The organism is Bradyrhizobium sp. Ken64, from assembly GCF_055807555.1.
This window is the reverse complement of record NZ_JBVVPA010000006.1, coordinates 272274-328658: the sequence shown is the minus strand read 5'-3', so window position 1 is coordinate 328658 and position 56385 is coordinate 272274. Positions and strand designations below refer to the sequence as shown.

Here is a 56385-nt window from a genome sequence, read left to right as displayed (position 1 = left end):
TCGCTGCTGTTCAGCCGTCCGCCGGGTTTTCGCTTTCCCGTCCTCGGCACCTCGATGGGACGCGCCTATCTCGCCTTCTGCGAGCCCGCCGAGCAGGAGCGCATTGCCGCGCGGCTTGCCCTCGGTCCGGAGCCCTGGAACGATCTGGCCCGCAATCCCGACAAGCTCACCAAGGCGCTGCGCACGATCCGCAAAGCCGGGTTCGCGGTGATGGACGACAGCTACAGCCGCAGTATCTTCGGCGGCGCAGTCTGGGCGCTTGGCGTTCCCGTCGCGCTTCAGAACCGGCTGTTCGGCAGCATGAACGTCATGATGCTCCGCGAAGCGGTCAGTCCGGAGGAAGGCATCCGCCGCTTCGTACCTCCGATGAAGAAGGTCGCTTCCGCACTTGCCGAGGCGCTCGGCGCCAAGCTTGCTGCGCCGGGTTCTCCTGCAGGTCGGCGATGATCATTTCACACAGTGAAACGATATTTTGATTTCTTGACCCTCCTCCTCGCCCGTGTGACACCTCGTTGCGGCGGCTGCCGGCTGCCCAATGACACAGGGACAAGGGGAGGCCGAAGTGCGGACATCCGCGAGAATTTGGGCTGCCGCGATTGCATGCCTGACGTTGGCCGCTTCTGAAACGGCTTGGGCCGAAGCCTGGCCGACCCGGGCAATCAGGATCGTCGTCTCGACGCCGGCAGGCGGCATCACCGATGCCTTCGCCCGCGCCTATGGCGAATATATCTCGCAGAAGCTTGGCCAGCCGGTCATCGTCGAAAACAAAACCGGAGCCAGCGGCGCGCTGGCGGCACAGTCGGTGAAGGATTCCCCGGCCGACGGTTACACGCTGATGTATACGATCTCGTCCACCCTGCTCGGTAACCGGCTGCTGCTGAAATCGCTGGCCTATGATCCTGACAAGGATTTCACGATCGTCGCGGTGACGCCTTCGGGGCATCTGCCGTTGGTGGTCCATTCCGCCACCAATGCAAAGACGATCGAAGAGTTCGTCGCGTACGCACGTGGCAACAAGGTCACGGCCGGCTCGTACGGCATCGGCTCGTTCGCGCATATTGCGATCGCCGAGCTCAACCGCCAATTCGGTCTCGACATTTCCATCGTGCATTACCGCGGCGAAGCGCCGATGTGGCAGGATCTGGCCGCCGGGGTGATTCAGGCGGCGGTCGGCAGCTATCAGGCCGCGCTTCCGGTGCTCGATACCGGCATCGGCCGCCCGATTGCCGTGCCGACGCCGGTGCGCATGAAGAAGCTGCCCGAGACCAGGACGTTTACCGAGCAAGGGGTCACCGGCAATGTCTTCCAGCTGATCAGCTTTACCGCGCTGGTGGCGCCCGCTGCGATGCCGGCAGACCGGATCGACATGCTCGCCAAGCTGATGGTCGAAGGCGGCAAGACGGAGCGCGTGCAGAAGCTGCTCGATGCCTTCGGCGTCGACCAGCCGGCCATGGATCGCGCATCCTCGATTGCGCTCTACGAAAAGGAAGGGCCGGTCTGGCTCGAGTCGATCAAGACTCTCGGTTTGGAGCCGCAATAGCCGCCGCCGCGCCCACCCGGGTGCGGACGCGCCTCGTTGAGCTCAGACCCCGAGCACGTCAGCGAGCCGTAACTCGTCGGCGGCGGGATCCTTCAGGAACAGCTCGGCCTCGATCTCGTTCAGATGCGACAACATCTGCGCGCGCGCGGCCTCCCTGTCGCATTTGCGGATCGCGGCGACGATCCCGGCGTGATGATCGGTGCCGCAGGCCGGCGTGTCGTGCCGGCGGTAGAGCAGGATGATGAGCGAGGAGCGGGCAATCAGCTCCTTGAGAAAACCGAGATAGATGCTGTGGCCACTCATCTCCGCGACGAGTCGATGGAAGTCGCCGGAGAGGCGGACCGAAGCACGCGCGTCGCCACGCAGCTCCGCCTCGCGTTCCTCGGCTAGATGCCGCTGGAGACGCCCGATCCAGGCCGGCGACACCGCGTCAACGGCGTGATCGACGATCGTCGGCTCGATCAGGCGGCGCGCCTCGAACACTTCGCGGGCGTCCGCAGGCGTCGGCCGCGCGACGAAGGCGCCGCGGTTCTTCTCGATATTGACGATGCCCTCATGGGCGAGCTGTTGCAGCGCGGTGCGAACCAGCGTTCGGCTTGCTCCGTAGATCTCGCCGATCTCGTCCTCACCGAGTTTCGTGCCGGGCAGCAGGCGATGCTCGAGGATCGCCGCGGTCACGCCTTCCCGGATGCGGCTGACGCGATCGCTCGCATCTGGCGCGTCGGATTTCGATCGGGACTTGGCGGCCATGGGGGTAAGGACTCGATCGTCGAAGATGGCGTCGAATCCTAATCGACCAGCTGTATCCAATCACAGGCGAAACTTTATACAATCCGCGCCTGTTTTGTGTGCACGCAACTGCGAAGGCCACGAGCCGCCCAGACCCGTGGGATTCGATCTAACGATCTGACTCCGCTGCACTGTTTTGGAATTCGGCCGGCCGAGAACGATTCAAGCGCGATTGGCATGGACCTTGCGGAGAGAGGCGCAGCATCGCCCTCGCCCCGGACACGCCATGGCCACTCCCGCCGCCCTCGAACTGGTCGCCGTCAGCAAGCGCTACGACACGACGCTGGCGGTCGACACCGTCAATTTGAAGATCCCGGCCGGCACCTATTGTTGCCTGCTCGGCCCCTCCGGCTGCGGCAAAACCTCGACCTTGCGCATGATCGCCGGCCACGAGGCGGTCAGCGAAGGCGACATCATCCTGGGCCCGCAGAACGTCACCGATTTCGAACCCGCCAAGCGCGGCACGGCGATGATGTTCCAGTCTTACGCGCTGTTTCCGCACCTCAGCGTGCTCGACAACGTGGCGTTTGCCCTGAAAATGCGCGGCATCGACCGGGCGACGCGGCACAAGCGCGCCGGCGAATTACTCGAGCTGGTGGCGATGACGCCCTACGCGGCCCGCCTCCCCGCACAGCTCTCCGGCGGCCAGCAGCAGCGCGTCGCGCTCGCCCGCGCGCTGATCACCGAGCCGCAGATCCTGTTGCTCGACGAGCCGCTCTCGGCACTCGATCCGTTCCTCCGGGTGAAGATGCGGGGCGAACTGAAGCGGCTGCAGCGCGAACTCGGCATCAGCTTCGTTCAGGTCACGCACGGCCAGGAAGAGGCGATGGCGCTCGCCGACCACATCGTGGTGATGAACCAGGGAAGGATCGAACAGCAGGGAAGTGCCCGCGACATCTTCCATCATCCCCGCACCGAATTCGTGGCGCGCTTCATCGGCGGTCACAACGTCCTCAGCGACGCAGGCAAACTCATCGCCGTGCGCGCCGATCAGCTCGGCATCGTGCCGATCGCCGACGGCGCGGTCGGCGCGCCGGCGCTGCTGACCCAGACCGAGTACCAGGGCTCCTACATCGCCGTCTCGCTCACGCTCGAAGACGGGACCGCCCTGTTCTCCCACCTTCCCGAGGCTGCCTTCGACGTCCACCAGTTCCGGCCGGGCGATCGCGTGCTGGCTACCTGGGATCCCGCCAAGGCGCAACGTCTGCAATAGCGCCGATCAATCACCGGAATGCGCAACAGAGGAGTGAGTGATATGACCGAAACGACCAGGAAGAAGGGCCTTAGCCGCCGCACGCTACTGAAGAGCACCGCGGGTCTCGCCGGCCTTGCCGCCGGCTCCGGCGCCATCACCGGTTTTCCCTATGTGATGTCGGCCGAGCCGAAAGTGCTGCGCTATCTCGGCACCGCGGTGAACGAGGGCGACGACATCTCCAAGCAGTGCCTGAAGGACACCGGCATCAAGATCGAATACATCACCGCGACCACTGACGACGTCACCAAGCGCGTGATGACCCAGCCGAACTCCTTCGACGTGCTCGACACCGAATACTTCTCGCTGAAGAAGCTGGTGCCGTCGGGCAACATTCTTGCGCTCGATGCCAGGAAGATCAAGGAATTCGACAACATCACGCCCGTCTTCACCAAGGGCCAGACGCCCGGTGGCAAGAAGATCGGCAACCAGGGCACCGCGCCCTGGAAGGTGCTCTATCTCGAAGGCAAGGATTCCAAGAAATTCGCGACGTCCGCCACCGAATTCGTTACCCTGATCCCGACCGTCTACAACGCCGACACGCTCGGCATCCGTCCCGACATCATCAAGCGTCCGATCAGTTCGTGGGCCGAGTTGCTCAACCCTGAGTTCAAGGGCAAGGCCTCGATCCTCAACATCCCCTCGATCGGCATCATGGATGCCGCGATGGTCGTGGAAGCCACCGGCAAGTACAAATATGCCGACAAGGGCAACATGACCAAGGAAGAGATCGATCTCACCATGAAGGTGATGACCGAGGCCAAGAAGGCCGGTCAGTTCCGCGCCTTCTGGAAAGACTTCAACGAGAGCGTCAACCTGATGGCCTCGGGCGAGACCGTCATCCAGTCGATGTGGTCGCCGGCGGTGACGAAGGTCCGCTCGATGGGCATTGCCTGCACCTTCCAGCCGCTCAAGGAAGGCTATCGCTCCTGGGCTTCGGGCTTCTGCGTCTCCAAGGGCGTCTCGGGTGCGAAGCTCGAATGGGCCTATGAGTTCGTCAACTGGTTCCTGTCCGGCTACGCCGGCGCCTACCTCAACCGCCAGGGCTACTACTCAGCCGTGCTCTCCACCGCGAAGGCGCATATGGAGCCTTACGAGTGGGCCTACTGGATGGAAGGCAAGGCGGCCGAGAAGGACATCAAGGCGCCCGACGGCTCGCTGCTGGAAAAGGCCGGCGCCGTGCGCGACGGCGGCTCCTACGAGGACCGCATGGGCGGCGTCGCGTGCTGGAACGCCGTGATGGACGAGAACGACTACATGGTCCGCAAGTGGAACGAGTTCATCGCGGCGTAACCTGATGGACACGTCGGAGGACATTTTGCAACAGGCATCCCCGGACCTGGTCCGGGGATCGGAGACGGCGCGCCGCAGCAAAGCGGCGCGGCTGTCGCCGTCCTTCATCTCCTGGCTTCAGGCCGGGCCGATGATGCTGGTGTTCCTCGCCTTCTTCCTGATCCCGCTCGTCTTCGTCGTCATCGTCTCGTTCTGGGACTACAACGAATACCAGTTGCTGCCGGCCTTCTCGGGCCGCGGCTACACCGACACGTTCGAGGGCTGCATCGCGCAGCTCCCCGATCTCTGCACCATCGCCAAGACTTATCTGAAGACACTGAAGCTGTGCTTCCTCGTGTGGGTCATCACCCTCTTCATCGGCTTCTGGGTCGCCTACTTCCTCGCCTTCCACGTCAAGTCGAAAACCTGGCAGATGGGACTGTCGCTGCTCTGCACGATCCCGTTCTGGACCTCCAACGTGATCCGCATGATCGCCTGGATTCCGCTGCTCGGGCGCAATGGCCTTGTCAACTCAGGCTTGGTGAAGACGGGGCTGATCAACCATCCCGTTGAATGGCTGCTGTTCTCCGAATTCTCCGTGGTGCTGGCGCTGGTTCACCTCTTCACCTTCTTCATGGTGGTGCCGATCTTCAACTCGATGGTGCGCATCGACAAATCGCTGATCGAGGCCGCCTATGACGCCGGCGCGACCGGCTTCCAGACGCTGGTCAACGTCATCATCCCGCTCGCCAAGCCCGGCATCGTGATCGGCTCGATCTTCGTCATCACCATCGTGATGGGCGACTTCATCACCATCGGCGTGATGGGCGGGCAGCAGATCGCGGCCGCCGGCAAGATCATCGAGACGCGGGTGAATGCGCTGCAATTCCCGGCAGCAGCGGCCAACGCCGTGATCCTGCTCGTCATCACCTTCCTGATCATCACCATGATGTCGCGCATCGTCGACATCAAGAAGGAGCTCTAGAGCATGAAGGAAGGACGCCCGCGCTCTTTCTACGTGCTCGCGATCTTCTTCGCGGCCTACACGCTGTTTCTCTACGGCCCGATGATCGCGATCTATGTGCTGTCGTTCCAGGGGCCGCAGGGCGGCCTCACCTTCCCGATGAACGGTGTGTCGACTTTCTGGATCGCAAAACTGTTCCAGGGCACCGGCATCGTCGATCTCGGCGCGGCCTTTCGCCGCTCGCTGCTGCTCGGCATTATCGTGATGATCGTCACCGTCGTTCTGTCGGTCGCCGCCGGCATGGCGTTTCGCCGCAAGTTCAAGGCGCAAAGCATCCTGTTCTACTCCGCGATCGCGAGCCTCATCGTGCCCTCGATCATCACTTCGCTCGGCATCTCGCTTGAATTCCGCATCATCGACGATCTGATCAAGGGCACCATCAACGAAAATTTCGAAACCTCGATGGGCCTGCTCACCTCGGGCCTCGGTGCACATCTGACCTGGACGCTGCCGTTCGGCCTCCTCATCATGTTCGCGATCTTCAACCGCTTCGACCCGCGCCTTGAGGAAGCCGCGCGCGATCTCGGCGCGACGCCGTGGCAGGCCTTCCGTCATGTCGTGCTGCCGATCATCCTGCCTTCGGTGATCGGTATCGGCCTGTTCGGCTTCACCCTCTCCTGGGACGAGCTCGCACGCTCCAGCCAGGCGATCGGTGCGGTGAACACGTTGCCGCTCGATCTCCAGGGCCTCACCACCACCGTGACCAACCCCGACATCTATGCGCTCGGCACCGTGATCTCCGCCGTCTCGTTCACGGTGATCAGCCTTGCGCTCGGCACCATCCACATGTTGAACAGGCGGCAGGCGGCCAAAGGCTCGGACGCCGGCAAAGGGCTTGTCTGATCTGATGCGACTCCACGTCGTCAACCCCAACACCACGGCGTCGATGACGGCGAAGATCGCCGCCGCGGCGCGCAACATCGCCCTGCCCGACACATTGATCGACGCGCGCCAGCCCACGATGGGCCCGGTCTCGATCGAGGGATTTTACGACGAGGCGTTCGCGGTGCCGGGCATGCTCGGCTGCATCCGCGAGGCCGACCGCGACGGCGCGGATGCGCATGTCATCGCCTGCTTCGACGACACCGGCCTCGACGCCGCACGCGCCGCGGCAAAGGCACCCGTCATCGGCATTGGCGAGGCGGGCTTCCACATGGCGAGCCTGATCGCCGCGCGCTTCGCCGTGGTGACGACGCTCGGTGTCTCCATCGTGCCGATCGAACATAATTTGCGGAAATACGGCCTCGCCAATCGCTGCGTCCGCGTCCGCGCCGCCGAGGTGCCGGTGCTCGCGCTCGAGGAGCGCAACACCGATGCGCTCGCAAAAATCTGTACCGAAATCACGGCCGCGATCCGCGACGACCGCGCGGAGGCCATCGTGCTCGGTTGCGCCGGCATGGCCGATCTCGCCAATGAACTCGCCGCCACGCACGGCCTCCCCGTCATCGACGGCGTCGCCGCCGCGGTGACCTTGGCGGAATCACTGGTGCGACTGGGACTGAAGACCTCCCGGCTCGGGCCCTACGCGGCGCCCCGATCGAAGACTTATTCGGGTCCGTTTTCGCCGTTTCAGCCCTGATCTCCGCCCCTGACGCGCGTTCGGAGGCCTCAAGGCCTCCTGATTGCTGGTATTTTTGCTCTTGGCCTCTTTTTGGTCCCATTCCTTGCCGAAACGTAACGCTTTCGGGACACCCGGCGGCCTCAGGGTTGCCGGTCTTCGCCACTCACCAAGTTTCAATTTGGGCTTTGTCAGCGATGATCGATCTCGCAGAGGACGCACCGTCCAACCCGCTTCTTCGCCTCGGCGCCCAGCCGATCGCGCTGACCGCCGCCGCCCTCCTCCTGCTGATCGCCGGTGTGACCTCGATCGCGATCTGGCGCGCCTATACCGGATCAGCTCCCGAGACCGACCGGGTGGTGGCGACGCGGCAGCTACAGGCTCGCACCGCACAGGCCTCCGAGCAACTGGTCGAGAAGACCAAGGGGCTGGAAGCAACCCAGCAGGAATCGATTGACCAGCTCCAGGTCGTGCAGGACCAGCTCCAGAGTGTGAAGCGCTTGCTCGCATTCCAGCAGGCCGACACCAAGCGTCTGTCCGAGCAGGTCGCGACACTCAACGAGTCCATCGACGGCCTGCGGCAATCCTTTGCCAGCGCCCGGGCGACCGAGGCGGAGGCTCCCTCGGTTACCCGCAGGAAACCTGCACGGCACCGCGTCCAGGCCAGCGCACGCAAGCGCTCCCGCGGCTGATCAGTCGGCGCCGCCTAAATTTTTGGACTTGTGAACTGGATCACATTCGCCCGTATGATTCCAAGCGATGCTCGCCGTTACCGGATGGCGTGAGCCGATTTCAATGTCCGGGGCTGGCAAGGTCGTTGACGGTATATTGCGTCAACGGCCTTGTTTTTTAGTGGCCCAGATCCTCCCGCCTCATTCGCAGACGTCGACGCGACGGTATCGCCATCCCGCAGGCGTCATCACGCGCTTGCGGACGACGTAACAGCCACCATAACCGCCATCATCGTATCCGGTACCATAGTAATAGGAACTGCCGTAGGAGGGGTAACCGTAGCCGTAATAGCCGCCGTAGTAACCGGCGCCGGCGATACCCGCCCCGATGGCGACGCCCGGCCAGAAGCCACCGCCATGCCAATGGCCGCCATGACCCCAGCCGCCACCATGGCCCCAGCCACCGCCGCCATGGCCCCAGCCGCCGTGACCGCCCGCTTGTGCCGCCTGCGGCATCGACAACCCAACCGCCACCACGGCCAGCGCCGTCAACATCATCTTCCGTAACATCACTCGATCCTCCGCGTGGAGACGCTCCACGCCTCAAAGCAGGACCAAGCTAATTGGCTTGCGGCGTTCCTGACAGCCTCACTGTCTCACTTCCGCGCGAGCATCAGCAGCCGCGGCAGATGCTCTTGAGCTTCTTGTCGAGCAGCCGGTTCTCGGCGTTGACGGCGGCCTCTGTGGATCCACCTGCGCCGGTCCCGGTGGTGGTTCCGGAGGCGCCATTCGCTCCCGATGATTGAGCCGTACCCAGACTGTTGGTGCCGGGCGCGGGAGCCGGAGAATTGGCGACACTTCCGGCCGATCCCGCAGAGCCGCCGGTGGCTTGCGCGAACGATACGGCCGGCATCGCGGCAAGGGCGAAGATCGCGATCACGGTTTTGGTCGAACGAATTGTGGGCAATCTGGCCATCGAAATTCTCCTTCGCCGGTCAACCGCCGCAGCCAAGACCGGTTCCGGAACAAATGCCGTCGCATCAGCTTGAACCGGGAAGGCGGGCACGATCACCGCTCAAGCTGATCTTCTGCTCCGGAAACAGAAAGGCGCAGTCACGATGAACGATCGCGATGCTTTTGCAGAAGGCGAACGCGCGGCGCGTCAAAACATTCCGGCGGAAGCCAATCCGTACCAGGACGGCAGCGACGAGCATGCCCTTTGGTCCGCGGGGCACGAGAAGGTCGCAAGCGCAATAGAAGCGCGCGAGTCTGAAGGAAGCTGAGCTCACCCGATCCGCTTGAGGCCCTTCGTGAAGCGCGGGCCGTTCGCCACGTAGAACTTCGCGGCGCTGCCCATCTTCTGCACCTGGGCGTCGTCGAGCGTGCGGATCACCCGCGCCGGCGAGCCGATGATCAGGGACCGTTCGGGGAATTCCTTGCCCTCGGTGATAACGGAGCCGGCGCCGACGATGCTGTTGCGGCCGATCCTGGCGCCGTTCATCACGATGGAGCCCATGCCGACGAGCGCGCCGTCCTCGATGGTGCAACCGTGCAGGATGACGTTGTGGCCGATCGTACAGTTCCTGCCGATCTGAAGCGGAAAACCGAGATCGGTGTGGCAGGTCGAGCCGTCCTGCACGTTGGCGCCCTCGCCGATCTCGATCCACTCATTGTCGCCGCGCAGCACCGCGCCGAACCAGACGCTCGCGCCCGGCTTCAGGCGCACGCGGCCGATCACGGTCGCGGTCTCCGCGATGAAGTAGTCGCCGTCGGCGGGAAGGTCGGGCGCCTGCCCGTCGAGCTCGTAGATCGCCATGAGGGTCTCCTGTCGGGTCAACCCCAGCCATAGCGAAACGGCAGCCTCGAAGCAAAGGCCCGCCGTGCAGGCAGCCCTACAGCGGGCGCATCAGACCAGAACGCCGGCCGCGCGGAGCGTCATCAGGAAGAAGGTGCCGCTCATCATGCTCCAGAAGCCGGCGATGACGGTGGCCATCATCACGAATTCGACGCGGCGGCTCTCCAGCTGCCTGCCGCGCAGGGTGTTGCGCATGATGATGAAAGGCGCCGCGAACACCAGGAACGGAACCGCCGCGAAGGTCTTCGGCGCCACGCCGTCCTGCAACAGACCGAAGCCGGCGGGCCGCTGTGCGACCGTCTGGTACCCGCTCACGAGCGCGCCCGCGAGCGCGAAACCGATGCCGATCGAGAAGAATGTATTGAGAGCTTCAGGTGTCATCGGAACGGTCCGCCCTTACGCAACGCGAGGTGCCTTCCTGTGACAAAGAGTGCCGGTTAACGCTACATTATCCTTAAGGGAAGGTTAACGCCGCCGGCCGTTCCACGCAGGCCTCTCTCCCTTCCCTGCAGCCGGCGAACGCTCCGCGAAATCGCCACCACGTGGCATATTCGCCGCTGATTCGTCGGCCATCGGCCGACTTCCGGCTCATTCGCGCGGCTCATGACGGTATTTTCGGCAACCTCCCCTCAATCGCCCCGGGCGCGCACCCGGGCCCACGTCATCCCGATCGTGCTCGGCGGCACTGCCGCGTTGTGCGCCGTCGCGCTCGTCGCCTATTTGTTGTGGCCGACCTGGGGTCCGAGCGGCGCGAGTGCCCCGGACAAGCTGCCAGTGAGCGTCGGCGGCACGCTGTTCAACCTGCCGACCACTGCGATCCGCATGAAGATCCAGCGCCACTCCGGGCCGCAGGAGCGGATCGATCTCGACTTCCTGTATCCCTCGCTGGAGCCGCCGGGCGCGCCGAAGCACGTCACCGCCGATAGCGTGGATGCGGCGATGCAGCCGATCGACCGCATCTTCCTGTCGATCGCCGCGCATCGCGATGCGATGTCGCCCGAGCAGCGCGCAGCCACGATCTATCCGCGCTATCTCGACCAGGCCGCGGCAACGCCCCAGGACGGGCTGACGATGCGGGTGTTCCGCGCCGATACGCCTTACGGCAGCGAGGATCTCTATTCTGCCGCAAGTCCGGCGCTGACCGCGCGCTGCACGCGCGATGGAGCGACGCCCGGCATGTGCCTCGCCGAACGCCGCGTCGGCGGCGCCGACCTCACCTTCCGCTTTCCGCGCAGCTGGCTGTCGAAGTGGCGCGATGCGGCGGAAGCGATGGAGAAGCTGACGGCGCAGTTGCGCGGGCCGAAGGGCTGAGCGGGGCTTCTCGGCCCGACTTCGGCTTGGGCTGGAGCTCGTAAACCAAAAACTGCGAAAACAACCCCATGCACAGTAGCCAAGCATTGGCGCCATCGAGCATTTCGTCTTTTTCGAACGAGCGTTGACCCGTCGGGCAAAACAGGAGCACAATGGGCAACATGGGAAGATCGATTTGAATATGCCGTTGGGTATTCCACCCGATAGCGGAATTGTCCGGATCGCCGTAGCGATGTGTGACTGGCATCACTGATCATAGATTGCTTTTTGGCTATCCTGCGAAATAATCTGACGCGATTGCATTCGGGGGCTGGAATGCGGCTTCGGCTGTTTGGTTTGTTGATTATTGCGAGCTGGCTTACGACTTGGCTTGGAACCGGCGCGGCGCTGGCCGAGAAGCGCGTCGCGCTCGTCATCGGCAACTCGGCCTACAAGAACGTGGGGAGGCTCGCGAATCCCGCGAACGATGCGGCGCTGGTCGGCGGCATGTTCAGGAAGGCTGGGTTCGATACGGTCGACGTCAAGCTCGACCTGACCGTAGTCGACATGCGCAAGGCGCTGCGGGAGTTCGGCAACAAGGTCCGAGAGGCGGACGTTGCTGTCGTCTACTACGCCGGCCATGGCATCGAGCTTGACGGCACCAACTATCTGATCCCGACCGATGGCGCCCTGGAGACCGATACCGATGTTCTCGACGAGGCGTTTTCGCTCGACCGGGTGCTGTTTGCGGTCGAACCGGCCAAGCAACTGCGCCTCGTCATCCTGGATGCCTGCCGCGACAATCCCTTCGCCAAGACGATGAAGCGTACGATAGCCTCGCGGGCCATCGGACGCGGCCTTGCCAAGGTGGAGCCGACCAGCCCGAACACGATGGTCGCCTTCGCGGCCAAGGCGGGCTCAACTGCGTCCGATGGCGATACGAAGAACAGCCCGTTTGCCACAGCTCTGGTTGAACGCCTGCCCACGCCGGGGCTCGACCTGGGCAAGGCCTTTCGATTCATTCGCGATGATGTGCTCAAGACCACCGGCAACAAGCAGGAGCCTTTCGTTTACGGCTCGCTCGGCGGTGACGACGTGGCCCTTGTTCCGGCCAAGCCGGTCGCGACCGGGCCGCAAGCGAATCCCCAAGATGCAGTTCGCCGCGATTACGAGCTGGCACTGCAGGCAGGTGATCGCGACGCATGGGAAGCGTTCCTCCAAGCCTACCCTGAGGGTTTTTACGCGAACCTTGCGCGGGTGCAATTGAAGAAGATCGGGGCCGAAGATGCCCGCGCCATCGCAGCAGAGAAAGCCAAGCAGGCTGAAGACGAGAAGGCGCGGCTCGTGGCAGAGCGCGCCAAGAAGGCTGAGCAGGACAAGGCTGCGGCCGCCGCGAAGGCTGCCGAAGATGCCCGCATTGCGGCCGAGAAGGCCAAGCAGGTCGAAGAGACCAAGGCGGCGGCCGCCGAGCAGCGCAGGAAGGATGCAGAAGCAGCCGTCGCCAAGGCGCTGGCCGACAAGCAGGCTGCCGAAAAGACGCTCGCGGAAAAGATTGCAAACGACAAGGCGGCTGCCGAGCCGGCGAAACAGGCGGCTGAGAAGGCCCAGCGTGACGGTGAACAGAAGGTCGCGGCCGTGGCCCCGACCCAGTCGCCGCCCTCTCTCTCGCCCCAGGAGACCGCCAAACTCGTGCAGTCAGAACTGCGCCGCGTCGGCTGTCTCGCGAGCAATGCGGACGGCGAGTGGAATGCGACCTCGCAGCGCTCGCTGGCCCTGTTCAACAAGCATGCCGGCACGAAGTTCGACGCCAAGCTGGCGAGCTTCGAGGCGCTCGACGCCATCAAGGCAAAGCCGGGGCGGGTCTGCCCGTTGGTCTGCAACCGCGGCTTCAGGGCCGATGGCGATAATTGCGTCAAGATCGCCTGCGGCGCCGGCTATCGCATCAATGACGACAATGAGTGCGAGAAGGTTCAGGACAAGAAACCTGTTGCGACGCGCGAGAATAACAAACCGCGCGACGACGAGCGGAAGAAGGTCGAAGGAGCCCCCGCGAAGCCGCAAGCTAGTGGACAGATGATCTGTGGGCGGGCTAGTTGCAGGCCGGTGGGTCCGGGCTGCCGCCTCGAATCAAGAAGCCAAAACGGCGGCCAGCTTGTTAACTTCGAAGTCTGCAACTAAGACGAGTGCAGTGCGAGCAAAAAAACTGCACCTGAATCCTGTTGTTGGCGCCGCTACGCACCGATGAATGCAGCCGTCGGCCCCGATCACGAGGTTGAGTGGAGCCGCACCGTCGCAGTTTAGGGCGGACTTCGTCGGCGCGTTCTTCGGGTGCAATGATCCCGTCATAAAAGACGATCTCAGTGGAACCACGGAAGACTCTGGATTTGCTTCGCATCAATGATGCTGTGGAGAGAGCGCGCCTCTGTCATCGATGCAGGGCTCCCGCATATGACTGATGAGCGGCGGCTTGCGCGCACGCCTCGCCTTCTAGACGGCGCTTGCGCATCTCCTCGGGATGAGGCTAATCGGCGTCAGTGCCGGTTGAAGCTGCGGCCGCGCAGGCCGCCCTCATGCCTGGGGAGCCGGCCTAATCCGCGCCGAGCGAAGCCTCCGCTTCGCTCGTAACGACGGCATAACAACAACTATTCCTGATCGACGAGATCGTCCTCGAGGATCGCCATCTGGAACTGGAACGAGCGATCGTCGTCCTCGTCATCGACGAAGAGCACACCGATGAATTCCTCGCCGATATAGACCTCGGCGGAATCGTCCTTCTTCGGCCGCGGCACGACGCGGATCTTGGAATTGCCGAATACGCGTTTCAGATACGCGTCGAGCTTCCTAACTTCCTTGACGTCCACGGCAAGTCTCCAATCGAAATCTGGGTTGGCGGGGTTTTAGGACGAGACGCGACCAACCGCCAGCATGAATTGCCAAAAGAATTTGGGGACCGAAAGGGGCGGAAAATCCGCCCTTCCGACAAGCTCAAAGTCCGATCTCAGAGTCCCATGGCGTTGATCATCTGATCCATGGTGCGCGACGGCTCGGCGCAGCCGGCTTCGCCGACGACCTTGGCGGGCACGCCTGCGACCGTGACGTTGTGCGGCACGGGTTTGACCACGACCGAGCCCGCCGCGATGCGCGCGCAATGACCGATCTCGATGTTGCCGAGGATCTTCGCGCCGGCCCCGATCAGGACGCCGTGGCGGATTTTCGGATGACGGTCCTCGTTCTCCTTGCCGGTGCCGCCGAGCGTGACGCCATGCAGGATCGAGACGTCGTCCTCGATAAGTGCCGTCTCACCGCAGACGAAACCGGTGGCGTGATCGAGGAAGATGCCGCGGCCGATGCGCGCCGCGGGATTGATGTCGGTCTGGAATACCGCAGACGCCCGGCTCTGCAGATAATACGCAAAATCCTTGCGGCCCTTCAGATAAAGCCAATGCGCGAGGCGGTGGGTCTGGATGGCGTGAAAGCCCTTGAAATAGAGCAAGGGATCGATGAAGCGCGAGGTCGCGGGGTCGCGGTCGTAAACGGCGACGAGATCGGCGCGGAAGGCGTTGCCGAGATCGGGATCGTCGCGCAGCGCCTCGTCATAGGTCTGGCGCACGAGATCGCCCGACAGAGCGGAGTGATCGAGCCGGTCGGCGACACGATGGATCACCGCATCTTCCAGGCGGCTGTGATGCAGCACCGTCGAATAGATGAAGGTCGCAAGCTCCGGCTCGCGATGGACGATGTCCTCCGCTTCGCCGCGGATCCGATCCCAGATCGGATCAAGCGTTGCGAGCTTTCCTCCCGGATTGACCTGATGCACTGCCATGAGATCTGCTCTTTCGAATTGGCTCGTTTCGGTGGTTCTATAACACAGTCTAGGCGACAAAGTCCTGACGGGCTTGCCTGAGAGTGAACAGTGCGTTGCCCCGCGGAAGTATACCAACGCGTTGAATCAAAACACTTTCTTCCGACACTCCGGGGGGCAAGGTCGGCTCAAAATGGTCAGGGTTTCGCCAAATTCAAGCGGGGCGGCGTCAAACTATTGGTGAATTCCGCCTCAACCGTTATTGCGGGCATGGTCCGAGTGAGGACGGAGCGGATTTGACCATCACCACCGATCATGCGCGCGCGGGCGCCGCGGGTTCACTCTGGCTGCGGCTCGCCGCGGCCGCCCTGCCGCTCGTGATGATCGCGCCGGCGTTCTGGAACGGCTATCCGCTGTTGCAATGGGATACTGGAGGCTATCTGGCGCGCTGGTACGAGGGCTATCTCGTCCCGAGCCGCTCCACGATGTTCGGCATCTATCTGCACTATGGCGAGAGTTCTGGTTTCTGGATCAACCTCGCGGTCCAGTCGCTGACGACGCTGTGGCTGCTGCAGCTCACCTTGCGCGTGCTCGGCCTGATGCAGACATTCCGCTTCGTCGCGATCAGCCTGCTCCTGATCCTGTCGACTGCGCTGCCCTGGCTTGCGAGCATGTTGCTCACAGACATTTTTGCAGGCCTGTCGGTGCTGTCGCTATTCCTGCTGGTCATCGGTGGGCAGCGGACCTCGGCGCTCGAAAAAATCTCGCTGTTCGTCTTCACCGCCTTTGCCGCCGCGACCCACAGCGCCACGCTCGGCGTGCTGCTCGGGCTCTGCGTCGCCGGCTGGATGGCGCGGCCATTGCTGGGGCGCCGGCTTCCGATCGCCGGATTGGCCCAAGCGAGCCTCACCATCGTCGCCGGCGGCCTGATGCTGGTGTCGGCGAACCATGCCTTGTCGGGCAAATGGGCCTGGACGCCCGGCGGCACCGGCGTCGCCTTCGGTCGCATGATGCAGGACGGCATCGTTGCGCGTTATCTCCATGACCATTGCCCGCGCGAAAAACTCAAGCTCTGCCCCTATCGCGACCAATTGCCGGCGACCGCCGACGAATTCCTGTGGGGCAAGAGCATGTTCAACACGCTCGGCCGCTTCGAAGGCATGAACGACGAGATGGGCACCATCGTCGTGGGTTCGCTCGCCGACTATCCGGCCTGGCAGGCCGGCGCGGCGTTGCGGGCGATGGGCCAGCAATTGCTGCATGTGGCGACCGGCGAAGGCGCAAGTGTCTGGATCCCGCACACCTATGGCATCATCGAGCGCTACATCCCCGCGCAGGTCGCGCCAATGCGCGCGGCGCGCCAGCAGCATTGGGCCCTCGACTTCGACTACGTCAACTGGCTGCACGTGCCCGTCGCGCTGGCCTCGATGCTGGCGCTCCTCGTGCTGCTTGGCCACGCGCTCGCACATCGCCGGCTGGACGATCTGACGCTGCTGGCAGCGACCGTCACGCTGGCGCTGCTCGGCAATGCCTTCATCTGCGCCGTCATCTCCGGCCCCCATGATCGCTACGGCGCGCGAATGGTGTGGGTTGCGACCTTCACAGTGCTGATTGCGCTGTTTCGCTCGTTCGGCGACGAGGCCGCGGACGCGACCTCAGCCGCGGCGTGACAGGAAATCGAGCACGCCGGTCTTGTAGACCTTGTCGCCGACCGCCCGCATGTGATCGCGGTTCGGAATGTCGAGCACTTCCGAACCAGGGATGATGGCACCGAGTGCACTGGCCGAACCCGCGACGTCGTCGGTGCTGCCGACCGCGATCAGCACCGGCACGTCGATGCGCGCGGCTTCGTCCTTCGTCATGAGATCGCGCGTGCCGCGCAGGCAGGCGGCGAGCGCCTTGCGGTCGGAACGGGTCTGGTCTGCAAAAGCACGAAACGTGCGCCCGACGGGATCGGAGACGTCGTCGAGCGAGGGCGCTTCCAGCGCCTTGGCGACGTTCTCGCCGGGCCCGGTGCCCTCGATCAGGCCGCCGATGCCGATGCCGCCGAGGATTGCCGAACGCAGGCGCTGCGGCTCGTTGAGGGAGAGCCAGGCCGTCATCCGTCCGCCCATCGAATAGCCCATGATATCGGCCTGCGGGATGGCGAGATGATCCATCAGCGCGAGCACGTCGCCGGCCATGGTCGGGATCGAGTACTGCGCCGGCTCGTAGAGCTTTGCGCTTTCGCCATGGCCGCGATTGTCGAGCGCAATGACGCGGCGGCCGTTCTTGCGCAGCTCCGAGACCCAGGTCGGATAGACCCAGTTCACGTTCTTGCTGGAGGCAAAGCCGTGCACCAGGATGATCGGATCGCCCTCGCCTTCGTCGAGATAGGCAATTTCAACGGCGCCGTTGTGAAAGCTCGGCATCATCAGTTCCGCAATCTTGAGGGGAAGAGGTATCTTAGGCCGTGACGGCAGCGCTTGCCGGAACGGCTTCGGCGGCGATCCGCGCCTGGCGAAGTCGCCGCGCCCGTCTGCGATCGCACCAGGCCTGGGTCAGGCGCTCCGTTGTCGCCTTGATCGAGGACAACAGGCCGAACAGCGTCAAGGCCGCACCGAACAGCCAGAGTGCAAGATTGAACGCCCCGCCGATCAGCAGCAGCGCGCCGCGGCCGAGCAGCTTCAGGATCGCGCGCGTCTTGCCGCCCTGCGCTTCCGCGAGCCGCACCGCGCGTGCGACGTCCTTGGGACCTTCGGCGATGCGCAAACTATCCATCGCGCCGCGCGTGCCGGTCTTCTCGACGACGCGCGTGACATCCTTGCCGAGCCGAACCAGCGCGCCAGCCTTCTCGGCGCGGAACGCGGCCTTGATCGCGCTGACGGTCTCGCCCGGCCGCAACACGGAGCCGGAGGCAACCGCGTTCTGGAGCATCGGCGTATCGACGACCTCGCGCGCGGACCGGCCGGCCCAGGCCGCTAATCCCTCGCCGAGCCGGCCCACTTTTCCCTCGCCGAGCCGGCCCACTTTTCGCGCGTCCTTCACCAGCGTCAGCCCCGCGCGAACCGGCGCGGCACCGCCGACGGAGACGTAGGTCACGGCCGTGACCGCGAGACCGGCGGCGGCAAGGCCCAGCACCAGGCGATCGGTCTCCTCGCCCATGGCGAGGTGCTTGCCCTCGCGCACGACGTCCCTGATGTCGCCGATGACGAAGAGATCGCCGGCCACGGTTCCCGACAAGCTCGCAACATCGTCCGCGTTGCCGGTGACGAGACCGGAGGCAAACCGTTTTGCGAAATGCGAGGTGGAGTTTTCGGCTTTGACCGCGTCGCTGACACGGCTCAGGAGGTCGTCAGACAGCCCGATGTTGCGGTCGCGCGCCAGCGCGACAAAACTGTCGGCAAGATCGGCATCGCCCGATGCGAGCGCGACCTCGATGTTGTCCTGAATCAGGCGGTCGTTGTGCCGCAGCAGCGCGTCGAGCTTGATCTCGGAGAGCGCGGCGGGATCGTCTTGGGCGGCCAGAATCGCGCCGGCCTCGCGGGCATGCGGTGCTACCTGCGCGAGCATGAAGCCGCATGCCGCGATACCGGTCAACGTAGTGCTGATTCGCAACCACTTCATGCGGAGAGCCTGGACGGTCCTGAGATCGTTGACGCCTGACGGTTCGTCTTTCGTCGCAATTACACGCGTCCGCAGACATAGTATGCCAAAATTGCGACACAACGTCCCCGACGAAAGAAGGGCTTCTCTCAGGCCGCAAGATTGTGTCGAATTTGCATGAGCAAATGAGCATGGGGCATTGCGGAGCTTTCGGTTCCGCTGGACTAGCAATCATCTACACCCACCAGTATGGTCCGCGGCGCCTTAATAATGCCGCGTCAGTCATGATTGTTGTCTGCCGCCATTGCCACTCCAGGATGAGTACGATGTCCGACCATGTCGTCCCGCACTTCCACAACGATGCCGGTGTCCCCGTCATCGAAATCGGCTCGCAAGAGTTCATGTGCGTGGGCGCGAATCCTCCGTTCGATCATCCGCACGTCTTCCTCGACCTCGGCAACGACAACGAGATCATCTGCCCCTATTGCTCGACGCTGTACCGTTTCGCCGCCGACCTGAAGGCGGGCGAAGCCCGTCCGCCGGAATGCGTCCTGAAGGACAAGGTGGCCTGACCGCTTCCATCGGCCACGGGTGGCGCTCTCCCGAACGATTGTCATCGCCGGTGCCGGCATCGGTGGACTGACGGCTGCGCTTGCGCTCGCGGCCCGCGGCTTCCGCATTGTCGTATTGGAGAAGGCCGAGCGGCTCGAGGAAGTCGGCGCCGGTCTGCAACTCTCTCCCAATGCCAGCCGCGTGCTGGTCGAGCTCGGCCTCACCGAGCGCCTCAAGCTGCGCGCCGTGATCCCGGAGGCAGTCTCGATCATGAGCGCGCGGGCCGGCGGCGAGCTTTTGCGCATGCCGCTGGGAGAAGCCGCCGCCGCGCGCGCCGGCGCCCCCTATTGGGTGGTGCACCGCGCCGACCTGCAATCCGCCCTTGCCGGCGCAGTCTCCGACCATCCCGATATCGACCTGAAACTGGGCGCGACCTTCGAAGACGTCGCGCCTCACGCCAAGGGGCTGACGGTCGTCCATCGCAGCGGCACGATCCGGCGCAGCGATCTTGCCAGTGCGCTGATCGGCGCCGACGGCATCTGGTCGACGGTGCGCCAGCATCTGTTTCCCGAGGTGCAGCCGCGCTTCTCCGGGCTGATTGCCTGGCGCGGTACGCTCGATGCCACGCAACTGCCGAAGGACTACACCGCGCGCCGGGTTCAGCTCTGGATGGGCCCGAATGCCCATCTCGTCGCCTACCCGATCGCGGGCGGACGCCAGATCAACGTGGTCGCGGTGCTGCCGGGCACCTGGAACAGACCGGGCTGGAGCACGCCCGGCGATCCCCGCGAGGTGATGGACGCCTTCGCCGCGCCGCGCTGGCCGCCGCCGGCGCGCATGATGCTCGCCACGGTGGAGAGCTGGCGGAAATGGGCGCTGTTCGGCGTGCCTGACGACTGCCCCTGGAGCAAAGGCCCGGTCGCGCTGCTCGGCGACGCCGTGCATGCGATGCTGCCGTTTGCGGCCCAGGGCGCCGGCATGGCGATCGAGGACGCCGCTGTGCTCGCGCAGCATTTGAGCCCTGAGGCCGCCGAGAGCACCGCGGGCATCACGGCTGCGCTGAGACAATACGGCCGGACGCGCCAGGCGCGCGTGCAGCGGGTGCAGCGGACTGCGCGGCAGCAGGGCCGCATCTATCATTTCACTGGGCCGCTCGCGTTCGCGCGCGATCTTGCGGTCCGGGCGCTCGGCCCGGAACGCATGCTGGCACGGCAGGACTGGATCTACGGCTGGCGGCCCTGATGCGAGGCGCTGGCGGCAGGATGTTTCAGCGCACGGCTCTTGGCTTGTTCGAAGCAGGCTTGGCTGTGGGCGCCGGCGCAGCGGCCGGCGTCGCCTCGGGCGGCGTTTCCCGGCACTTGTTGCGGCGCCAGGCGTCCTCGGCCATCTGCGCCTGCCCGCGTACCGCGATGTACTCGTTGCGATAGGCAAGCTCCGACACCACGGCGCCGCCCGCACCGGTCTGTGCCTTGTCCATCAGTCTCTGCAAATCGCCGGTCCGGCTGGCGAGCGACTTGCGCTCGCCTTCGAGCTGCTTGCAATCGTACAATTCGTACTTGGCGGGATCCGCAAAGGCCGGAGCGACCGTCTCGCTCATGCCTGCGCAGCCGGACAGCGCGAAGCCGGCCGCGAGCAGAGCGACGGCCACACAGCACGTGCGCAGGCGATATTGGATCAAAGCAGGCATTGGATGAAAGCTGACATGCCGGATCAATAGTCCCCCTGGATTGAGAATGCCTAAAGCAACAACAAATGTCCGGATTGAGGCTTTGCCTTGTGCCGCCGGCTCGCCTAAGGAAGAACCGCCCCTCCGGCCTGCAAACGCCAATTCCAGACCGCCGGTAAGGGACTTAAGTGGCTGATCTCGTTGGATCAAGCGGGCATGGCGGAATTGGTAGACGCAAGGGACTTAAAATTGTGATCGCATAATTTACTTGCTGAAAAAAGAACAATAATAACAGCATATTACGCCGTTCTCTCTCAAATATCCGACCCAAAATCTGCTACACAGTTATTACACATTTCGTGCTATAATTGTATTTCAGGGAGGCGGTTGTGAAAGGGGATCAAGAGTCAGCACATCACGAGCTGATGGGAGGCGAGCTCCACGTTTATAAACGTGAGAACAGCAAATACTGGCAGTGTGCGACCTTCCTGAAGGGCTTCAATCACCGCGCTACCACCAAGCAGATAAGCCTCGCTCAAGCGAAGGACGTCGCAAAGGACTGGTATCTTACCCTGCAAGGAAAACTCCTCAGGGGCGAACTTAAAGACAAGAAAAAATGGGAAGGGGAAGTCACCTTCCGCTTCGCCGCAGAGAAATTCCTGCGCGAATACACCGTGCTCACGCACGGCCAGCGCAGTCCGGTCTACGTCGGCGCGCATCGCCGCCGTCTCGACAACCACATCTACCCCTTCATGGCTGACAAGTATCTTCCGGAGATAACGCCGGGTCTTCTGCAGGACTACCGGGTCTACCGCCACGAAAAGGCGATGCAGCTTTACGGCAAGCCGCCTGCCCGCAACACCATTCATCAGGAAGTGGTGGTCATCCGCCAGGTGCTAAAGGCCGCTGTGCGCCACAGCTGGCTCAAGATGATGCCGGACTTGTCGGAACCGTACAAAAAGTCCGGCAAAATCTCCCATAGGGCGTGGCTCGCGCCCGACGAATACAAACGCCTCTATCAGGCGACCCGCGAACGCGCTCAAAACCCCAAACGGGTACGCTACGCTTGGGAAAGCGAGCAGCTGCACGATTTCATTCTGTTTATGGTCAATACCGGCCTGCGGCCTGACGAAGCCTGGAGACTTCAATTCCGGGACGTAAAGGTCGCGCATGACGACGGTCTCAACGAAACCATCCTGGAGATCGAAGTGCGCGGCAAGCGCGGCGTGGGATACTGCAAAAGTATGCCGGGCGCGGTTCAACCTTTCAAACGGCTGCAGAAACGGTTGCGGCAGGTCGCCGAAAAAGATGAGGACGGCAAAGAGACCGTGGTTGAACGGTTGCCCAAGCCGACGGACCTAATTTTCCCGAAACGGCACCATGAGCTTTTCGACATCATCCTCAATGAACTGGAGCTCAAGAAAGACCGGGACGGTCAGTCACGCACCGCGTATTCGCTCAGGCACACGTACATCTGCCTGCGGCTGATGGAAGGCGCGGACGTGTACCAGATCGCCAAGAACTGCCGGACCAGCGTTGAGATGATCGAGAAGTATTATGCCGCCCATCTGGTGAATACGCTCGACACCACCGCGATCAACGTCCGTAAGCAGAAACGACCGAGGCAAACAGACGACGACGAACCTGCGCCTCGCCCCAGATCACCGCGAAACAGAAAACCATAACAATATCATGTGAATAAACCGCTTTTCCGACTCCGATCCCTTCGCTATAGATGGAGGCAGTGCGGGCGTGGCGAAACTGGTAGACGCAACGGACTTAGACGATTGAGTGCTCGGCGGGAAACCGCAGATGCAGAACTGCTCAAATTCGGGGAAACCTGTGAAATGGCAATCCCGAGCCAAGCCCCACCCCGGGGAAGGTGTAGAGACTAGACGGGCAGCACCTACAGCGGTCACGCGCCAAGGTGAAGGGATAGTCCAGACCACAAACGCCTTATGGCGGCGGCGAAAGCCGAAGTGGGATGAAAATCCGTAGGACCGCAAGGTTCGTGCCGGTTCAATTCCGGCCGCCCGCACCACTCAAATACGTTTCGAACTTTGTGCTGGCCCGACTCCTGCGCTCGCAGGTAGGTTGTATGAATAAAATTAAAAACCGGACCGAGGGAAACGTCTCCACCAAATGAAGCCCACCCTGCAAAGCACGAAAAGCCGCAAGCCGGCGGCGCCGATTGAACCAAAGAAAATCGCTTTGTTTCTGGACACCGTAGGTGTCGACGTCCATTCAGTCGGCAGCCGCTGGACGGTGCAAGATATCGATCATCTCGCGAAGCTGATTGCGCTCATTGCGATGGGCCAAGCGTTGCACGCCGCAAAGATCATTGAAGAGCTGTCTCACGCAACATCTGCTATCACAGCCGCTAGCTTAACCAGTGCTGCCAAAATCCAGTTACGTGTCCTAGGCACCACGGACGAGCAAAAAGATGCCTCGCGCTGGAGACGAGATGGATTTCTATTCGAAGCCATCTCGTGGATAGCAGCACGGCAGACAGCGACGTCTCGCACCTACATGAAAGACCCGCATCTAAAAGCCACTACGCAGGGCATTGATGGCCTCATGATAGAACTAGACGACGCAGCGCAAACGATTTCCACCGCGACAATCTTTGAGGACAAATGCTCAGAGAATCCGAGAGCCATGTTTCGCGACGACGTAATGAAAGCTTTCAAGGATCATCACTCAAACCTGAGAGGGCCCGAACTAGTCTCAGGCGCAGCAGCACTGATCAAGGAAAGTGGCTTAAACGGAACCGCATCTGTCGAAGCAGCCGCCCGAGTGCTTGACCTTGCTTACCGGCGTTACCGTGCCTCCCTTGCCGTTACATCCGACCATGATACCGAAAAGGGGCGTACCGCTCTATTCAAAGGCTACGAAAAGCTAGCGGGCATCTCCGCTGAGCAGAGAATCGGCGCGACCTTCGTCGTTGACGGCGATTTGCGGGATTGGTTCGACGATCTCGCAGAACACAGTTTGGCGGCGCTCGACGAGATGGCGGAGGCAGTCCAAGATGTTTGATCCTGTCACTTCAGCCCTCCTTATGTCGGCGCCGAGCCTGACGGATCTTGATTCACAAGATCTTCCGCGTAGACTTACGCGGCACTACGCTCGCCTCGTTTCCTTGCGATTGAGGGGGATCGACTTGGATTCACCAGGCGGTGAAGAACAATGGCCCCTCGAACGCATTGCAGACACGTATGAAGTTATTACATCCGTTCATGAAGACCGGAGCGTTCGGCGAGCGTGTGCCTTCGTGGCGGGTACTGCCCAGCAAATAATCGCTCGCAAGCGTCCGCAGGAAGCGATTAGCATCAAACCGTTCGTTGACCGCGACCAAGTTGACCCTGCTGTAGCAGCTGCGCTGCTTTTTTTGGCCGCTGAACAATACGCTGACGCGTTTGAAGCTGCAGGGCTGATTACGAGTGATCGTAGCGAGCAAATTTACGAAGCGCGCATTCTTGCCGAACACGTTCGAGACCTGGCCAGAGGCAATCTCACTTCTCTTCTCGATCGAGCCGCTCGATGGCGTCGTCCAGAACGCGTCCTGATTGACTTGCAGCGAACAGCGTTACGCGTTCTTCTAGAGGCACTCATCACCGGCATTGAGCTTCTAGCCGCGAGCATACTTGCCCTACCTACCCCGGAGGCTAGTGGGCATCGTTTTGATGATGCCAACCATGCGTTTCGTCGCGTGCTTGCACTTTCGTCGCATTCAATGCAGTCCGACGATGGTATTGAAGAGGACCTTTTTACGACCTATGCAGGTCCTCGCCACTTGGCTTCACTACTCCTGTCAGCCTTCGATGGGATAAATGACGCTGCGATCACGCGGTTATCACCGCCAAGTGGAGCGGACACAGATTTTTGGGGGAAATGGCTCCGACATCGCGCGAACTCAATGCCTTTCGTTTGGCCAAACCACCGTGCGGCGATCGACAAGGGCTTTTACGAAAGTGGCAGATCGGCGGTTATTGTACTTCCTACTGGAGCGGGAAAAACCACGCTATCTTCTCTGAAGATTGCGTCAACACTGGCAAAGAAGAAAAAGGTAATATTTCTCGCTCCAACGCATGCCCTCGTCGAGCAACTTACAACGGATTTGCAAGAGATGTTTCCCCAAGGGCTCCTTGGCTCCGTTGTTTCAAGCGACTTTGATCTGCTTTTGTTGGCCGATGCCCAATTGAAGGAAATCGAGGTCATGACGCCGGAGCGTTGCCTCGCGATGCTATCATTTGCTTCTGAGGCTTTTGAAGATGTTGGCCTTCTTGTATTTGACGAATGTCACCTTCTCAGTCCCCAATCCGGAAAGATCCGACGATCGCTAGATAGCATGCTATGCGTTCTAGCATTCAGTCACGTTGCTCCCAAGGCTGACTTCCTTTTTCTGTCGGCGATGCTGGAAAACGCATCGGAATTCGCAAGTTGGATCGAGCAGTTAACTTCTCGAAAATGCATCGATGTGGACTTGCTTTGGAAGCCGAGCAGGCAGGCACGCGGAGTGGTCATCTACGAGCAGGCCCGACTCGATGAAATTAAGAATGCGGCATTGAAACTTCAGGCGGCTGGTAACAAACGAACAGGCAAGCGCGCTAAAGGATTACGCACGCCGGCTGCTCGTCAATTAATGGCAGAGCCCCTAGCGATATGGGGACTACAACATAATTGGCTGATCGAGAAGCGAGCTTATTGCTCGTTCACTCCCTTACTCAATTCGTCAGTCCAACTGACCGGAGAACTGAGCTCAAACGGCATTCGTCTTAAGCCAAATGCCAATAATGTAGCCGCCGCGATTGCAGCAGATGCCGCAAAAAACGGCCTGAAGACCATTGTATTCGTCAATACGAAAAATGATGCGATATCAACTGCAGCAGCTATAGCAGCCGCATTAGGAACTACTACGTCGCCAACTGCGGACGAACAAGCGCGCTGGGAAGCGCTTGAACTTGAACTTGGCAGCCTATCGCACTCTCTGATCGACAAGACAGCGTCTGCAGTCGCGCATAATGCTTCAATGCTCCGTCTGGAGCGACAACTGGCGGAGAGCATGTTTCGGAGAGCTGATGGTGCTTCAGCAATTGTAGCGACTCCGACCCTGGCGCAGGGCCTAAATCTTCCGGCGCAACTAGCGGTGCTCGCCGGAGACAAGCGAGTTTCCGAAAAAAAGGGGCGCGAGAACCTTGAGGCCCACGAAATCCTAAACGCTGCGGCAAGGGCTGGGCGTGCAGGTCATTTGGCCAACGGCGTCGTCCTTCTAGTTCCTGAACCTGTTATTGCATTCACCAAGGGTAAGGGGCTGAGTGGCGACGTCCTGGAGAAGCTACGTGCAGTTCTACCTGAGAATGATCGGTGCGTGACGATCTCTGATCCGTTAGAGGTTATATTAGATCGCGTTTCCAGCGGTGAAATGCTTGATCCTGACGTTCGTTATACAATTAATCGAATGGCACAATTTCATGGACCAAGCGAAGATGAAGCTCCATCAATGTTCGATTTTAGCCGCTCGCTCGCCGCTTACGCGGCTCGGCAAGCCGCTACAGAAAAAGACTTCATCAGAAAAGTGACTCGAATGAAGGCTGCTATCGAGGAAAGCTTAGAGGGGGAAACTGATGAATCTGTTTTCGCGCTCGCCTCGAAGAGCGGACTCCCGGCCGATGTTCTTGTTCGGCTTAGAAAGCGGCTAGAACGGCAAATTGGTAATCTTCCAACGTCTATCCGGGAATGGATTCTCTGGACCTTTGAATGGCTGAAGGACGACGACGCAGCCCGCACCCTGTTGCTCAACGAAGTTGCAGGGGCGATGCGCGCATCTACCGGCCGGAAGAGAGACGGAGTAGTAGATGACGACACTCTTGCTGACCTTAGACCTGGCGTCTCGGCTTGGGTCAGCGGCAAATCGGTCGCAGAAATCGAAGTGGCACTAGGTGGCGACCCACATGGTCCAGATGGCAACGCGTCGAAATGCCCACGTTCCCGCGATTTGATCGGCTCAGTGATTCCAAGGTCGATTTCCTTCATACTGAGTATTGTCAGTTATACCGCCCTTGAGCTCGATCCGTTTGACCAACAAGAAAACCTCGAGCGCGAACTCGTCGAAAGCCTGGCAACTGCAACGCGGCTTGGTTTTGATTCTGTTGAGAAGCTGAAATTCGCGACAGACCATCCGAAGCTCTTGGGACGTGTTCAGACTCATCAGGCTTGGGCGAACCAGGCTGATGATTAGTGACCTCGTCCTGATAGGTGCGTGCGCTAGGTTTCGCGCTTTCTAGGAGCCCAGCGGGACAGCACTGTCCCGCCGCATGCGCGACCCGTCTACCGGGTCCGCTCCGCGCGGGATTACACCAAATGCGCGGCATCGCGAGCGCGATGTTCCAGGGCCGTGACGCAGGTCTGGTGTCCGCCAATCCTTCCCTTCTCTCTTTATGATCCGCGATTGGCGGTCTCACATGATGCCTTAACGCTGCGCCAGCGCGCGCAAGCTGCAAGGGTTGCACCCTCGACTTCCGGCGAGCCGGGTCGCTTCCGCCTGCGGCTTCAGTTCCGCATGCGCTTATCGCCGTCGCCTTCGCACGGCATCGAGACCGCCACTTAGGGCGGCTCAGAAAAGCGAGGGAGCTTCAGATGCCCAACAAGTCCCACCAGCGCAAATCCTTGCGCATCCGCTCAACGAATTTCCGGTCATGGTTCAATACGAACCTGAGGGAGCATGCACGCGACATCGCTCGGCATGGAGCAGACTGCGGTTTTCCCTGCATCAGCTACACATCCGACACGGTTTGCATCTTCGATCGTTTCGCCAACGAAATCTGGGAGATGGCCGTCGCCGACGCCTCAGACATGGGTCACGCAAACGTGGCCGAAATGATCGCCGGCTTCTCGCGCGCCGACATGCTGGTCGATTTCGACTGCTTCAAAAATCTCATGGTCTGGTACGCATGCGAAAAGCTTGCCCAAGAGCGCGAATAAAGCGCGCTCGCCCTCATGGAGCCAAATCATTGGAGAGTTCTGTCAACCGAGAGCCACAACATAACGGTGAATTAGATCGATCATACAATTCTTAAGCGCATTTTCTGTTACCAGCATCGATCGGAGTATTGTAGCCTAGCTCAATGAATTCAACAGACAAAAAACACTCCGATAATCTACGCGAAGCATTACTTGCGCTGCACCACTCCGGCCCGAAGGGCTTTGAGGGGCTTCTCGGGATTCTGCTGGCATCAGTCACAGGCCAGTCGTTTCGGCTCGCCAAATCCGGGTCGCAGCGCGGGCGGGATGGCGACAGTGCATTCGATGGTGGAGCCACCTACTTCGAAGGCAAACGCTATCGGAAAAGCCCAAAACCGGCGGAGATTACGGCGAAGCTCTTTGACCTTATCAAGGACGATGCAGGTCAACTAGACCTTTGGGTCCTCGGTGCACCATGTGAGATAGCGGCTCAGACCGAAACAGACCTGCGTGGATTTTGTGAGCGAGTGGGAATTGGATCAGTTCTCCTGGATTGGAACGATAACGATCTCGGCGCACTGCTTGTCGCGATAGCCAGCGCTCCCCAAAAATCGAAAGATTTCATCACCGACAATCTCAAGGGCAAGCCGAAGGCAAATCTCATAAATGATGCGCTCCTCGCGATTGACCACTTCGCAAAGCATCCCGATCTCGCGGCACGCCTTGAATCCCTTCGGGACTCGTTGTCAGCCGAGGAAGCAGGACTGGGACAAGCAAGAACACGCAACCGTCAGTGGTTGACTGGAGTGTTTTCCAGTAGGACTTCTGCGCGCGCCGCATTCGGACAACCCTTGGCGCCCCGCGATACGTCCGGTCTTGCAGGCACTTCGCGCCCTGATGAAGCGAAGCTCACGAACGCATTCAAAGGTAAACCCGCAGCTGAAATTTACGCCGTCATTGGCGACGAGGGGGTGGGCAAATCTTGGCTCGTAGCGTCGACATGGCTTGCTTGCGATCCCGCCTCCATTCTCATCATGAATCCCGCGGAGGATCTACTCATTTCCGGTTCGGCGGGAAGTTTTGATTCATTCCTGATCGACAGACTGATCCAACAGACAAGCGGGCTGCGCTCGGAGCGCGCAGTCGAAAGATGGCGGAGAAGGATCAACGGATGGCGCGCCAACCCAACGCCAGAGAACGTGCGCGTCACCATGGTCTTCGACGGGCTGAACCAGCCTTTGAAAGCTGACTGGTCGAAGCTATTGGATCACGTGGCGTCCGAGCTTGCGAAGCTAGGCGGATGCCTCATCATTACCACAAGGTCAACCCACTGGACACAGTTGAAGAATGCCCTTGCCTGTAAGGTCGCAGAAGTGCGTGTGGCCCAGTGGACCGTCGCCGAAGTAAAAAGCATTATTCAGGGCCGCGGCATCGATGCGAATAAGGTGAAGCCAGAAGTTCTTCAGTCGCTATGCAATCCCCGAATCTTAGGAATCGCGATCGACCTTCTTGCCGCCAACGATGTCGAAACAATCGATCAGCTAAGCGTGGGACGCCTGCTTTTCGAACATTTGCGGAAAGCTCAGACAACCGGAGCGGTGCCCATGTCCGGCTTAGAGTTCGCTGAGCTTCTAAGAGGACTTGCGAACGAAACTCTGGCTCGCGCACAAAAGCAGCAAACTGATGATCTTCGCCTTTTTGACGCGAAGAACCACAACGGGCTGCAAGATGTCGCTTCATCTAACTTTTTCGTGCCGGTGAAAGGGAGCGCTGCGCATTACGAGATTAAGCAGAACGGTCTGGACTTGGGGTTGGCACTTTCGCTTGTCGACGCTCTGGAGAAGGAACTTCGCAACAAACGAGATCCCAGGGAGCGGCTTAGCCTGATCCTTGAACCGATCACCGCGCTCGATGAAGCTGCGAGCGTCGTCTTTCTCGCGACGCAGATTGCTTGCTTGGATGAGGAAGCAAGCCTCGAAGTGCGTTCCGCACTCATCGAATACTTCGTGTCGTTGCAGAACTTACCCAACACCGAGGCCGAGGCTTTTGCCGTTTTGGTCCGATCGGCAGCTCCTTCTTTCCTCGCCGCAGCCGAGAACGTCTACACCAGCAGCACTCGCGTCCCAAACGCCGACTGGCTCCACTACGCTCTTCACAGTCAGCGAGATGATCTGATTGTCTGGGCATCGATATCAGAAGCGGTTCGACGTTGGCTCGCCTATTACTCGCTCGCGCCCGAACGAATGATGTTCAAAACCCCTGGCCGCGATCCCGAGGCGGAAGTCACAGAAGAGCGGAACAAGCGCCAGCTCGAAATCGACAAAAAGGTCAACGACCTTACTGACGTGGAAAGGAAATATCGCGACGAGAGCCTGTTGCACACCGATCGATGGCGGCTCGAAGCTCTACACCGCACTGCCTTCTATCTCCTTGCAGGAAAGCCACTTGAAGGCTTTGCCGACGACCTGGTGAAATGGAGCTTCTCTGACGCCCTAGGCCCTGCCATGCAGGCACCAGACAAGGAGTTCAGGCAGCTCATCCGATTCAACCGCGTGGACTGGAAACCGACACGCGCCAGCCTGCTAAAGGGTATTCATGCGTTCGACGGGGACCGTTCATCGGCCGTTGGAAAGTGGGCAACTGTTGAGATTCTGCGTGCAACGGGCGCGGTTGACGATGCAAAGCAAGCTGAGGATCTCGCCGAATGGCTAACACGCGATCGTCAAAAGTTCGCAGGGTGGTCGCGCGTCGAGGATTACTGTAAGGTTGACCCATGCGATCCCGGCACCGCAATGCCTGAAAATGTCGATGTGACCGCCAAACAGTATCGCTTAATCGATCCGACAAAGCTCGCAATTCACATGGGCCACGGATCGGAGGATCACTTCTTCAATATGGCGCGTGCTGGCGTCATTCGATTCCATATTGATGACGCTGTCGTTGCGCATAGTGGGCTGGCTGACGACGTTCTCAAGAGGACGGGCTTTGCTCGCAGGCAGGGCACCCTAGCCCTGCTCGAACACAGTGCAGTACTGACGAATCAACAAGCGCATAGTTTTTTGAAAGTGGGACAGGCCAGCACTGCGGCACTTAGTGACAAGCGAGACAATCGTGACGAGTGGCTTACCGCTCAATACTCCATTTTTACCGGGATAACACATCTTCAGGCCGACGAACAGCTCGAAGCAATTGCTGGCATCGAAGGAAACACGGTCCTCTTAGATATCCTCGATGCGCTGCTTCCCGCATCTGCCGAGGCAACCGAGCGCGTGCTTGAACGCGTTCTCCAGTCAAACGAAACAGCAAAGCAAACCTCTGTTCTTGCCGCCATCAGATATTCGAAGCCCCCGCTTTCGATGCGTTCCCGATTGATCATCGGCGAACTTCTGGAATCCAGGGATTCGGAGGTTCGGATTCAGGCCTTAGGTGCGTCAGCCGTCAGCGGAAATCGGGAACTGCTGAGCGCGGTCGTAGCAAGTGGATGGGACGCGCGTTCTTTGCGCACCGAGAAGCAGACGTTCGAGCGATGGTACGGCTCATCAGCAATCCTCGAAGGGGCGAAGCTTGGTCTCGTCGCTCTCGATGAGGCTCTCGATCGCATGGCCCTAGATCACTATGGGTTCGCTGCCCAGGAGTTGGGTTCTGCTGCCGCGAAAATGATCGCGCCGCGTGTCGAGTCAGCACTAATCAAAGCACTGGGCTACACGCAGAGCTTTGATTTGCCGGAGATGGTAACGTCGACGGCAAAAGCCGCAAGCGCGGCACCTCCTCTGGTCTCACTAAGCGATCCGCCTCCCAGTCAGAACATCGGTGACCAGCTCAACCGTCTTGGTGAGACGAATAAACAGTTCGATGCTCGCCAAGATCGATTGGCGTCTTCATTTGAAAGCTTCACTAAGGAGCTCACGACGGCTGACGCCAACCTCATTCTCTCTGATCTGACGGCTGGCGGGCTAAAGGCGCTCGTTGGTGCGGATGAGGAAGCAGGCAAGCGTTGGATCGCGATGTTAAGCGCCGCGACGGACGCGAAATTAAGCAATCTCCATCACTTTGCGACGCAACTTGCCGTCACTCTCGCACAGTACGACAACGCGAGGCAGTTGCTTCAACGACTTGCAAAGCTTATTCCGACGATCACTCGCGTCGAGGGGATCGCAAAGATACCAGCGGATTCGCTTGCTCTTTGGGCCGACGCGGATGTGCCCGAAATTCAAGACATCTGCAGGCGCCGCTTGATCACACGGAGCGATGACAGCAAAATCGCGCTTGAAGTCTTCGCTGCATTGGTCAATGGCAAGTCCACGCTTGTTGAAAAGACGATTGATGAATTGATCGCGACAGATCAACCTGCGGACGCGTGCCTTGGGCTAACACTCGCAGGCTTTTGCGATAAGAGCACTCACGCAGAAGGCATTCTTGCGCACTTCGGTGGAGCTCAAGGCTATATCGGCATTGCCCGGAAGGCCGCGGCCGAAGCATATCAGCGCAATCTGTGGGCACGGACGTGGTATGAGCAGATGAGCGCCGCCAAAACACCACTAGAGTTTTGGCAGGCGTCAGTACTGCTGACTAAGATTGTCGACCTGCGCTTCGATATCTGGTCCCACACTTTAGGAAATGAGACGCACACTTGTCGCGCCTTCCTTCCCACCGTTCTTCGCGAAATCGGGCGCCGCATCGAGAAGTGGCAGAGGAAGCGGAAGGACCATTTATATGGTGATAAGTCCCCTGCTGCCCTCTTCCTTCCAGATTAGGCAACATACCGTCCCACTTCTCCAGTGTTGCGGGGTGCAAACATTTTGGCGCAGCGCGCGACGACGACTGGCGCCGAAGGCGCCGAAATGATCGCTGGCCTGGTCCATAGTCCACCACAGGATGCCTGCAGCGAGCTTAGCTACTTTGCCAGCGGGTCCGTCGTACCGGGGCCAATGCGTAACAGCCTCGGCGAGCTCGTTGTCACTTCCGGCGGCGCCGTTAAGCCGTGCTTGTCCTTATCTTCGTTCATTTTTTTGGTGCGTTCGGCCGCCTTGGCCTTTTCCTCCCGATTGAGGCAGACTTCCGCCGTCGCTCCTTTGGGGCAGATGCAATAGAGGCGGATCGTCGATGTGTTGACTACCTGAAATTCTTTCGCCATTTTTATGCCGATCGACAGACAGGAGTCAGGGTCTTCAGTCTGTATCTGACTCGTCGCCTGCAGCGTCCAGTTCGCGTTCTGCTCCTGAATATCCTTTGGTTGACCGTGCGGGATGTTTACCGGAGTCGTTACGAAATACATGATGACCAGTGTAGTCGGAAAAGTCGGCATCGGAGCTGCTCACCGTTACTGGGTTGGAATGCGTAGATTCTGAAGCTGCTGCCGGATTTGTTGCAGCGACGCGTTCTGGTCCTGAATAAGCGTGAAGGCTGACGTTACAGGCGTCCCGCTGTTAGGCCGGAAACCGCTGCCACCAAGAGGCAGGCTGACAACATTGAACTTGTCCTTTTTCGGATTGGAAATGAAAGTGATCGTCAGGGTTTCTTCGAGCTGGTAGTAGCCGCTCAGTGCCAGGAGGTTCGTTCCGGGCGGAAAGGTATATGTCCAGCTGCCGGAGCCGTTGAACTTGATGAGGACAATCGCGGTAAAGCCCGGACTGTCTACAGATCCACCCGTCACCCTCGTCGTATCAGCCGCACGGAAGAGCCAATCCTGGATACCAAGGTGTTGTGTTAGCGTGTGGTAACCCGGCGCCGCCCGCTCGCAGGGCAAGCCGGCGTCTTTCATCAGCGCTTCGGAATCGAATTTGAAATCAACGGTGCCGTTGTGACTGCCCTTCATCTCCGTGGTGACGCCATTGCCTCCACCGATAGCGAGATTGCTGAAGGTCGTGCCACCGGAAGGCGGGAAGCGGCGCGTCAAACCGGCTCCCGCCGAAATATCGGCGTCGGCTTTCGGATTGAGCGTTACCTTGATCGTCCAGGCCGTTGGATCGAAATGCTTGGGGTCGCTAATTGGCTGAAGAGTGTTGAGCGCGAACTGAAGCTCGCACGCGGTGTGCAGGATAATCTCCCGCACCGGCAATGCCCAATCTGGAGGTATTTCCGGCAGCACGGCGCAGCCGCCGGTCAGCAACGACACTATTCCAGCCGCAATTCTGGCTCCGCAGGCCATGGCCGCCCCCCAAAGAGTGCCACCCGAATAGGGGAGCTTTGCACAGCCATCGTCCCGAGTCTGTTGCCGGGATACTACATCAGGCGGTGATTGTTGATGACACAACCTGGGCGGCCCGGGCTCGGGCATTGACCAGGGCCATGGTATAATCCGAAAAAGGCTAATCCGGGGGCCCGGCGGCAATTTCGCTTCCTGCCCCTCACACGGTAATCGAAATGGTTGCAATCAAGCGTTCTGAAATGCGGCAGATCGATCAGGTGTTCGGGATGGAGGGCGGCTATGTCCTCGATTTCTCGAACCGAACCTTTTCGGAGTTCTTCGAGGACGAATTCGGCATCAATATCTACGACGACGCGTACAACGTGCGCGGCTCGTCCAAAGCGAATCTACTCCGCGGATTCATAGAAGCCCAGGACGGGTATCTGGTCGGTCAAGTTCTTCGGAAGCTATTCGCGCACCGCGGCCGCACCGTCGCTCAGAACCCCGCCCAGGCGCTGCCGGAAGAGAGCCGCCTCGCCTTCTTCGAACTTATTTCGCGCATCGAGTCCGGGACATCTCCCCCTGTGCTGAGCACTCTTTCAAGCGCTGCCCAGGTCCTGAATTTTGATACTGTCACTCGCGACATCGAACGTGCGCTGGCGAGCGCCGAGAAGGACCCGGAGGATGCGGTCACCGCCGCCTGTTCGACACTGGAAAGCGTTTGCCGCTCGATTTTGATCGAGCTTAAGCTTGGCCTGCCAGACAAGAAAGATATCAAGGGCCTCTTTGCTGCCGTCCGAAAACCCCTAGGCCTGGGCACTGATCGCGACGACTTGGATGCTCTCATCGCCGACGACGTTCGCAAGATCCTGAATGGTCTCGCGACCGTTATTGAGGGTATCGGCGCGCTGAGAACACATGGCGGCGACGCCCATGGGCGGGAACGGGGCTATACGCGCATCGACAGGCGAATAGCCAGCCTCGCCATCCACTCAGCCAGCACCGTCTCATTGTTTCTGATCGAAACATGGCAGCGAAAATATCCTACGCAGGAACTCAAGCTCCACAAAGCTGCGTAGAATGGGAGTGATGAGCCAGTGTTCGACGACCTCAAATGCTTGGCTCGGTCGCCGAAACATTCTTACTCAGTCATGACGCGTTCCGATGCCATAGGTTAGGTCGGCTCTCGGGGGCACGTCATTAATTGCGAAAATGGCGACCAGCTGGCGGGCCGGATTTCCGGCCCGCCAGGTAGCCGAGGCTGCGCTCAGCGCGGCCTCAGTTCCGGCTTTGCTATCGCAAGACGGATGTTGTGCAGATTGTAATGAGCGATCCGCAGTTCGTGTGAGCCTTCCGGCAGGTGCGGCAGCATCGCCGTGATTTCGCGCAGAAGCACCTGCAGCTCAAGCCTGGTGGCGCGCAGCAATTGGCTTTGTGAAATAACTCTCATGATTTCCTCCGTCGTTTCCGGCCACGGACATCGCGGCCTTCTTGCGACGCCCGGGAGCGCCGGAGGAGGCTGGCTGCATCGCCTTCGACCGCAACGTGAGAGGAGGAGCGCCAGGGCTTTAGCCCGCGCTTGCCCAAAGCCGCCGAGGTGCTTCAGTCGGCAAGATCAAAGGACGCGCTGCTTCGTGGACGGAGGAGGAAAGTTGTGAGGTTATTTCAGGGGGAATTGCTTCACTCGTGCCATGAGCTGCAGAAGCTGATGCCGAAATGCAAACACCTGCTTTTGAAAGTAGGATCGCTCGCTACAATCGGCACATCCAGTTAGGCCAGAGCTAAGTGGAACACCGCGCGTGATGAGCGCGCCTATTTTTTACCGCTGAGAATTCGGGCTCGCACTCATTCAGTCGGTTCGCCGCGCAGGCGTCACCTATTCCATTCGTGCCTTGTCTTTGAGATCGCGGATGCGGTTTTCGGCCTCGTCCTTTGACTGAACGATTTCCGACCAGTCGCTGACGCGGGCTTCCCTGCTCAACCGCTTCAGCTCGTCCAGCTGCTGCTGCGTCGGCTTTTCCATGTTCGCTCCTTACGAGACAAGCCGCAGCTTACGAAGCCGGTAGGCGTCGATGGCCCGGTTGGCCAACATCAGTTTCCTGCGCTCACCCTTCAGGACCATCTCGTCGACGGCCTTCAGAAGAAATTTGCTGGTCTCGGCGGCATCTACGATTTCCCCGGTACGCTCAAGGTAATCCCAGGCGATCTGGATGGAATGCTCAATCAGCCACGGAAGGGGTTCGCTCATATGAGAAAAACCCGGCGAGCCGGCCAGGGTTCCCTGCGGCAGACAGCAAGTCTTGCGCGCCCGTCACCGGGCCGGGCCATACTCGCGCCTTGGCGCTCCCCGAACCCCTCGCGGGTTTCGGCCAGGAGGTGACTGTCCCTCGCGCGCGTGTTCGCTAGGCGCATGAATCACTCCCAATTAGCTTCTTACGATCCCTCGATTTTACCAGCCGCCGCTGCGCCGCGTCCGTTGCTCAGAGCTTCTTTCGCTTCCGGCTTCCGCGCATCGCGCAGACCCTCCTGAAACGAAGAGAAGCTTGGGACCCGGCTTGGTCCGGCTGAACCCATGGGAGGGGTAGCAGCGAACTCATAAACACGACTGCGGTAAGGATTTTGGCCGCGCACCTTATGGAAATCGGCTTGCCAAGTTTGACACACCGATCCGCGCGATGATTTATTAGCCGAAGGAGATCTCAATGAAATACACAACAGAAGACCACCAGATATCAGCGAGGCTGGATTACAGACAGCGGCAAGATGCCGCCAATCGAAAAACCTGCCGTGTGGCAGCCATTTTCACCGCCGCTTCGCTTGTGGCACTTGCCACGGTCCCCTGGTGGCCAAAGCCGGCCGTATCGAGCAATGAAGCTGGGCAACCTACTGCCGCACGGGTTCAGTCGCAGCTTTCTCAACAGGTATTTCCGTTTGTCCTGACAACTCGCTGAACCGCGCCGGAAACTGCGATTACTCCAACGAAAGCCTTAGCTCGGCTTTAGTGATCGCTTCCTGCGTTCAAAGAAATTTTTCTCGAACAAAAAACCGTTGAAGTTCGCGAGTTTTTCCTCGGGTGACCTTTTGTAGAGCGAGTTAAACTCACCGCTGAAGCGCGGCCCGTTGTTCAGCATCGCCCGGCGTAGCAGGGCATGCTCATATAATGCATGTCCGGGCTTGATTTCACCCTTTTCGACCGCCAATGCGAGCCGCCAGCCGATACTGTGAACTCCCTCGTGAAACAGGACGGTCAGCGGGAAACGCGGCGAGTCCAGTTTCAGAAGTTCCGGATCGAGCGTCACCCGGGTTTCCCATACGTTAAGGGCCTTTGAGACGGGTGGCGCATCGCAAGTACCATGAGCACCTTCCAAGTTGTTTATATCAAGCAAGGGAGCCGTGATCTGCAGACCGTCGCGGCTGAAGTAGATAGCCTGCGCCATATGAAACTCTTCGAGTATACTGCGTCGCTCATCAATTGAAGCAGAGCGCCACATGCCAAGGCAGGCCATTAAGTCTTTATCGTTTCGAATATGCTCCGCGAAGCCCTGCGTGTGCTCGGACATCCATAACTTGATCGGGTCGGAGTATTGAAAACGGGTACAGATGCGATGCAGGAGTTTCATCTCCTCCCTGTATCTGCCTTCTTTAACTTCGTACGCGCCGTTTTTTGTTCGATGCCAGGCGCTGCCTTCGTTCGACCAGTGCACTATCGCCTGTTCAAGGTAATGACCGATTCCTGCAGCGCTCGAAAGGGACAGGTTGCGGGTGTTGATCCGGCGGAGAGCCTTCATAACTGCCGCATGGCGCTTCGGCGAATAACCGTTAGTTCGGCTGTCGCTTACAAGCTCCCTTATCCGGTTGTAAAACCCTTTTTCTTCCAATGAAACGATTTTACCATATTCCGGAACATGCACTCAAATTCAATCAGGACCGGGCACTGATCGCAGCGACCTGTGCTTTATATTTGCAATTGCTGATGCACCAACTGACCGGTTGTTGTTTTACATAATCGACAATCAAAGGTAGAATAGAAGTAGATACAAGATGTGCGCGGGCAGACCGCGCACATCTTGAGGGGGCTCAAGCGCCGCCCCCGTGTGACCCCCGCTATTGTCGCCAGATCGACGCCGCCAGCATGGCGCTGGCAGATGATCAGGCGACGCGGGACTATCGATCCCGCACCCTGCGACCAAGGCATCGGCGGCCTTGGATGCACCCCGGATGATCTGCGAGCCGTGAATAGCGTAACTTTCACGGACATCCGGCAAAGGGCTTTTCAGTGCCCCTTGTACCCACGACCAGGGCTCACGGCCGCCCCTGGACACCGCCTGCGGCGAGCGCTGCTTTTATGCACGCCCGCCGACGAGGGGCTTTCGCGCCCCTCGCGACCACGACCGGGCCGGTGCCCGGGAGTCGCCACAGCGCGGGGAGGTCCGATGGCGGAGAGCGGCAGCGAAACACGGCAGCGGGACGAGCGGCACACTGTCCGCTTCACCCCGCTTGAGAACGCCCTCATATGCGCAAAAGCTAATGCAGCGGGCGTACCGGTCGCCACCTTTCTCAGGAACACCGCCCTCGCGTTCCCCATGCCGCGCGCAGCCAGGCGGCCGACCTCGAACCACGAGGACGTGGCGCTGCTGCTGGGCAGGATCGGCCAGCTGGCTGCGGCCTTCAGGAGCGCGGCATCGCTTGCGGACGCGCAGGCGCTCGATACGGCGCTGCACGATCTTTCCGAGCTTCGCCTCCTGTGTCTCACCGCCCTGGGGCGCAAGCCATGACCGTCGCTCGCCTGAAGAATTCGCAGGCTCCGGCCACGGCTATATTGCGCGGCACTGATGTGCGCGGGCGGTTACAGTGATTATCTCGGGGCTGCAGACCGGTAATACCCGTTGGCTCGCGCGCCATCTGCAGAACACCGTCGATAACGACACCATCGAGCTCGCCGAGGTATCCGGCACGGTCGCGACCGATATCGACGGCGCCCTGACCGAGATGGACGCGCTGTGCGCGGGCACGCGCGCGAAAGAAGGCGTCTACGCCGCCTTCATCAACCCGCCCCGGCCTCTCACCCGTGCACAGTTCACGCGGGTGCTGGAGCTGATGGAAGAGCGCCTTGGTCTGTCCGGCCAGCCCCGCATCGTGCTCTTTCACGTGAAGAACGGCCGGCACCATTGCCATGCCGTGTGGTCGCGCATCGATATCGAGCGGATGAAAGCCATCCATCTCGGCCATGACCGCCAGAAGCTGCGCAAATGCGCGCAGGAGCTCGCGGCTGAATTCGGCCTGACGCTCCCGGCGGGGCTCGCGGAAGATCGCGGCCCGGCCCGCTTTGACGACCCCGCCCGGACAAAGGCGCCTACCCGCGCCGACAAGGAACGGGCAAAGAACTCCGGCATCACGCCGGACGAACGCCGCGCAGCTGTGACAGAGGCCTGGCGTATGTCGGATGACGGCATGAGCCTGCAGGCGAGCCTGGAGGAGCGCGGCTACCTTCTCGCGAGAGGCGACAGGCGCGCCTACGTAGTCGTGGATCTCGCTTGCGACGTGCACAGCCTGTCGCGCCAGATAGAAGGCGCGAAAACCAAGGATGTCGCGGCTAAACTGCAGAACCTGCCCGTCGCACTCCTGCCAACGACGGAGCGCGCCAAGATATTGATGGCGCAGCGCGCGGCCGCCCTGCGCGACGCCGCGCGGGAGCATCTGAAGAAGGACGCGGCGGTAGAGGAAGCGCGTAACCGCCTGCTGCGCGCCCAGCGGACGCGGAAACTTGCCGTCGACCAGCAATGGCAGAAGATCAAGGTCCAGCAGATGCACGAGCGCAAGGTCATGCTGGCCTGGTTTTTTGCCGAACAGAAGCGGCATCTCGCGCGCCGGCAGTGGCAGGCGACTGGCCTTGCGCTGTATCTCCGCAAGGTTGCGGCCCTGCGAGAGCTAATCCGCCATTACGAGAAGCAGCGGCGCAAGCAGCTTCGCACGATGGAGGAATTTCACCGCGAGGTGAAGACCGCGATGAAAAGGCGGCATGATAATGAGGCCGCAGAATGCGAGCGGCTTTTCACGGCGCTCAGGCGCCTTGAGAAACATGAGTTGAGATGTCTGGACCGCGGACAACTTGGCCAGATAGCCTGGCATAAGACGTGGCTTGCGCATAACCGGGGTGATTACGACGGAGAAATCACGCTTGCTCTCAGCGTTGGTCTGAAGCGGGGCCAGAAGGCGAAGGATTTCGATCAATCACGGCATCTCAGGAAATGGTATGACAGCCGCTACGCGCCTTCGGTAGAAAGGCTCGCCCGCACCTATGCCTACATGAAGGAAAACGGTATCGAGATCACCAGCGACCCTGCATCGAAATGGCTGCCCCTGCAGCGTCAAGGCAGCAGCCGGGGCGGCGGCATCGCCGGTATGCCAATTTCCACTGCGTTCAAGCTGAACGAGAAGGAAGTAACGAGTCGCAGACATCGCTTCAGAGGCCGCATGCCGCACCGCGGCCCTGCGCCGCCATCAGGAAAGATTTAAGCCGAGAAGGTCTGCCAATGGCGGCCGGCATCGGAGCATGAGCAGCAGCAGCCCCAGCAGGTCGGCCCCCGGCAACAACGAAGCCGCCGGGCGGAGTATGATCGCCGGACGGCCTCGCCACGCTGATCCTGGACTAGGGCAATGTCCAGTGCCGCATATTCGTCGATGCGTGCGGCTCGGCAACTTCCTTCGCAAATTAAGCTTGATGCTGGTGGGATAGGTTAAATCCGGAACCAGCCTGAGTGGCGCCACGTCGGGAGTGCAATCGATCGATCACAAGTCGTCGCGACGAGAGACTCGTTTGATCTCTCGCTGCCCCGCGAGAATGTATCTTCCGGCAAGCAAGAAGGGGTGGCAGATCGGTGCGGCACGGGCGCAGAGAGAATGAGGCTGCGCCCGTACGGCGCGAGATGAGGCTTATTTTCTAGCAGGCGGGCCGCTCTTGTTTCCGGGCAGACCCTTCACCCCTGAACTATCCTGCTGCTGGACAGTAGAGTTGGAAATGCCCGTCGTCGTCGCGTTCGCGGGCGGTCCGTTCTTGTTGCCCGGCGCGCCGCTCACACCCGTCCCTGAATTCTGCGCACTCGGCTGCGTCGATGAATTGCCGGTCCCCATCTGGCCCGGCATGTTCGAGGAGCCTGCTTTCTGCTCGCCGACAACGCCGGACGCGCCGGAGTTGTGCGTCTTAAGGCCCTTGTCGGCTTCTTCCTGGACCGCCTTAGGTGATGACTGCTGCGCGTGTACCGGCAACGCTGTTGCCGCGAGAAGGACGGAGAACGTCAAGGTTGCTATTCGCATGGACTTTCCTCTCCTGGTTTTGTCGCCTGACAACCCGCGAGCTGCACGACATTTCCGCGAGAAGAAAGTTTATTTAGGAGACGCCGCTTGCCTGTTTGCGGCGCAGTATCAGGTGCAGGAGATCACCCGCGCGAGCACATCGCGCGGTGGCAACTTCACGCGGACTTCCGGAGCAGATCGAGCTGGGCCCACTCCGGCTCAGGCGCGCCGCGCAGGAGATGCGCCAGCAGAGCCCGGAGATCCTCAGCGACCGCAAAGCATCCGGCCTGCGAGAGAGTCTCTTCGCTGAAGCCGCCGGTGAGAACGCCAGCCGCTTTCGCGCCCGCTTCAAGGCCCGCCTCAGCATCGTACGGCGTATCGCCAACCATCACCGACTGCGCGCCCGGCAGCGCAAGCTTGCGCAGCGCGATGCCGACAAGGCGCGGGTCCGGTTTGCCGTGCTCAACGTCATCGCCGCAAGCCGTCGCCGTGATATAGTCATCAGCGTTCATAAGTGAGATATAGCGCTTGAAGGCGATGCCCTTGCAGTCGGTCGCAAGTGCGATCTTTCCGCCGTGTTCGGTCAGCGCCCGAAAGACATCCCTGACGCCGTCGACTGGTTTGACGCTCGCGAGATACTCGCGTTCGTAAATCGTCCCCTGTTCCTCCAGAATCTCCTTGCGCGCCGACTCGGTTGATTCCGGGAGGATAAGCTGCAGCGTCTGATCGCCATCAAGGCCGAAATAGAGCTGCAGCGTCTGGTACGGCACCCGGCAACCGAAGCGCTCCAAGGCGTCCTGCAGGCTGCGGAGATTCTGCGGCACGCTGTCCACCAGCGTCCCTTCCACATCGAAAATGAACCCTGCGAACATCTGGCGCTCTCTCCACTACCGCAACAAGCCTTTGATCTTTAATGGGTTCCTAGCGCGCCGCCGCGCCCCAACAGGTTCCCGCATTGGAACCTCGGAAGCCGAGAAATGTTATCGAGAGCCTAGACAAATCGTGGAGGTTTGCCATGAAACGTCGCCGCATCAAGCAGACCACATCCCTTGAAGAACGCCTGCAGCGCCAGGCTGAGCAGATCAGGCTCCGGGCCGAGAGCCTGCCTCCCGGTCAAGAGCGTGACGCGCTCCTGAAAAAAGCCCGCGAGACTGACATGGGAGCGCATATCGGCGAATGGCTGAGATCGCCCGGGCCGCCGCCCAAATGACCGCCAAATAGCAAACTTCCGGAGCGAGCCGCTGGTGTTGATGCAATTCCGGCGCGAGGAGAAGCGCTGTGCGAGCGGCAGCGCTTTGCGGGCGCTACTGCGGCCGACCAGGAGGAGCCAGAGAGGCTGCCCCTTTAACCAAGCGAAACGCCTCGCCAGTGCGGTCCCTGAGAAAGCTGCGAGTCTCCTGCATTCCACCAGGAACTTTTTCGAGCCATGAACGTTTCGTCCTGTTAGGCTGAGAAATGACGAACCCCGGGGCTAATAGTTTGGACCAACTCAACAAGTTCGAGGCCTCGCAATCGGCGGAGGGCCGTTACCGCATGCTTGTGGAGGCGGTGACGGATTATGCAATCTACATGCTCAACCCGGAAGGTATCGTCTCAAGCTGGAATCCTGGCGCGCGTCGTTTCAAAGGCTACGAAGAAAACGAAATCATCGGCGAACATTTTTCCCGTTTCTATACGGAGGAAGACCGCAAATCCGGACTGCCGCGGCGGGCGCTGGAGACGGCCGCCCGCGAGGGCAAGTTCGAAAGTGAAGGCTGGCGCGTTCGCAAGGACGGCACCCGGTTCTGGGCTTACGTCATCATCGACCCCATCTGGAATAACGCGGGCAAGCTCGTCGGCTACGCCAAGGTCACACGCGACCTGACCGAGCGCCGCGCGGCCGAAGCCGAGCTTCTCCGAAACCAGGAGCAATTCCGCCTTCTCGTGCAAGGGGTGACCGATTACGCCATCTATCTCCTCACCCCGGAGGGCCTCGTCGCGAGCTGGAACGCGGGCGCAGAGCGGATCAAGGGCTACACGCCGGAAGAGGTAATCGGAAAGCATTTTGAAGTCTTCTATACAGAAGAGGACCGAAAGGCAGGGCTTCCGGTCACCGCGCTCGAAACCGCGCGGCGCGAGGGCAAATACGAGAAAGAAGCCCTCCGGGTCCGCAAGGACGGGACGAAATTCTGGGCGAGCGTCGTGCTTGACGCGATCCGCGACGAAGCGGGCAAGCTGATCGGCTTCGCCAAAATTACGCGCGATATCACCGAGCGCAAGCACACGGAAGAGAAGCTCGAACGCACCAGGGAAGCGCTGGTGCAGTCGCAAAAAATGGAAGCGATCGGTCACCTCACCGGAGGCGTCGCCCACGATTTCAACAATCTACTGATGGCCATCCAAGGCAGCCTTGAGCTGATGAAGCGCCGCCTGCCCGGCGACGACACACAGATGCACAAGTTTCTCGACAACGCGCTGCAGGGCGCGCAGCGCGGCGCCGCGCTGACGCAACGCATGCTCGCCTTCGCGCGGCGCCAGGAGCTGAAACTGCAGACTGTCAACGTCACCGAACTCGTCAACGGAATGACGGATCTGCTTCAGAGTTCGCTCGGATCGGGCGTTCACATCGAAACCCACTTAACGGTCGGCCTGCCGAAAGTGTCGGCGGACGCAAACCAGCTTGAGCTTGCCATTCTCAATCTTGCAATGAACGCAAGAGACGCGATGCCGAAAGGCGGGACAATTGTCATCTCGGCGCGGGAGCGGACCGTACGCGAGGAGCCGGGACTTGCGCCGGGTCACTATGTCTGCCTCGCGGTAAAGGACACCGGCATCGGCATGGATGAAGTGACACTGCGACGGGCCACCGAACCCTTCTACACGACGAAGGGTGTCGGGAAAGGCACGGGTCTCGGACTGCCTATGGTGCACGGGATGGCAGAGCAGTCCGGTGGCAAACTTTGTCTCAAGAGTAAGCCCGGCGAGGGAACGACGGTCGAACTATGCCTGCCTGTCGCTTACACCCAAGAAGAGCTGAAGAAAGAGGATATCCCTGCCCCGCCCGCGCCTGCAGCGCGCGCGCTCAGGATCGTCAGTGTCGATGACGATCCCCTCGTCGCTTTCAATACCTCAGCGATGCTGGAGGAGCTTGGCCACACGGTGTTCGCCGCGACGAGCGGAGCTGAGGCGCTCAGCCTCATCAACGAGAAGGGCGATATAGATCTTTTAATCACAGACCAGGCCATGCCGGGCATGACCGGGTCCGAGCTCGCTGAAGCGGTGCGGCACGACTGGCCTAATCTGCCGATCATCATCGCCACGGGTTACGCAGAGCTTCCCGAAGGATCGGCTGAGGGGCTGCCACGCCTCGCGAAGCCGTTTTTTCAAGGAGACCTTGCGGAAGCAATCGCGACTTTTGGCCCATTTTTGCGCGAGCCTATCGGCTCAAAATGAGTAAGCCACGTCAGAAGCGCTTTTGCACGTATCCGTGATTTCAGGCGCCCTTGCCGGATGCGCTTGGTTTAAGCCGAGCCATCAATAACCCGCTCGTATTCGCATTCAGGAATGAGCGGCACTTCAAGCGAATACAGCAGCAACCGTTTTGCGAAGAAGCTTTAGTGGACCGCGCAAAGGTGGTACTAATAGTCCTGCCATACAACTTTGAATATCGTCGATCGCTAATGCAGCCCTGGTCACCATCCGGTCTTCCGACCGTCCCCCACCTTCAGTGGGGCAGCCACCTCGCCCATTTCTTCGGGTCAGGCATCGAGCTGCGCGATCTGCTCGTGCCCTACTTCACGGCAGGTCTCCGGAATAATGAGCAATGCCTCTGGGTGACTGGCCAGGCGTTCAACGCAGACGACGCGCGCTCCGCGCTGCGAGCAGCCGTTCCCGACCTCGACAAGCGCGAGCACGACAAGCAGATCGAAATCGTTAACGGCGATGAATGGTATGCGGCCGCCGAAAAGCTAAAGCCGCGCGAGCTTGTTACCGGCCTTTTGCAGCGCGAGCAGAACGCGCTCGGGGGCGGATACAGCGGTCTCAGGACGAGCGGAAACTGCGCCTGGGTCTCAAACGACCAATGGCCGGATTTTATGGACTACGAAGCCCTTGTCCAGAAAGCGGTGCGCGGGCGCCGCATGATTTGTATGTGCAATTACTGCGTCGACAAAGCCGACGGCGCACATCTTGAAATCATGGGCCGCCACGATCTGACGGTGCCGAGCGCACGCCCGCCCGCCGCGGCGCGGACGGGACCCAATGCTGCAAACAACGACCAGCCGGGGCTTGTTCAGGATCTGACGGATGAGCGCAAACTGCGCCAGTCGCTGGAGCGGGAGAAGCGCACATTCGATCTTGCGATGACCGCCTCTCAAATGGGGACGTGGCGATACACACTTGCCGACAATATCTGCACCTACGATGAAAACGCCCAGCGCCTCTACGGCCTGACCGACGCTCGGTTTCTCCACGACGATGCCGGTGTAAAGCTCAAATTCCATCCCGACGATATGGAGCTGATGTGGTCGCGCGTTGGCAAAGCGCTCGACCCGGAGGGCGACGGCCTTTACGACGTGGAGTACCGCGTAAAGCAGCTCGACGGCAACTGGCGCTGGCTTAGCGCCTGGGGTCTCGTCGAGTTCGAAGGCGAAGGGCCTTCAAGGAAACCAGTCGCGATTGCCGGCGCAAGCCGAGATCTCACCGAATTGAAGCAGGCCGAAGAACAGCAGCGGCTCCTTCTCAATGAGCTGAACCACCGGGTGAAAAATACGCTCGCGACAATTCACGCAATCACCGCGCAGACGATGCGGAATGCCCGGGACCTTCCCTCCGCAAGGCAGGCGGTCGAGCAGCGTATCCGTTCGATGGCGCAGGCGCATGACCTTCTCACCATGCGCGCCTGGACCGGCGCGAACCTGACCGATGTCGCGTCCCGCGCGCTGAACCCGTTCAGCCGCAATCAGGTGACCACGAACGGGACCGACATCACGGTCTCCCCAAAGCACGCGCTGGCCCTGTCGCTCACCCTGCACGAGCTTGCGACGAACGCGACGAAATACGGGGCCTTGTCGCGGCCCGAAGGCCTCGTCTCGTTAAAGTGGACCGTGGAGAACGGGCTGTTGCAGCTCGGCTGGAAAGAAAGCTTCGGGCCGGTTGTGACGCCGCCAACCCGAAAGGGCTTCGGCACACGGCTTCTTGAAGATATTCTTGTCCGCGACCTCGGCGGCCAGACAAAAATCGACTACCATCCATCCGGCTTGCGCTGCGATATCACGGCGGTGCTGTAGAGGCACCATTCCCGGCGCTCAAGCGGCGGGTCCGGGCAAAGCCCCAATTCCTTATATTAGCGGCATCGTGAAAGTGAATCGGGTTTCCTCGGCAGTTGAACTGACGCTTAATGTCCCTTCATGAGCCTTCGCAATTTGCGAGGCAATGTGCAGGCCGAGGCCCAGCCCCTGACGGCTCGCGCGTACTTCTCCCCGGAAGAACGGCTCGAACAGCTTGTCGATCGCGGCATCGGGTATCGGCTCGCCCTTGTTCGCAACGGACAGGGTGAACAGACCCTTACCCGTCGCCGCGCGCATACGCACAGGCTGGTTCGAGGCGCCATGGGTAAGAGCATTGCCGACGAGGTTGGAAACAAGTTGCCCTATCCGGCTCCGGTCGCAATCGACCGGTACATCTATCGCAAACTCGGCCTCGATCTCCCGCCCGGGTGAGGCGAGACGTAATTCATCGATCACGTGATGCAGCACGGGCTCAAGGGGTTTGCTCGCGTTGCGATCCAGAGTGATGCCACCGCCTAGCCGCCCCCGAGCGAAATCAAGCACGTTGTCGATCAGTCCTGCCATGCGCATGACCGTCGTCTGCATCATCGCGACGACCTGATGATCCCGCTCCGTCTGCGCGCTGCGGCCAAGTATGCGTGCCCCGGCGCTGATCGAAGCGAGAGGGTTGCGAAGGTCGTGGCCGAGGACGGCAATAAACTGTTCCCTGAGCTCGGAAGTCTCCCGTTCGCTCGCAAGGTTCGTTCGCGCCGTTTCGCGCGCCTGTAAAAGCTCCTGCTCGTATCGCCTGCGGTCCGTCGCCTTCAAGAGCGCGAACCGGATAAAGAGCGGCTTGCCGGTGGCGTCCCGGCCCTCAAGCGCGTTGCAGATCATCTGGATCGGCTCCCCGCCCGCCGATACCATCTCAATCGCGAACTCGTTGAAAAACCCCTGCATGCGCAAGAGCGGCGCAATGTGGGTCTCGTAATAAATGCGTCCCGCCATGTTCACGAAATCGCTGAAGCGCTTTCCGGCCATGTCATCGGCGGTGTAGCCGGTCCAGGAGAGGAGCGTCCTGTTCACCCGCGCGACGCGGCCGGTCGTGTGCAGCGTGATATAACCGCAGGGCGCGTTCTCGAACATATCCTCAAGATCGTCGATCAGGAGTTCGGTATTTTGCGCAGGCGTGCTCAGACGAATCCCCTCATGGCGGCGATCACTTCTTCGGGCGCACTCAGATTAGGGCAGTGGCCCGTCGCCTCAAGGATCACCAATTCACTGCCCGCTATGCCGCGGTGAACGAACTCGCCGACTTCTTGCGAAGCAATGATATCCTCGCTGCACTGGAGTATGAGCGTCGGGATTTCGATTTTGCCGAGATCCTTCCGGTTGTCGGAAGTGAAAGTGACCCGCGCAAACGCCTTTGCGATCTCGGGGTCGGTCCGGCAAAAACTGTTCGTCAGTTCCGCGCCGAGCTCGGGACGGTCCGGGTTGCCCATGATCGCGGGTGCCATTTGTTCCGACCAGCCCATGTGATTAGCTTCAAGAAACTGAAGGAGCTCCTCGATCTGCCTTGCGCTGAAGCCGCCGCGATAATCGCCGTCATCGATGTAGCGTGCCGAGGGACCGATCATGACGAGCTCACCGAACATGCCCGGGGCTTTTTGCGTCGCAAGCGCGCCTATCATGCAGCTGACCGAGTGACCGACAAAGACAGCATCTTTCAGACCGAGCTCCCGCCCAATATCAACCACGTCGTCCGCGTAACCCGCGAGGCTCGAATATTTGCGTTTCTCATATGCCTTCAGATCGGAGCCGCCTGCGCCGACATGGTCGAACAGCACGGTCCTGAAATCCCCTGCAAAGGCAGGCTCGACAAAGCGCCACATGTTCTGATCGCAGCCGAAGCCATGGGCGAACATCATGGTACGTTCGCCTGAACCGCGGACATGGACATTATTTCGTTCGATGACACCCACGGGGAACCTTTCAAAACCGGGGCATGCCGACGAGGCCCTTCCCCGTCAGTCTGACAGCTTTTTCATCCAAAGGAAACCGACGCCCGGCACAAGCCTGGCAATCAACCCGCATCTAAAGCCCAACAGTGAATTCGCCCGCGACAGGCCTGCCGCCGGCAAACAAAACTTTATCATCAGCTGAGCGGCGCGGCACCGCATTTTCCTGACCGGTGAAGAGACGCCTGCCGTCTCGCCAGCGCTGCCACACGGCAGCGCCCGCGGGCCTCGCGCCCGGCGGCCATCGCGAACGCGATAAAAGGTCAGGATCATCAAGCCGGTGTCCGCGCCTGAATGAAAAGCGCTTGAATTAACTCTCTGGCCGAATCCGCTTGAACCAGGTTCTGGCGGCGGGCAGAATTCATCTATTTCCAGTTGCGTGACCGGTGATGTTCCGGGGCTGATTTAAGCGTCGTCCCGGCTATCCTGAGCGAGCTTTTTTCATGAAGATATTGGGCAATCTGTTCTGGGTCGTGATCGGGGTTCTTGGCGTCACATTCCTCGCCTCCCTCATGTATCGGGCACTGACCGATACAGGCCGCGTGAATGTGCGCGAGGAGACGGTGCTGGCGACCCCGGTTTGCAAGAAGGCCACGGGCGGCGCAGTCACTTACAAAGCCCATGAAGGAAGCGAACCGGCGCGTGAGCCCGTTTTCGTGCGCGATGACTACACCATCATGTACGACCCGAAGATCGCGGGCTGGCCGAATGAGGCGAGAGAGTTTGCGTTTGCCGCCGCATGCGCGCGGATTTCCGTGGCCGATGCCGATGAGGCGGACTGCGTTGCCATCAAACGTCTTCGCGATAATCTCGATTTCAAAAAAGAGAAAGTTGCGGTTATCACGCAGCACCTCGCTGCTTCCTCAGGTACGAAGGACACGGATGCCCGCGTGCGGAATATCAATGCGTGCTTCGAGGCTCGCTGAAGAAAGCCGTCTTCGTGCGGCAGCGTCGTCGATGAGCGTCAGTGCAGGTTATCCTCGCCCTCAGATCAGGCGTTTGTATCTGTGGAGGCGCCTTTGCTTCGCGGGTTTGCCGTTCCACATGGTTTGAATTTACGTGCGTTTTGATGAGTTGCCCCTTTAATCGCAGAATGCATCGACTTTATACGCCGTAACCTGACAGGACGCGCTTCCGGTTCAATGCCGGGCCCGTTCCGGGTTTTGCAACGGTGTCCCCAGCTTCCGCGCTTCGCTTGTGCAGCCGGGCGATGCCCCTCCCTTTCAAAAGCAGTGATCCGGAAAGCTATTCCGCCCTGTCCAAGGTGAGGCGTGTCGAACATTCAGCAAAAGGAGCAAATCATGGCACGTAACTTCAAAAAGAACGACAAACAGTCCCGCGAAGCAAAGGCACCCTCACTGATCGCCTATCACGTCGAGGACAAGGGTCAGGATAAATCCTTCTGGACCCGCATCGGCGCAGCCTGGGATCACGAAGACGGCAAGGGGCTCACCCTGCAGCTCGATCTCGTTCCGGTGGCGGGCGGCCGTGTCGTCCTCCGCGAACCGTCAGAAGCAACCGAGGAGAAAGGCGCGTAAGCGCCTTTCTTTCTTTTGAAGGAGAAGATCATGGAAAGACGTTATCAGCATTACCGCCTCGAATGGTGCGGCATCGAAATCGAAGTGCGCTACTGCCCGCAATGGAGCACATGCTTCGCCCATCTTGAAATAGAATCCCTTTGCCGGTCACCGCTGCCCGTGACGCTCACGGGATACCGCTCGGTGCACACGCAGGCGGCGACGGTGGAGCGCCTTGGCGGCCCGGTGCAGCTGGTCGAGGACTGGTTTGAGCGGCAGCTCGATCCAAAGCTTCGGGGCAGCATGCAGCCATCGCAGTATTAGGGCGCGTCCCCGCAGCGCGGGGCCGGGCTCTAGGCCTGCGGCCCCGAACCGCGCTTCCCGCGTTTCGGCCCAAGGTGACGATCCCTCGCGCGAGGTAAGAGGGATTGCATCCCCAGAACCGTCAAGGGCTGACGCGAGCCGCCCTGAGTGGCGGCCCTTGACTGTCTTTCCCTGCTCATTGCCGCGGGGCTAGCAGGGTTGCAGGGCAACCCTTTTTCAAATTCCGTGTTCGTCAGCGTGCGATTGATAGGGATAGAGCGTGAGCTCGTTCTTGTCGTTGAGGCGAACGGCGTTGCCGTTTTCGTCGACCATGGTGACGTAGAGCGTCGCCGTTTTGACGCGGTAGCCGTTTTCATGCTGCTTGAGCAAGCGGGCGGTATCGAGAAGGCCTTCGGCCACCTGCTGCATGGAGAGCGCCGCGTTGTCGCGGCCGCGCAATTTGATTTTCAGAGCAGACGATTCGTCTTTCGGCGGCGCCTTCCGGCCCCCGCCTCGCGTGCGAATTCCCATGCTTTCATTATAGCAGTTTCGGGCAGCTCTTTGCGAATTCTGCTGCCTACCGTTGTATGTCGTTATCGTCCTTTCCCTTGTCGCGCGGGGGCGCCTTGCGCCGCGGCGCGCGCTTTGGCGCGGGAGACAGGACTTCCTTTCGCTCCTCATAAAGGCTCCCGCTGCCGCCGTCTCCGCTGCCGTTCTTCCTGCGGAGAACGGAAACCTCAGGGATATCTTCGGGAAGGATCGTTTTAAGGTCGTGGCCGCGTGGATTATCGATGCGGCTGACGCGGCTTGCCATGTTGGCAAGGCTCGCTTCGAAAACGTTACGCGTTTCGCGGGCGTTGCCGAAATGCTTTCCTTTCCCCGCCCATAGACGCGTCATGAGGAGAAGGACCTTCTCCTCGGTCTCGGGCGTCGCCTCAACCTTGTTCGCCTGGCAGAAGCCCGCGAAGATTTTGGTCAGGTCTTCCGGGCTGTAGTCCTCGAATTCGATGATCGTGCCGAAGCGCGAGCGCAGGCCCGGATTGGCATCGAGGAAATCATTCATCTCCCCGGTATAACCCGCCGCGATCACAGCGATGCGGTCGCGGCGGTCTTCCATCAGCTTCACGATGGTGTTGATGGCGTCCTGGCCGAAGACGTCGGCGGCGCCGTCAGAGCGTCTCACCGCCAGCGAGTAAGCTTCATCGATGAAGAGAACACCGTCCATCGCCTTGTCGAAGGCCGCCGTTACCTTCGGTCCCGTCTGGCCGAGATACTGGCCGACGAGGCCGCTGCGATCGACCTCGACGACATGGCCCTTCTCAAGAAGTTCGAGCTCCTTGTAGATCGCACCGACGATCCGCGCGACCGTCGTCTTGCCGGTGCCGGGATTGCCGGTGAAAACGAGGTGATAGGAGGTCGTGATGGGTGGCAGCCCCTCACGGATTCGGGCCGCATTGAATACAACCTGATCGATGAGCTGCCGCACCCTTGCTTTTACGTTCTCAAGGCCGATCAGCGCGTCCAGCTGCGCGAACGGATCAGGCTCCTCCGGAGAATCTTCGTCAGGTAGCGAACCGGAAATTTCCTCCTGAGGCTGCGCCTCATCTTCCTCTTCCGCAGGCTGCGCCTCTAAGGGCTCCTCCGCGAGAAGCTCCTTGCGCTGCTTTGCGTTCGACAGCGCCAGATCAAAATTGATGACGGGCGGCGGCGCCGATGTGCCCGGCTTGCCTGAGAAGGGATCGAAAGCTTTGGGCAACGCTGCGGCTTCCCGCAGCTTGCCGCTATCCACATAGTCGGGATCGGGATTGTACCAGTGCCGCGGAAAATACCGGTCATAGTCGATGCGGCGGATCAGCATCGGCAGATCGCCGTTGCGAAACACGAGCATCCGGCCGGTTTCACGCGCGGCTTCCCGCTCGACTTCGTTGGGGTCGCGGAACTTGTTCGCGTAACGCTGCTCGTGGCCGCCCACCTGTTCCTTCCAGACCGCATGGCCCAGCCGACCGGAAATATATTCTCCGGTCGTCCTGTCATTGACGCCGAATGCCTGCACCGCACCGGCATTCGCAAAGAAGGTTTCCCAGTTCGCGGGATACAGCTCCTTCAGCTGCGAGAGATTTTGGACGATGGGCCAGAGCGTCATGCCAAGGCCCGACATCAGGCCCGCCGAAATCTCGATCTGCCTTTGCCGTCCGAGGCTAAAGAATTCATCGAGAAGGAAGAGCACGGGATGGCGGGGTTTCCCCGTCTTCTGCGACCACATCGCGTTGATGGCGAGATTGACGACAAGGCGCATATAACGGGCGTGGAGTTCGAGATAGTTGCCAGGCAGCACGACATAGATCGTCATCCGCCTGCGCTTCAGGTCGTTCATGTCGAAATCCGACCCCGAGAGCGTTTCCTTGAGAGCGGGGCTGACGATCCAGTCCGTGTTGCGCAGGATCGTGGTCATGAAGCTGCCGCGCTCGTTCGGTCCGGCGTTCAGCAGCGGGGCGGACGCGCTGCGCGTCTGCTCGCCCGCTTTGTGCATCGCCTCAAGATGGGCGAGGAACTGTTTTGGCGGGGCGGTCAGGAGATCGCGCACATCAAGAAAGCTGGGCCGCTCCCTTGTCTGCATCACAAATATGATCGCGCCTTTCAGGATGTTCCGTGTCGTCTCATCCCAGTGCGGCGTGTCCCCGGCCGGGCCCGGCACCACCAGCGCATCGGCCAGCAGGCCGACCTGCTCGACGTAATCGTTTGCAGTGCGGTCGAGGGCATCGAGAGGATTGAACCGAGAGCTCTTCGCTTCCGGCACGCAGCCGAAGGGATCAAGAATATGCACGTCCTGCCCGAGGAAGGCCGTGACCCTCCCTCCACCGTGTCCCCGCCGCGCGGCGGTAACACGCGCGTTCGTGCCCTTCGGGTCGATCACGAGCGCTGAGCCCGGATAGACGAGAAGGTTCGGGATGATGAGAGAGCGGCCCTTGCCGGACCGGGTCCCGGCGATGGTCAGGAAGCCGCGATCGTCCTTCCAGCCGATCGGCCAGCTGAGTTCCTGGCGCGATACGCCGAGCACCATGTCGCCCGGACGGTAGCGGTAACGCCATTCCTCGACGATGGACGCGTAGGCGGCCGAGCCGCCCTTCCCGAATTCCTGCTCCTGTTTCCTGCGCCGGTACCACCAGCTCTTACGGGAGAACCACGCCTTGAAATCGTCGCCAAGCGGCCAGCCCGCCATAACGGACAGTGCGATCACAGCGAGCATGAGGGGATACGAGAGCCAGTCCGGCAGGAGGAAGATGAAGGCGGGAGGCGAGCCGGTGAAGGTGGCGGCGGGGCCTGCCGTGATCATCACATAGGCTTCGAACAGGAAGCACAGGGCGAAGATCGTCGTCGCAAAGGCGAGGAAGATCCCGGCGAGATTGAACGGCAGCCCTATCGTGAAACGCGGCATGGCCTGGCCCTGAAGGACGTGTCGATCCTAGGTCAGGAATACATGCGCGGTTAAGGGGCAATGAGGGCGGGAGCCCCGACTTAGGTCTTAGGGTTAAGCTGAGAACGCAGCTGGTACTTGAAGGAAAGAGGTAGAAGCGGCAGAGTAGCAAGATATGTTTTTGTGGCACGAAAACCCTTTCCGCATTCTGCGGAGGTTTCCCTGCCAAAAAACGTTTTGATCTTGTCAGCGTTCCGCCGCTGAACCACGGCAAGCCGCGCGTGGGTCGGTGACGGCGTACTCATTGCGACTACGAAGCGCCCCACCATTGCCGGGCGCCCCCGACGGAGCAGACCATGGCCCGGCCCCGTAAAGGCCGCGACGACCAGCTCAGCGAGATGCTGCGCTGCCGCCTCCGCCCTGCCGAGTACCTTCGCATCCGGCAGGCGGCGCAGCAGGCGAATATGTCCGTTTCGGACTATGCGCGCCGCATGCTTCTGTCGGGCACGGTGGTCGTGAGAAAGACCAGAAGCCTCGACCCCGCCGTTTACGACGAGCTCCGCCGGATCGGCGTCAATCTCAACCAGGCCGTCCACAAGCTGCATGCAACAGGCCTGATTCCTCCCGAGCTGGCAAGGGCGGCAGCCGTCGTCGAAGCGCTCGTGCTGGGCATCATCGATGGTTCCTAAGGTCGCAGGGAAAGGCCGCAGCTTCAAAGGTGCAGGCATGTATTACCTGCACGACAAGAAGGCTGAGACCAATGAGCGTGTGGACTTTGCCTACACGGTCAACCTGCCGACCCGCGACCCGGACAAGGCAATCCGGATGATGGCCTACACGGCCATGCACCAGTCGGACATCAAGGCAAGGGCTGGCGGCAGCACAAGGGGCCGGAAGCTCACGGACCCCGTTTATTGCTACAGCCTGTCCTGGGCGCCCGGTGAAGAGCCAAGCCGGGACGAGATGGTCAAAGCCGCCCGAGAGAGCCTCAAGGCCCTCGGGATGGAGAGCCACGAAGCGCTTCTCATCGGCCACAACGACGAACCCCATCCCCACATCCATGTCATCGTCAACCGGGTCAATCCCGAGACCGGCATCGCAGCGCCTCTCAAGATGGATTATCTCAAGCTATCCACTTGGGCGGAGGGCTACGAAAAGCAGCAGGGCAAGATCCGCTGCGAGCAGCGTGTCGAAAACAACGAGCTGCGCCGCAAGGGCGAGTTTGTGAGGGATTGGCAGAGCGTCAGGAAAGGAGAATACCAGCGCTGGCAAACGGACCGGGTGAATCGTCAGGTCGACCGGCGCATTCGCGAAGACGAACGTCTCGATCAAAAGCACGCCCGGGAACGCGAGCAGATCCATCTTGCGCGGGACAGCCGTATCGCGGATCAGCGCAAGCGCTTTCGCGAAGCCCATCGCGGCGACTGGCGCGACCTTTACAGCATTCAGAGGCAGGAGCAGCGCAGGCTTGCCGACGCGCAAAAGAGCGCGTGGAAGCGCGTGGGGTTCTTCATGCGCGCACATGGCGAGGAATATCGCGCAGCCGGGAAGGACGGCCGCAAGGCAATCCTCAAAGGTGCGGCCGCCGCGCTGATCGGCTCCAAATCCCAGAAGCAGCGTCTTGAACTCAAACAGACAAAGGAGCGTCTCTTTTTTGCAGGAAAGCTGAAGCGCGAGGCAGACCGGATCAAGCGCCCGATCGACGATCTGCATAAAAAGGAAATGGCCGGGCTGGCGCGGCGTCACGACGACGAGCGCCACGACCTCCGGATGGCGCAGTCGAAAGAAAGCCAGGCGCAGGCACGCGACATCACGTCCGGGCGCAGCAAGGAGCAATTCAAAAAAGAGCAGCGCGGAAAACTTCGCGAAGAGTTGAATGAGAACAAGCAGGAGGTGACGGAGTCCAAAGTCGAACCCAAGGCCCCTTCGCTCGCGGACAAGTTTGCACGTATCCGCGGGCGGCCAAAACAATCCGAACGGCCGATAGATCCGAAAGCCGTGCCGGGACACAAGGCCGGGCAAACTGACAGTGAGCACCGGAAGGAAACGGAGCCCAAGGGTCACAACCGAAGCGGCTCGCTCGCGGACAAATTCCGGAAGGCGCAGGAACGCGGCGTTGGTAACAAGGAGCCTGAACAAAAATTCAAGGATAATGCCGGCGACATCAGCAAGGACATCGGGCGGGAAATCACCAGGAAGCCGCCGAAATAGCGGTGCGCGTGGTTGCTCAGAAGTTGCATCAGCCGCGGTGATTGATCGCGCCGATGGTTCCAATTCAACCCATGGCCTATCGTCGCATTTTCCTCAGCTTTTCGGCCAGCCATTCTTCACAACATGCTGGAGGCTGAACGATGAGCGAAGAAGAGACGGATCGCTATCGCACAGAAGCTGAGGAATGCCGCCGTCTGGCCGAGAAAGCCGTCAGGCCGTCAGACAGAGAGGCCTGGCTGCGCCTTGCGGCCGATTGGCTCAAGCTGGCGGACGGTGCCGAGGTGAAAGAGAGAAAGCGCGGCCAGTAGCTACGTTTCAGCTGCCTGCTCAGACCCTTTCGCCGTCTTTTCAAGATCGTCGGCCAGCTTTCTGAAATGGACAGCCAGATGCTCGTAGAGCTCGCGTTTTTGCAGATCGGTAGCGCTTCTCGCGACACGATCTG

At 60.5% G+C, this 56385-nt stretch carries 55 protein-coding genes (2 of these 55 running past the window's edge); 32 read left to right on the top strand and 23 right to left on the bottom strand.

Annotated features, from left to right (window positions below; all coding sequences use genetic code 11):
- On the top strand, positions 1 to 447 hold the 3' portion of the coding sequence (locus tag AC0L2F_RS13990) for a helix-turn-helix domain-containing protein (RefSeq protein ID WP_007611818.1). 366 nt of this gene lie to the left of the window's left edge; the window shows 447 of its 813 coding nt (coding positions 367-813); its start codon lies off the left edge, out of view; the stop codon is at positions 445 to 447.
- A 163-nt stretch (positions 448 to 610) separates the two neighbouring features.
- Complete coding sequence (locus AC0L2F_RS13985; RefSeq protein WP_473248752.1) at positions 611 to 1540, top strand: Bug family tripartite tricarboxylate transporter substrate binding protein; 930 nt, start codon at positions 611 to 613, stop codon at positions 1538 to 1540.
- A 42-nt stretch (positions 1541 to 1582) separates the two neighbouring features.
- Here AC0L2F_RS13985 and AC0L2F_RS13980 read toward each other — a convergent pair whose 3' ends face one another.
- A complete protein-coding gene (locus AC0L2F_RS13980; protein WP_473248751.1) occupies positions 1583 to 2290 on the bottom strand; it encodes a GntR family transcriptional regulator in 708 nt (235 codons plus the stop codon).
- Between the two features lie 265 nt (positions 2291 to 2555).
- On the opposite strand from AC0L2F_RS13980, the gene AC0L2F_RS13975 reads away from it, so the two are divergent.
- The 6 genes from AC0L2F_RS13975 (at position 2556) to AC0L2F_RS13950 (ending at position 8127) form a co-directional block, all read left to right on the top strand.
- Complete coding sequence (locus AC0L2F_RS13975) at positions 2556 to 3542, top strand: ABC transporter ATP-binding protein (protein ID WP_473248750.1); 987 nt, start codon at positions 2556 to 2558, stop codon at positions 3540 to 3542.
- Positions 3543 to 3584: 42 nt separating this feature from the next.
- A complete protein-coding gene (locus AC0L2F_RS13970) occupies positions 3585 to 4874 on the top strand; it encodes an ABC transporter substrate-binding protein (RefSeq protein WP_007611834.1) in 1290 nt (429 codons plus the stop codon).
- 4 nt (positions 4875 to 4878) lie between these two features.
- Complete coding sequence (locus AC0L2F_RS13965; RefSeq protein WP_007602562.1) at positions 4879 to 5838, top strand: ABC transporter permease; 960 nt, start codon at positions 4879 to 4881, stop codon at positions 5836 to 5838.
- A gap of 3 nt (positions 5839 to 5841) precedes the next feature.
- Positions 5842 to 6720, top strand: coding sequence for an ABC transporter permease (locus AC0L2F_RS13960; protein WP_007611835.1), 879 nt, complete (start codon positions 5842 to 5844; stop codon positions 6718 to 6720).
- A 4-nt stretch (positions 6721 to 6724) separates the two neighbouring features.
- The gene (locus tag AC0L2F_RS13955; RefSeq protein WP_063995850.1) at positions 6725 to 7456 is read left to right on the top strand and encodes an aspartate/glutamate racemase family protein; all 732 of its coding nucleotides are present in this window, start codon (positions 6725 to 6727) and stop codon (positions 7454 to 7456) included.
- Positions 7457 to 7632: 176 nt separating this feature from the next.
- Positions 7633 to 8127, top strand: coding sequence for a hypothetical protein (locus AC0L2F_RS13950; RefSeq protein ID WP_007611837.1), 495 nt, complete (start codon positions 7633 to 7635; stop codon positions 8125 to 8127).
- Between the two features lie 180 nt (positions 8128 to 8307).
- Here AC0L2F_RS13950 and AC0L2F_RS13945 read toward each other — a convergent pair whose 3' ends face one another.
- Positions 8308 to 8676 (bottom strand): hypothetical protein, encoded by a 369-nt coding sequence (locus AC0L2F_RS13945; RefSeq protein WP_007611840.1) that lies wholly within the window; start codon positions 8674 to 8676, stop codon positions 8308 to 8310.
- Positions 8677 to 8779: 103 nt separating this feature from the next.
- On the bottom strand, positions 8780 to 9082 hold the full coding sequence (locus AC0L2F_RS13940; RefSeq protein ID WP_084777548.1) for a hypothetical protein: 303 nt from the start codon (positions 9080 to 9082) through the stop codon (positions 8780 to 8782).
- 142 nt (positions 9083 to 9224) lie between these two features.
- Here AC0L2F_RS13940 and AC0L2F_RS13935 point away from each other — a divergent pair, with 142 nt between their 5' ends.
- Entirely contained in the window at positions 9225 to 9389 is a 165-nt protein-coding gene (locus tag AC0L2F_RS13935) for a ribosome modulation factor (protein WP_007611843.1), read from the top strand.
- A gap of 2 nt (positions 9390 to 9391) precedes the next feature.
- Here the strand turns inward: AC0L2F_RS13935 and AC0L2F_RS13930 are convergent, their stop codons facing one another.
- Positions 9392 to 9922, bottom strand: a complete 531-nt coding sequence (locus tag AC0L2F_RS13930; protein ID WP_473248749.1) for a gamma carbonic anhydrase family protein — start codon at positions 9920 to 9922, stop codon at positions 9392 to 9394.
- Positions 9923 to 10012: 90 nt separating this feature from the next.
- Positions 10013 to 10342, bottom strand: coding sequence for a DUF6949 family protein (locus tag AC0L2F_RS13925; RefSeq protein ID WP_007611845.1), 330 nt, complete (start codon positions 10340 to 10342; stop codon positions 10013 to 10015).
- Between the two features lie 222 nt (positions 10343 to 10564).
- On the opposite strand from AC0L2F_RS13925, the gene AC0L2F_RS13920 reads away from it, so the two are divergent.
- Both AC0L2F_RS13920 and AC0L2F_RS13915 read left to right on the top strand, forming a co-directional pair.
- Positions 10565 to 11272 carry a hypothetical protein gene (locus tag AC0L2F_RS13920; protein ID WP_473248748.1) on the top strand — a complete coding sequence of 236 codons (708 nt, stop codon included), beginning with the start codon at positions 10565 to 10567 and terminating at the stop codon, positions 11270 to 11272.
- Between the two features lie 315 nt (positions 11273 to 11587).
- A complete protein-coding gene (locus AC0L2F_RS13915; protein ID WP_473248747.1) occupies positions 11588 to 13429 on the top strand; it encodes a caspase family protein in 1842 nt (613 codons plus the stop codon).
- 464 nt (positions 13430 to 13893) lie between these two features.
- Here AC0L2F_RS13915 and AC0L2F_RS13910 read toward each other — a convergent pair whose 3' ends face one another.
- Complete coding sequence (locus AC0L2F_RS13910; protein ID WP_027567779.1) at positions 13894 to 14112, bottom strand: DUF3126 family protein; 219 nt, start codon at positions 14110 to 14112, stop codon at positions 13894 to 13896.
- 137 nt (positions 14113 to 14249) lie between these two features.
- A complete protein-coding gene (gene cysE / locus AC0L2F_RS13905; RefSeq protein WP_007602549.1) occupies positions 14250 to 15074 on the bottom strand; it encodes a serine O-acetyltransferase in 825 nt (274 codons plus the stop codon).
- Between the two features lie 275 nt (positions 15075 to 15349).
- Between cysE and AC0L2F_RS13900 the strand changes: the two genes are divergently transcribed.
- A complete protein-coding gene (locus tag AC0L2F_RS13900) occupies positions 15350 to 16723 on the top strand; it encodes a hypothetical protein (RefSeq protein ID WP_007611848.1) in 1374 nt (457 codons plus the stop codon).
- Here AC0L2F_RS13900 and AC0L2F_RS13895 read toward each other — a convergent pair.
- Positions 16709 to 17464, bottom strand: coding sequence for an alpha/beta fold hydrolase (locus AC0L2F_RS13895; protein WP_473248772.1), 756 nt, complete (start codon positions 17462 to 17464; stop codon positions 16709 to 16711). The two genes, AC0L2F_RS13900 and AC0L2F_RS13895, sit on opposite strands and share 15 nt — an antisense overlap.
- A 34-nt stretch (positions 17465 to 17498) precedes the next feature.
- Positions 17499 to 18659, bottom strand: a complete 1161-nt coding sequence (locus tag AC0L2F_RS13890) for a hypothetical protein (RefSeq protein ID WP_473248746.1) — start codon at positions 18657 to 18659, stop codon at positions 17499 to 17501.
- 305 nt (positions 18660 to 18964) lie between these two features.
- Between AC0L2F_RS13890 and AC0L2F_RS13885 the strand changes: the two genes are divergently transcribed.
- Positions 18965 to 19210 carry a zinc-finger domain-containing protein gene (locus AC0L2F_RS13885; protein ID WP_007602543.1) on the top strand — a complete coding sequence of 82 codons (246 nt, stop codon included), beginning with the start codon at positions 18965 to 18967 and terminating at the stop codon, positions 19208 to 19210.
- 19 nt (positions 19211 to 19229) lie between these two features.
- On the top strand, positions 19230 to 20432 hold the full coding sequence (locus AC0L2F_RS13880; protein WP_473248745.1) for an FAD-dependent monooxygenase: 1203 nt from the start codon (positions 19230 to 19232) through the stop codon (positions 20430 to 20432).
- A gap of 25 nt (positions 20433 to 20457) precedes the next feature.
- On the opposite strand, the gene AC0L2F_RS13875 is transcribed toward AC0L2F_RS13880, so the two are convergent.
- Positions 20458 to 20877, bottom strand: coding sequence for a hypothetical protein (locus tag AC0L2F_RS13875; RefSeq protein WP_063995847.1), 420 nt, complete (start codon positions 20875 to 20877; stop codon positions 20458 to 20460).
- A gap of 368 nt (positions 20878 to 21245) precedes the next feature.
- Between AC0L2F_RS13875 and AC0L2F_RS13870 the strand changes: the two genes are divergently transcribed.
- The 5 genes from AC0L2F_RS13870 (at position 21246) to AC0L2F_RS13850 (ending at position 32570) form a co-directional block, all read left to right on the top strand.
- A complete protein-coding gene (locus AC0L2F_RS13870) occupies positions 21246 to 22541 on the top strand; it encodes a phage integrase SAM-like domain-containing protein (RefSeq protein WP_473248744.1) in 1296 nt (431 codons plus the stop codon).
- Positions 22542 to 22998: 457 nt separating this feature from the next.
- Positions 22999 to 23892: a hypothetical protein gene (locus AC0L2F_RS13865; protein WP_473248743.1), complete on the top strand. Its 894-nt coding sequence runs from the start codon at positions 22999 to 23001 to the stop codon at positions 23890 to 23892.
- Positions 23885 to 27094: a DEAD/DEAH box helicase gene (locus AC0L2F_RS13860; RefSeq protein ID WP_473248742.1), complete on the top strand. Its 3210-nt coding sequence runs from the start codon at positions 23885 to 23887 to the stop codon at positions 27092 to 27094. The genes AC0L2F_RS13865 and AC0L2F_RS13860 overlap by 8 nt, the downstream gene beginning before the upstream one ends.
- Positions 27095 to 27492: 398 nt before the next feature.
- Complete coding sequence (locus tag AC0L2F_RS13855; RefSeq protein ID WP_473248741.1) at positions 27493 to 27837, top strand: DUF7222 domain-containing protein; 345 nt, start codon at positions 27493 to 27495, stop codon at positions 27835 to 27837.
- A 143-nt stretch (positions 27838 to 27980) separates the two neighbouring features.
- Positions 27981 to 32570 carry a hypothetical protein gene (locus AC0L2F_RS13850; protein ID WP_473248740.1) on the top strand — a complete coding sequence of 1530 codons (4590 nt, stop codon included), beginning with the start codon at positions 27981 to 27983 and terminating at the stop codon, positions 32568 to 32570.
- A gap of 140 nt (positions 32571 to 32710) precedes the next feature.
- On the opposite strand, the gene AC0L2F_RS13845 is transcribed toward AC0L2F_RS13850, so the two are convergent.
- Both AC0L2F_RS13845 and AC0L2F_RS13840 read right to left on the bottom strand, forming a co-directional pair.
- Positions 32711 to 33121 carry a hypothetical protein gene (locus AC0L2F_RS13845; RefSeq protein ID WP_473248739.1) on the bottom strand — a complete coding sequence of 137 codons (411 nt, stop codon included), beginning with the start codon at positions 33119 to 33121 and terminating at the stop codon, positions 32711 to 32713.
- Between the two features lie 15 nt (positions 33122 to 33136).
- Positions 33137 to 33931, bottom strand: a complete 795-nt coding sequence (locus AC0L2F_RS13840) for a hypothetical protein (RefSeq protein WP_473248738.1) — start codon at positions 33929 to 33931, stop codon at positions 33137 to 33139.
- 248 nt (positions 33932 to 34179) lie between these two features.
- On the opposite strand from AC0L2F_RS13840, the gene AC0L2F_RS13835 reads away from it, so the two are divergent.
- Positions 34180 to 35022 carry an abortive infection family protein gene (locus tag AC0L2F_RS13835; RefSeq protein WP_473248737.1) on the top strand — a complete coding sequence of 281 codons (843 nt, stop codon included), beginning with the start codon at positions 34180 to 34182 and terminating at the stop codon, positions 35020 to 35022.
- A gap of 188 nt (positions 35023 to 35210) precedes the next feature.
- Here AC0L2F_RS13835 and AC0L2F_RS13830 read toward each other — a convergent pair whose 3' ends face one another.
- The 3 genes from AC0L2F_RS13830 to AC0L2F_RS13820 form a co-directional block, all read right to left on the bottom strand.
- Entirely contained in the window at positions 35211 to 35393 is a 183-nt protein-coding gene (locus AC0L2F_RS13830) for a hypothetical protein (RefSeq protein WP_473248736.1), read from the bottom strand.
- Between the two features lie 426 nt (positions 35394 to 35819).
- Positions 35820 to 35966 carry a hypothetical protein gene (locus AC0L2F_RS13825; RefSeq protein WP_354098951.1) on the bottom strand — a complete coding sequence of 49 codons (147 nt, stop codon included), beginning with the start codon at positions 35964 to 35966 and terminating at the stop codon, positions 35820 to 35822.
- A gap of 9 nt (positions 35967 to 35975) precedes the next feature.
- Positions 35976 to 36191 carry a hypothetical protein gene (locus tag AC0L2F_RS13820; protein WP_473248735.1) on the bottom strand — a complete coding sequence of 72 codons (216 nt, stop codon included), beginning with the start codon at positions 36189 to 36191 and terminating at the stop codon, positions 35976 to 35978.
- Positions 36192 to 36645: 454 nt separating this feature from the next.
- Between AC0L2F_RS13820 and AC0L2F_RS13815 the strand changes: the two genes are divergently transcribed.
- The gene (locus AC0L2F_RS13815) at positions 36646 to 36894 is read left to right on the top strand and encodes a hypothetical protein (RefSeq protein WP_473248734.1); all 249 of its coding nucleotides are present in this window, start codon (positions 36646 to 36648) and stop codon (positions 36892 to 36894) included.
- A gap of 36 nt (positions 36895 to 36930) precedes the next feature.
- Here the strand turns inward: AC0L2F_RS13815 and AC0L2F_RS13810 are convergent, their stop codons facing one another.
- A complete protein-coding gene (locus tag AC0L2F_RS13810) occupies positions 36931 to 37854 on the bottom strand; it encodes a hypothetical protein (protein ID WP_473248733.1) in 924 nt (307 codons plus the stop codon).
- Positions 37855 to 38376: 522 nt separating this feature from the next.
- Here AC0L2F_RS13810 and AC0L2F_RS13805 point away from each other — a divergent pair.
- Complete coding sequence (locus AC0L2F_RS13805; protein ID WP_473248732.1) at positions 38377 to 38718, top strand: plasmid mobilization protein; 342 nt, start codon at positions 38377 to 38379, stop codon at positions 38716 to 38718.
- 76 nt (positions 38719 to 38794) lie between these two features.
- On the top strand, positions 38795 to 40459 hold the full coding sequence (locus AC0L2F_RS13800; RefSeq protein ID WP_473248731.1) for a relaxase/mobilization nuclease domain-containing protein: 1665 nt from the start codon (positions 38795 to 38797) through the stop codon (positions 40457 to 40459).
- Positions 40460 to 40876: 417 nt separating this feature from the next.
- Here the strand turns inward: AC0L2F_RS13800 and AC0L2F_RS13795 are convergent, their stop codons facing one another.
- The gene (locus AC0L2F_RS13795) at positions 40877 to 41242 is read right to left on the bottom strand and encodes a hypothetical protein (RefSeq protein WP_473248730.1); all 366 of its coding nucleotides are present in this window, start codon (positions 41240 to 41242) and stop codon (positions 40877 to 40879) included.
- 170 nt (positions 41243 to 41412) lie between these two features.
- On the bottom strand, positions 41413 to 42108 hold the full coding sequence (locus tag AC0L2F_RS13790; protein ID WP_473248729.1) for an HAD family hydrolase: 696 nt from the start codon (positions 42106 to 42108) through the stop codon (positions 41413 to 41415).
- A 143-nt stretch (positions 42109 to 42251) separates the two neighbouring features.
- Between AC0L2F_RS13790 and AC0L2F_RS13785 the strand changes: the two genes are divergently transcribed.
- The 3 genes from AC0L2F_RS13785 to AC0L2F_RS13775 all read left to right on the top strand — a co-directional run bounded on the left by AC0L2F_RS13785 (position 42252) and on the right by AC0L2F_RS13775 (position 46503).
- Positions 42252 to 42446, top strand: coding sequence for a hypothetical protein (locus tag AC0L2F_RS13785; RefSeq protein ID WP_473248728.1), 195 nt, complete (start codon positions 42252 to 42254; stop codon positions 42444 to 42446).
- 269 nt (positions 42447 to 42715) lie between these two features.
- Entirely contained in the window at positions 42716 to 44668 is a 1953-nt protein-coding gene (locus AC0L2F_RS13780) for a hybrid sensor histidine kinase/response regulator (RefSeq protein WP_473248727.1), read from the top strand.
- A gap of 50 nt (positions 44669 to 44718) precedes the next feature.
- Entirely contained in the window at positions 44719 to 46503 is a 1785-nt protein-coding gene (locus AC0L2F_RS13775; RefSeq protein ID WP_473248726.1) for an MEDS domain-containing protein, read from the top strand.
- 51 nt (positions 46504 to 46554) lie between these two features.
- Here AC0L2F_RS13775 and AC0L2F_RS13770 read toward each other — a convergent pair whose 3' ends face one another.
- Together AC0L2F_RS13770 and AC0L2F_RS13765 are read right to left on the bottom strand one after the other, a co-directional pair.
- A complete protein-coding gene (locus tag AC0L2F_RS13770; RefSeq protein ID WP_473248725.1) occupies positions 46555 to 47625 on the bottom strand; it encodes a PAS domain-containing sensor histidine kinase in 1071 nt (356 codons plus the stop codon).
- Between the two features lie 47 nt (positions 47626 to 47672).
- Positions 47673 to 48461, bottom strand: coding sequence for an alpha/beta fold hydrolase (locus AC0L2F_RS13765; protein ID WP_473248724.1), 789 nt, complete (start codon positions 48459 to 48461; stop codon positions 47673 to 47675).
- A 479-nt stretch (positions 48462 to 48940) separates the two neighbouring features.
- Between AC0L2F_RS13765 and AC0L2F_RS13760 the strand changes: the two genes are divergently transcribed.
- The 3 genes from AC0L2F_RS13760 to AC0L2F_RS13750 all read left to right on the top strand — a co-directional run bounded on the left by AC0L2F_RS13760 (position 48941) and on the right by AC0L2F_RS13750 (position 50338).
- Positions 48941 to 49423 (top strand): hypothetical protein, encoded by a 483-nt coding sequence (locus AC0L2F_RS13760; protein ID WP_473248723.1) that lies wholly within the window; start codon positions 48941 to 48943, stop codon positions 49421 to 49423.
- A 375-nt stretch (positions 49424 to 49798) separates the two neighbouring features.
- Complete coding sequence (locus AC0L2F_RS13755) at positions 49799 to 50035, top strand: hypothetical protein (protein WP_473248722.1); 237 nt, start codon at positions 49799 to 49801, stop codon at positions 50033 to 50035.
- Positions 50036 to 50065: 30 nt separating this feature from the next.
- Positions 50066 to 50338, top strand: a complete 273-nt coding sequence (locus AC0L2F_RS13750) for a hypothetical protein (RefSeq protein WP_473248721.1) — start codon at positions 50066 to 50068, stop codon at positions 50336 to 50338.
- Positions 50339 to 50554: 216 nt separating this feature from the next.
- Here the strand turns inward: AC0L2F_RS13750 and AC0L2F_RS13745 are convergent, their stop codons facing one another.
- Both AC0L2F_RS13745 and AC0L2F_RS13740 read right to left on the bottom strand, forming a co-directional pair.
- Positions 50555 to 50848: a hypothetical protein gene (locus AC0L2F_RS13745; protein ID WP_473248720.1), complete on the bottom strand. Its 294-nt coding sequence runs from the start codon at positions 50846 to 50848 to the stop codon at positions 50555 to 50557.
- A gap of 46 nt (positions 50849 to 50894) precedes the next feature.
- Positions 50895 to 53651, bottom strand: coding sequence for a type IV secretory system conjugative DNA transfer family protein (locus AC0L2F_RS13740; protein WP_473248719.1), 2757 nt, complete (start codon positions 53649 to 53651; stop codon positions 50895 to 50897).
- A 437-nt stretch (positions 53652 to 54088) separates the two neighbouring features.
- On the opposite strand from AC0L2F_RS13740, the gene AC0L2F_RS13735 reads away from it, so the two are divergent.
- From AC0L2F_RS13735 to AC0L2F_RS13725, 3 genes are all read left to right on the top strand, one after another.
- On the top strand, positions 54089 to 54421 hold the full coding sequence (locus AC0L2F_RS13735; RefSeq protein WP_473248718.1) for a plasmid mobilization protein: 333 nt from the start codon (positions 54089 to 54091) through the stop codon (positions 54419 to 54421).
- On the top strand, positions 54411 to 55943 hold the full coding sequence (locus AC0L2F_RS13730; protein WP_473248717.1) for a relaxase/mobilization nuclease domain-containing protein: 1533 nt from the start codon (positions 54411 to 54413) through the stop codon (positions 55941 to 55943). Before AC0L2F_RS13735 ends, AC0L2F_RS13730 begins: the two co-directional genes overlap by 11 nt.
- A gap of 140 nt (positions 55944 to 56083) precedes the next feature.
- The gene (locus AC0L2F_RS13725; RefSeq protein ID WP_473248716.1) at positions 56084 to 56251 is read left to right on the top strand and encodes a hypothetical protein; all 168 of its coding nucleotides are present in this window, start codon (positions 56084 to 56086) and stop codon (positions 56249 to 56251) included.
- Here AC0L2F_RS13725 and AC0L2F_RS13720 read toward each other — a convergent pair whose 3' ends face one another.
- Positions 56252 to 56385, bottom strand: partial view of a hypothetical protein gene (locus AC0L2F_RS13720; RefSeq protein WP_473248715.1) — the 3' portion only. It continues 52 nt past the right edge of the window; only the last 134 of its 186 coding nucleotides appear in the window; the start codon falls outside the window, past its right edge; its stop codon occupies positions 56252 to 56254.

What these genes read in the sequence shown, in the direction of transcription:
- AC0L2F_RS13945 (WP_007611840.1), bottom strand. Translation starts at nt 8,676, where the DNA reads ATGTTACGGAAGATGATGTTGACGGCGCTGGCCGTGGTGGCGGTTGGG.
- AC0L2F_RS13730 (WP_473248717.1), top strand. Translation starts at nt 54,411, where the DNA reads ATGGTTCCTAAGGTCGCAGGGAAAGGCCGCAGCTTCAAAGGTGCAGGC.
- cysE (WP_007602549.1), bottom strand. Translation starts at nt 15,074, where the DNA reads ATGGCAGTGCATCAGGTCAATCCGGGAGGAAAGCTCGCAACGCTTGAT.
- AC0L2F_RS13820 (WP_473248735.1), bottom strand. Translation starts at nt 36,191, where the DNA reads ATGAGCGAACCCCTTCCGTGGCTGATTGAGCATTCCATCCAGATCGCC.
- AC0L2F_RS13975 (WP_473248750.1), top strand. Translation starts at nt 2,556, where the DNA reads ATGGCCACTCCCGCCGCCCTCGAACTGGTCGCCGTCAGCAAGCGCTAC.
- AC0L2F_RS13980 (WP_473248751.1), bottom strand. Translation starts at nt 2,290, where the DNA reads ATGGCCGCCAAGTCCCGATCGAAATCCGACGCGCCAGATGCGAGCGAT.
- AC0L2F_RS13875 (WP_063995847.1), bottom strand. Translation starts at nt 20,877, where the DNA reads ATGCCTGCTTTGATCCAATATCGCCTGCGCACGTGCTGTGTGGCCGTC.
- AC0L2F_RS13785 (WP_473248728.1), top strand. Translation starts at nt 42,252, where the DNA reads ATGAAACGTCGCCGCATCAAGCAGACCACATCCCTTGAAGAACGCCTG.
- AC0L2F_RS13955 (WP_063995850.1), top strand. Translation starts at nt 6,725, where the DNA reads ATGCGACTCCACGTCGTCAACCCCAACACCACGGCGTCGATGACGGCG.
- AC0L2F_RS13885 (WP_007602543.1), top strand. Translation starts at nt 18,965, where the DNA reads ATGTCCGACCATGTCGTCCCGCACTTCCACAACGATGCCGGTGTCCCC.
- AC0L2F_RS13930 (WP_473248749.1), bottom strand. Translation starts at nt 9,922, where the DNA reads ATGGCGATCTACGAGCTCGACGGGCAGGCGCCCGACCTTCCCGCCGAC.
- AC0L2F_RS13890 (WP_473248746.1), bottom strand. Translation starts at nt 18,659, where the DNA reads ATGAAGTGGTTGCGAATCAGCACTACGTTGACCGGTATCGCGGCATGC.
- AC0L2F_RS13965 (WP_007602562.1), top strand. Translation starts at nt 4,879, where the DNA reads ATGGACACGTCGGAGGACATTTTGCAACAGGCATCCCCGGACCTGGTC.
- AC0L2F_RS13970 (WP_007611834.1), top strand. Translation starts at nt 3,585, where the DNA reads ATGACCGAAACGACCAGGAAGAAGGGCCTTAGCCGCCGCACGCTACTG.
- AC0L2F_RS13805 (WP_473248732.1), top strand. Translation starts at nt 38,377, where the DNA reads ATGGCGGAGAGCGGCAGCGAAACACGGCAGCGGGACGAGCGGCACACT.
- AC0L2F_RS13830 (WP_473248736.1), bottom strand. Translation starts at nt 35,393, where the DNA reads ATGAGAGTTATTTCACAAAGCCAATTGCTGCGCGCCACCAGGCTTGAG.
- AC0L2F_RS13950 (WP_007611837.1), top strand. Translation starts at nt 7,633, where the DNA reads ATGATCGATCTCGCAGAGGACGCACCGTCCAACCCGCTTCTTCGCCTC.
- AC0L2F_RS13835 (WP_473248737.1), top strand. Translation starts at nt 34,180, where the DNA reads ATGGTTGCAATCAAGCGTTCTGAAATGCGGCAGATCGATCAGGTGTTC.
- AC0L2F_RS13855 (WP_473248741.1), top strand. Translation starts at nt 27,493, where the DNA reads ATGCCCAACAAGTCCCACCAGCGCAAATCCTTGCGCATCCGCTCAACG.
- AC0L2F_RS13815 (WP_473248734.1), top strand. Translation starts at nt 36,646, where the DNA reads ATGAAATACACAACAGAAGACCACCAGATATCAGCGAGGCTGGATTAC.
- AC0L2F_RS13790 (WP_473248729.1), bottom strand. Translation starts at nt 42,108, where the DNA reads ATGTTCGCAGGGTTCATTTTCGATGTGGAAGGGACGCTGGTGGACAGC.
- AC0L2F_RS13865 (WP_473248743.1), top strand. Translation starts at nt 22,999, where the DNA reads ATGAAGCCCACCCTGCAAAGCACGAAAAGCCGCAAGCCGGCGGCGCCG.
- AC0L2F_RS13745 (WP_473248720.1), bottom strand. Translation starts at nt 50,848, where the DNA reads ATGGGAATTCGCACGCGAGGCGGGGGCCGGAAGGCGCCGCCGAAAGAC.
- AC0L2F_RS13725 (WP_473248716.1), top strand. Translation starts at nt 56,084, where the DNA reads ATGAGCGAAGAAGAGACGGATCGCTATCGCACAGAAGCTGAGGAATGC.
- AC0L2F_RS13940 (WP_084777548.1), bottom strand. Translation starts at nt 9,082, where the DNA reads ATGGCCAGATTGCCCACAATTCGTTCGACCAAAACCGTGATCGCGATC.
- AC0L2F_RS13920 (WP_473248748.1), top strand. Translation starts at nt 10,565, where the DNA reads ATGACGGTATTTTCGGCAACCTCCCCTCAATCGCCCCGGGCGCGCACC.
- AC0L2F_RS13935 (WP_007611843.1), top strand. Translation starts at nt 9,225, where the DNA reads ATGAACGATCGCGATGCTTTTGCAGAAGGCGAACGCGCGGCGCGTCAA.
- AC0L2F_RS13760 (WP_473248723.1), top strand. Translation starts at nt 48,941, where the DNA reads ATGAAGATATTGGGCAATCTGTTCTGGGTCGTGATCGGGGTTCTTGGC.
- AC0L2F_RS13915 (WP_473248747.1), top strand. Translation starts at nt 11,588, where the DNA reads ATGCGGCTTCGGCTGTTTGGTTTGTTGATTATTGCGAGCTGGCTTACG.
- AC0L2F_RS13770 (WP_473248725.1), bottom strand. Translation starts at nt 47,625, where the DNA reads ATGTTCGAGAACGCGCCCTGCGGTTATATCACGCTGCACACGACCGGC.
- AC0L2F_RS13925 (WP_007611845.1), bottom strand. Translation starts at nt 10,342, where the DNA reads ATGACACCTGAAGCTCTCAATACATTCTTCTCGATCGGCATCGGTTTC.
- AC0L2F_RS13755 (WP_473248722.1), top strand. Translation starts at nt 49,799, where the DNA reads ATGGCACGTAACTTCAAAAAGAACGACAAACAGTCCCGCGAAGCAAAG.
- AC0L2F_RS13740 (WP_473248719.1), bottom strand. Translation starts at nt 53,651, where the DNA reads ATGATCACGGCAGGCCCCGCCGCCACCTTCACCGGCTCGCCTCCCGCC.
- AC0L2F_RS13860 (WP_473248742.1), top strand. Translation starts at nt 23,885, where the DNA reads ATGTTTGATCCTGTCACTTCAGCCCTCCTTATGTCGGCGCCGAGCCTG.
- AC0L2F_RS13735 (WP_473248718.1), top strand. Translation starts at nt 54,089, where the DNA reads ATGGCCCGGCCCCGTAAAGGCCGCGACGACCAGCTCAGCGAGATGCTG.
- AC0L2F_RS13750 (WP_473248721.1), top strand. Translation starts at nt 50,066, where the DNA reads ATGGAAAGACGTTATCAGCATTACCGCCTCGAATGGTGCGGCATCGAA.
- AC0L2F_RS13895 (WP_473248772.1), bottom strand. Translation starts at nt 17,464, where the DNA reads ATGCCGAGCTTTCACAACGGCGCCGTTGAAATTGCCTATCTCGACGAA.
- AC0L2F_RS13960 (WP_007611835.1), top strand. Translation starts at nt 5,842, where the DNA reads ATGAAGGAAGGACGCCCGCGCTCTTTCTACGTGCTCGCGATCTTCTTC.
- AC0L2F_RS13845 (WP_473248739.1), bottom strand. Translation starts at nt 33,121, where the DNA reads ATGCCGACTTTTCCGACTACACTGGTCATCATGTATTTCGTAACGACT.
- AC0L2F_RS13850 (WP_473248740.1), top strand. Translation starts at nt 27,981, where the DNA reads ATGAATTCAACAGACAAAAAACACTCCGATAATCTACGCGAAGCATTA.
- AC0L2F_RS13825 (WP_354098951.1), bottom strand. Translation starts at nt 35,966, where the DNA reads ATGGAAAAGCCGACGCAGCAGCAGCTGGACGAGCTGAAGCGGTTGAGC.